Annotated in this window: 47 protein-coding genes and 1 pseudogene; 21 read left to right on the top strand and 27 right to left on the bottom strand. The window is 70.5% G+C overall.

Annotation, left to right across the window (positions count from 1 at the left end; all coding sequences use genetic code 11):
• Window positions 1–19 precede the first annotated feature (19 nt).
• A complete protein-coding gene (locus AOK17_RS08345) occupies window positions 20–664 on the bottom strand; it encodes a VanZ family protein (protein ID WP_079052873.1) in 645 nt (214 codons plus the stop codon).
• A gap of 284 nt (window positions 665–948) precedes the next feature.
• A complete protein-coding gene (locus AOK17_RS08350) occupies window positions 949–1,599 on the bottom strand; it encodes a DUF4230 domain-containing protein (RefSeq protein ID WP_055611696.1) in 651 nt (216 codons plus the stop codon).
• A 217-nt stretch (window positions 1,600–1,816) separates the two neighbouring features.
• Between AOK17_RS08350 and AOK17_RS08355 the strand changes: the two genes are divergently transcribed.
• On the top strand, window positions 1,817–2,557 hold the full coding sequence (locus tag AOK17_RS08355) for a hypothetical protein (RefSeq protein ID WP_055611697.1): 741 nt from the start codon (window positions 1,817–1,819) through the stop codon (window positions 2,555–2,557).
• A gap of 71 nt (window positions 2,558–2,628) precedes the next feature.
• Window positions 2,629–3,252 (top strand): hypothetical protein, encoded by a 624-nt coding sequence (locus AOK17_RS08360; RefSeq protein ID WP_055611698.1) that lies wholly within the window; start codon window positions 2,629–2,631, stop codon window positions 3,250–3,252.
• Window positions 3,253–3,405: 153 nt separating this feature from the next.
• Here the strand turns inward: AOK17_RS08360 and AOK17_RS08365 are convergent, their stop codons facing one another.
• From AOK17_RS08365 to AOK17_RS52055, 3 genes and pseudogenes are all read right to left on the bottom strand, one after another.
• Window positions 3,406–4,017: a nucleotidyltransferase domain-containing protein gene (locus AOK17_RS08365; protein ID WP_055611735.1), complete on the bottom strand. Its 612-nt coding sequence runs from the start codon at window positions 4,015–4,017 to the stop codon at window positions 3,406–3,408.
• Window positions 4,018–4,068: 51 nt separating this feature from the next.
• Window positions 4,069–4,614: a hypothetical protein gene (locus AOK17_RS08370; protein WP_055611699.1), complete on the bottom strand. Its 546-nt coding sequence runs from the start codon at window positions 4,612–4,614 to the stop codon at window positions 4,069–4,071.
• Window positions 4,615–4,774: 160 nt separating this feature from the next.
• A pseudogene (locus AOK17_RS52055) lies at window positions 4,775–5,131 on the bottom strand (MerR family transcriptional regulator); the annotation flags it as partial.
• Between the two features lie 84 nt (window positions 5,132–5,215).
• Here AOK17_RS52055 and AOK17_RS08380 point away from each other — a divergent pair.
• A complete protein-coding gene (locus AOK17_RS08380) occupies window positions 5,216–5,908 on the top strand; it encodes an SDR family NAD(P)-dependent oxidoreductase (RefSeq protein WP_055611700.1) in 693 nt (230 codons plus the stop codon).
• Window positions 5,909–5,917: 9 nt separating this feature from the next.
• Here AOK17_RS08380 and AOK17_RS08385 read toward each other — a convergent pair whose 3' ends face one another.
• Together AOK17_RS08385 and AOK17_RS08390 are read right to left on the bottom strand one after the other, a co-directional pair.
• Window positions 5,918–6,298, bottom strand: coding sequence for an STAS domain-containing protein (locus tag AOK17_RS08385; RefSeq protein ID WP_079052875.1), 381 nt, complete (start codon window positions 6,296–6,298; stop codon window positions 5,918–5,920).
• 187 nt (window positions 6,299–6,485) lie between these two features.
• Window positions 6,486–6,914, bottom strand: coding sequence for a MarR family winged helix-turn-helix transcriptional regulator (locus AOK17_RS08390; protein WP_055611701.1), 429 nt, complete (start codon window positions 6,912–6,914; stop codon window positions 6,486–6,488).
• 105 nt (window positions 6,915–7,019) lie between these two features.
• Here AOK17_RS08390 and AOK17_RS08395 point away from each other — a divergent pair, with 105 nt between their 5' ends.
• Both AOK17_RS08395 and AOK17_RS08400 read left to right on the top strand, forming a co-directional pair.
• Window positions 7,020–8,477: an aldehyde dehydrogenase family protein gene (locus tag AOK17_RS08395; RefSeq protein ID WP_055611702.1), complete on the top strand. Its 1,458-nt coding sequence runs from the start codon at window positions 7,020–7,022 to the stop codon at window positions 8,475–8,477.
• 57 nt (window positions 8,478–8,534) lie between these two features.
• Entirely contained in the window at window positions 8,535–9,644 is a 1,110-nt protein-coding gene (locus AOK17_RS08400; RefSeq protein ID WP_055611703.1) for an NAD(P)-dependent alcohol dehydrogenase, read from the top strand.
• 109 nt (window positions 9,645–9,753) lie between these two features.
• Here AOK17_RS08400 and AOK17_RS08405 read toward each other — a convergent pair whose 3' ends face one another.
• On the bottom strand, window positions 9,754–10,704 hold the full coding sequence (locus tag AOK17_RS08405) for an NADP-dependent oxidoreductase (protein WP_055611704.1): 951 nt from the start codon (window positions 10,702–10,704) through the stop codon (window positions 9,754–9,756).
• A 70-nt stretch (window positions 10,705–10,774) separates the two neighbouring features.
• On the opposite strand from AOK17_RS08405, the gene AOK17_RS08410 reads away from it, so the two are divergent.
• The gene (locus AOK17_RS08410) at window positions 10,775–11,791 is read left to right on the top strand and encodes a GlxA family transcriptional regulator (RefSeq protein WP_079052876.1); all 1,017 of its coding nucleotides are present in this window, start codon (window positions 10,775–10,777) and stop codon (window positions 11,789–11,791) included.
• 97 nt (window positions 11,792–11,888) lie between these two features.
• The gene (locus tag AOK17_RS08415; protein ID WP_055611705.1) at window positions 11,889–12,767 is read left to right on the top strand and encodes a hypothetical protein; all 879 of its coding nucleotides are present in this window, start codon (window positions 11,889–11,891) and stop codon (window positions 12,765–12,767) included.
• A gap of 19 nt (window positions 12,768–12,786) precedes the next feature.
• On the opposite strand, the gene AOK17_RS08420 is transcribed toward AOK17_RS08415, so the two are convergent.
• Together AOK17_RS08420 and AOK17_RS08425 are read right to left on the bottom strand one after the other, a co-directional pair.
• Complete coding sequence (locus tag AOK17_RS08420) at window positions 12,787–13,362, bottom strand: TetR/AcrR family transcriptional regulator (protein WP_055611706.1); 576 nt, start codon at window positions 13,360–13,362, stop codon at window positions 12,787–12,789.
• Complete coding sequence (locus tag AOK17_RS08425; RefSeq protein WP_055611707.1) at window positions 13,359–13,721, bottom strand: DUF1304 domain-containing protein; 363 nt, start codon at window positions 13,719–13,721, stop codon at window positions 13,359–13,361. The genes AOK17_RS08420 and AOK17_RS08425 overlap by 4 nt, the downstream gene beginning before the upstream one ends.
• Window positions 13,722–13,915: 194 nt before the next feature.
• Between AOK17_RS08425 and AOK17_RS08430 the strand changes: the two genes are divergently transcribed.
• Window positions 13,916–14,398 carry a GNAT family N-acetyltransferase gene (locus AOK17_RS08430; RefSeq protein ID WP_055611708.1) on the top strand — a complete coding sequence of 161 codons (483 nt, stop codon included), beginning with the start codon at window positions 13,916–13,918 and terminating at the stop codon, window positions 14,396–14,398.
• 78 nt (window positions 14,399–14,476) lie between these two features.
• On the opposite strand, the gene AOK17_RS08435 is transcribed toward AOK17_RS08430, so the two are convergent.
• Both AOK17_RS08435 and AOK17_RS08440 read right to left on the bottom strand, forming a co-directional pair.
• A complete protein-coding gene (locus tag AOK17_RS08435) occupies window positions 14,477–15,730 on the bottom strand; it encodes a PucR family transcriptional regulator (RefSeq protein ID WP_245697058.1) in 1,254 nt (417 codons plus the stop codon).
• Between the two features lie 102 nt (window positions 15,731–15,832).
• Complete coding sequence (locus AOK17_RS08440) at window positions 15,833–17,269, bottom strand: MFS transporter (protein ID WP_055611709.1); 1,437 nt, start codon at window positions 17,267–17,269, stop codon at window positions 15,833–15,835.
• A 254-nt stretch (window positions 17,270–17,523) separates the two neighbouring features.
• Between AOK17_RS08440 and AOK17_RS08445 the strand changes: the two genes are divergently transcribed.
• The 4 genes from AOK17_RS08445 to ccrA all read left to right on the top strand — a co-directional run bounded on the left by AOK17_RS08445 (window position 17,524) and on the right by ccrA (window position 25,839).
• Complete coding sequence (locus AOK17_RS08445; protein WP_055611710.1) at window positions 17,524–19,254, top strand: fatty acyl-AMP ligase; 1,731 nt, start codon at window positions 17,524–17,526, stop codon at window positions 19,252–19,254.
• Window positions 19,251–23,444, top strand: a complete 4,194-nt coding sequence (locus AOK17_RS08450) for a type I polyketide synthase (RefSeq protein WP_055611711.1) — start codon at window positions 19,251–19,253, stop codon at window positions 23,442–23,444. Before AOK17_RS08445 ends, AOK17_RS08450 begins: the two co-directional genes overlap by 4 nt.
• A 13-nt stretch (window positions 23,445–23,457) precedes the next feature.
• Complete coding sequence (locus tag AOK17_RS08455; protein ID WP_055611712.1) at window positions 23,458–24,456, top strand: alpha/beta hydrolase; 999 nt, start codon at window positions 23,458–23,460, stop codon at window positions 24,454–24,456.
• Window positions 24,457–24,537: 81 nt separating this feature from the next.
• The gene (ccrA, locus tag AOK17_RS08460) at window positions 24,538–25,839 is read left to right on the top strand and encodes a crotonyl-CoA carboxylase/reductase (protein ID WP_055611713.1); all 1,302 of its coding nucleotides are present in this window, start codon (window positions 24,538–24,540) and stop codon (window positions 25,837–25,839) included.
• A 6-nt stretch (window positions 25,840–25,845) separates the two neighbouring features.
• On the opposite strand, the gene AOK17_RS08465 is transcribed toward ccrA, so the two are convergent.
• Window positions 25,846–27,309 (bottom strand): cytochrome P450, encoded by a 1,464-nt coding sequence (locus tag AOK17_RS08465; protein ID WP_055611714.1) that lies wholly within the window; start codon window positions 27,307–27,309, stop codon window positions 25,846–25,848.
• Between the two features lie 358 nt (window positions 27,310–27,667).
• On the opposite strand from AOK17_RS08465, the gene AOK17_RS08470 reads away from it, so the two are divergent.
• Genes AOK17_RS08470 through AOK17_RS08490 form a run of 5 tightly spaced genes read left to right on the top strand, consistent with a single transcriptional unit; the run spans window position 27,668 to window position 31,937 of the window.
• Complete coding sequence (locus AOK17_RS08470; RefSeq protein ID WP_055611715.1) at window positions 27,668–29,302, top strand: ATP-binding protein; 1,635 nt, start codon at window positions 27,668–27,670, stop codon at window positions 29,300–29,302.
• Between the two features lie 5 nt (window positions 29,303–29,307).
• Window positions 29,308–29,718: a roadblock/LC7 domain-containing protein gene (locus tag AOK17_RS08475; RefSeq protein WP_055611716.1), complete on the top strand. Its 411-nt coding sequence runs from the start codon at window positions 29,308–29,310 to the stop codon at window positions 29,716–29,718.
• A complete protein-coding gene (locus AOK17_RS08480; protein WP_055611717.1) occupies window positions 29,715–30,086 on the top strand; it encodes a DUF742 domain-containing protein in 372 nt (123 codons plus the stop codon). Before AOK17_RS08475 ends, AOK17_RS08480 begins: the two co-directional genes overlap by 4 nt.
• Window positions 30,067–30,687, top strand: coding sequence for a GTP-binding protein (locus AOK17_RS08485; RefSeq protein WP_055611718.1), 621 nt, complete (start codon window positions 30,067–30,069; stop codon window positions 30,685–30,687). The genes AOK17_RS08480 and AOK17_RS08485 overlap by 20 nt, the downstream gene beginning before the upstream one ends.
• Window positions 30,684–31,937, top strand: a complete 1,254-nt coding sequence (locus tag AOK17_RS08490; protein ID WP_055611719.1) for a cytochrome P450 — start codon at window positions 30,684–30,686, stop codon at window positions 31,935–31,937. Before AOK17_RS08485 ends, AOK17_RS08490 begins: the two co-directional genes overlap by 4 nt.
• Window positions 31,938–32,072: 135 nt before the next feature.
• Here the strand turns inward: AOK17_RS08490 and AOK17_RS08495 are convergent, their stop codons facing one another.
• Window positions 32,073–33,104, bottom strand: a complete 1,032-nt coding sequence (locus AOK17_RS08495) for a 7-epi-alpha-eudesmol synthase (protein WP_055611720.1) — start codon at window positions 33,102–33,104, stop codon at window positions 32,073–32,075.
• Window positions 33,105–33,461: 357 nt separating this feature from the next.
• On the opposite strand from AOK17_RS08495, the gene AOK17_RS08500 reads away from it, so the two are divergent.
• Window positions 33,462–33,854: a VOC family protein gene (locus AOK17_RS08500; protein WP_055611721.1), complete on the top strand. Its 393-nt coding sequence runs from the start codon at window positions 33,462–33,464 to the stop codon at window positions 33,852–33,854.
• 49 nt (window positions 33,855–33,903) lie between these two features.
• Here AOK17_RS08500 and AOK17_RS08505 read toward each other — a convergent pair whose 3' ends face one another.
• The 3 genes from AOK17_RS08505 to AOK17_RS08515 all read right to left on the bottom strand — a co-directional run bounded on the left by AOK17_RS08505 (window position 33,904) and on the right by AOK17_RS08515 (window position 35,900).
• On the bottom strand, window positions 33,904–34,371 hold the full coding sequence (locus tag AOK17_RS08505) for a peroxiredoxin (RefSeq protein ID WP_055611722.1): 468 nt from the start codon (window positions 34,369–34,371) through the stop codon (window positions 33,904–33,906).
• A gap of 73 nt (window positions 34,372–34,444) precedes the next feature.
• Window positions 34,445–34,738, bottom strand: a complete 294-nt coding sequence (locus AOK17_RS08510) for a DUF4235 domain-containing protein (protein WP_055611723.1) — start codon at window positions 34,736–34,738, stop codon at window positions 34,445–34,447.
• A 145-nt stretch (window positions 34,739–34,883) separates the two neighbouring features.
• Complete coding sequence (locus AOK17_RS08515; RefSeq protein ID WP_055611724.1) at window positions 34,884–35,900, bottom strand: glutathione S-transferase family protein; 1,017 nt, start codon at window positions 35,898–35,900, stop codon at window positions 34,884–34,886.
• A gap of 141 nt (window positions 35,901–36,041) precedes the next feature.
• Between AOK17_RS08515 and AOK17_RS08520 the strand changes: the two genes are divergently transcribed.
• Window positions 36,042–37,004, top strand: a complete 963-nt coding sequence (locus tag AOK17_RS08520) for a cation diffusion facilitator family transporter (RefSeq protein ID WP_055611739.1) — start codon at window positions 36,042–36,044, stop codon at window positions 37,002–37,004.
• Between the two features lie 171 nt (window positions 37,005–37,175).
• On the opposite strand, the gene AOK17_RS08525 is transcribed toward AOK17_RS08520, so the two are convergent.
• From AOK17_RS08525 to AOK17_RS08540, 4 genes are all read right to left on the bottom strand, one after another.
• A complete protein-coding gene (locus AOK17_RS08525) occupies window positions 37,176–37,625 on the bottom strand; it encodes a nitroreductase family deazaflavin-dependent oxidoreductase (RefSeq protein WP_055611740.1) in 450 nt (149 codons plus the stop codon).
• 73 nt (window positions 37,626–37,698) lie between these two features.
• Window positions 37,699–38,322, bottom strand: a complete 624-nt coding sequence (locus tag AOK17_RS08530; protein ID WP_055611725.1) for a LysE/ArgO family amino acid transporter — start codon at window positions 38,320–38,322, stop codon at window positions 37,699–37,701.
• Window positions 38,323–38,479: 157 nt separating this feature from the next.
• Window positions 38,480–39,940 (bottom strand): aldehyde dehydrogenase family protein, encoded by a 1,461-nt coding sequence (locus AOK17_RS08535; RefSeq protein ID WP_055611726.1) that lies wholly within the window; start codon window positions 39,938–39,940, stop codon window positions 38,480–38,482.
• A gap of 124 nt (window positions 39,941–40,064) precedes the next feature.
• Window positions 40,065–40,637, bottom strand: coding sequence for a TetR/AcrR family transcriptional regulator (locus tag AOK17_RS08540; protein ID WP_055611727.1), 573 nt, complete (start codon window positions 40,635–40,637; stop codon window positions 40,065–40,067).
• A 163-nt stretch (window positions 40,638–40,800) separates the two neighbouring features.
• On the opposite strand from AOK17_RS08540, the gene AOK17_RS08545 reads away from it, so the two are divergent.
• Together AOK17_RS08545 and AOK17_RS08550 are read left to right on the top strand one after the other, a co-directional pair.
• Window positions 40,801–41,259: a nuclear transport factor 2 family protein gene (locus tag AOK17_RS08545; protein ID WP_055611728.1), complete on the top strand. Its 459-nt coding sequence runs from the start codon at window positions 40,801–40,803 to the stop codon at window positions 41,257–41,259.
• Window positions 41,260–41,290: 31 nt separating this feature from the next.
• Window positions 41,291–41,806, top strand: coding sequence for a flavoprotein (locus tag AOK17_RS08550; protein ID WP_055611729.1), 516 nt, complete (start codon window positions 41,291–41,293; stop codon window positions 41,804–41,806).
• Window positions 41,807–41,843: 37 nt separating this feature from the next.
• Here AOK17_RS08550 and melA read toward each other — a convergent pair whose 3' ends face one another.
• The 6 genes from melA to AOK17_RS08580 all read right to left on the bottom strand — a co-directional run bounded on the left by melA (window position 41,844) and on the right by AOK17_RS08580 (window position 48,208).
• Window positions 41,844–43,154 (bottom strand): alpha-glucosidase/alpha-galactosidase, encoded by a 1,311-nt coding sequence (gene melA, locus AOK17_RS08555; RefSeq protein WP_055611730.1) that lies wholly within the window; start codon window positions 43,152–43,154, stop codon window positions 41,844–41,846.
• Window positions 43,151–44,098 (bottom strand): carbohydrate kinase family protein, encoded by a 948-nt coding sequence (locus AOK17_RS08560; RefSeq protein WP_055611731.1) that lies wholly within the window; start codon window positions 44,096–44,098, stop codon window positions 43,151–43,153. Before AOK17_RS08560 ends, melA begins: the two co-directional genes overlap by 4 nt.
• Before the next feature lie 5 nt (window positions 44,099–44,103).
• Entirely contained in the window at window positions 44,104–44,952 is an 849-nt protein-coding gene (locus AOK17_RS08565) for a carbohydrate ABC transporter permease (protein ID WP_055611741.1), read from the bottom strand.
• Window positions 44,953–44,978: 26 nt separating this feature from the next.
• Complete coding sequence (locus AOK17_RS08570; protein ID WP_055611732.1) at window positions 44,979–45,947, bottom strand: carbohydrate ABC transporter permease; 969 nt, start codon at window positions 45,945–45,947, stop codon at window positions 44,979–44,981.
• Window positions 45,948–46,027: 80 nt separating this feature from the next.
• On the bottom strand, window positions 46,028–47,350 hold the full coding sequence (locus tag AOK17_RS08575) for an ABC transporter substrate-binding protein (RefSeq protein WP_055611733.1): 1,323 nt from the start codon (window positions 47,348–47,350) through the stop codon (window positions 46,028–46,030).
• Between the two features lie 12 nt (window positions 47,351–47,362).
• A complete protein-coding gene (locus AOK17_RS08580) occupies window positions 47,363–48,208 on the bottom strand; it encodes an endo alpha-1,4 polygalactosaminidase (protein ID WP_055611734.1) in 846 nt (281 codons plus the stop codon).
• Between the last annotated feature and the right edge of the window lie 248 nt (window positions 48,209–48,456).

The raw sequence follows: 48,456 nt of genomic DNA on the forward strand, positions 1-48,456 counted from the left end.
CCCCACGGCCCCCAGGCCCTCACGCCTCCGAGTTCTTGCGGCGGCTCTTGCGCGGATGCACCGCACGGCTCAGCCGACGGCCGAGCAGCAGGTAACCGACGAGCGCCCCGCTGGTGTTGAGGATGACGTCGTCGACGTCGAAGGCGCGCCCGGTGATCACCGCACCCTGCACCAGTTCGACCAACATCATCACGGCCGCCGTGAGGAGGAGCACTCGCAGGATCCCGCGTGCCTTGGGGACCAGGACGGGCAGCAGCACCCCGAAGGGGATGCCGAGGACGAGGTTGCCGCCGATCTGCTTGAAGGCGTCACGCAGTTCGGGCTGGTCCAGATAGGCGCGCAGGGAACGGCCGGGATGCAGGTTGCTGTGCGTCAGGGCCTCGGAGGCCGGCGACGGCTGCAACGTGATCTGGGCCAGCGCGGCGGCGAAGGCCACCATCGCCGCGAAGGCGATGAGCATGACCAGGAACCGTACGACAAAGGGAAGTGGCCGTCGTTCGCCTGGAGCAGTCGACGGTCGGGGGTCGGACTTGGAGTCGGGAGAGCGCGACTTCTTGGTACGAGGGCTGGTCTTCTTCGTGCCGGAACCGGCCTTCTTGGTGCCGGAATGAGATGTGGAGCGAAGGCGTAGTGCGATGCGCGGGCGTGACACTGCGCGGGCCATTCAACCCTCCAGTTTTCAACTGTCGTCCGATGACAGGCGAGTACCCCCGAAGGGGCCGAAGATGCCGACGACATGTGTGCCTGGCCCGAGCCGCCGATCGCCCCGGCGCTGGTTCGTGCTGCCGGGGCGATCGGTGTGCTCGGGCCGGAGGGGCGACGGTGGCGTCGACGAGCGTGCGCGGGCCCAGGCCCCGGTCCGGGTCATGGGCAGAGGCCCATGACCCGGACCGTATGCGTCACGGGCCGAGGCTCATGACCTGAGCCTGAGGAGTCACGGGTGGAGGCTCATGACCCGTACGTCACCTTCACCTCCTTGAAGCCCAGGGAGCCCAGCAGCCCCTTGAGCATGCCGGTGGTGTTCTCCTCGGCGCGGGCGGTCAGCTCGGTCTTCTTCGCGGCGTCACCGATGTGCCGGGCGGCGAGCCGCTGGACGGCCCGCTCGTCGTTCGGGTTGTCCGAGAAGACGTCGCCGAGCCGGTCGAGGAGACCGCGCTGCTTGGAGACGGCGTAGGACTGGTCGGGGTCGAGTGCGGGCTTGCCCAGGGCGGCGTGGGGGAGCCTGAGCGTGGCCGAGGTGCGGTCCTTGTTGACCTTCACATCCTCGTCGCGGATCTTTCCGAGATCGACGTAGGCGTCCACGGTGCCCGCGCCCACATACAGGGTGCGGGTGCCACGGACCGCGTCCGGCAGGTACTTGGTGTCCTTCTCCAGATCCACCACCACCTGGAAGTTGCCCGAGGCGGCGTCGTAACGGCTCATGTCCTGAATGGACTTGAGGAGCGTGGGTCCGGTCCGGTCGTGGCTTTCCTCGCGGAAAACGTCACGCAGCCCGGGCAGCAGGCTCAGCTGCAGCCCGGCACCGAGTATCACCAGAACCAGCACGACCGCGCTCAGGATCTTGGCCCATCCGGGCATGCGCTTCAGGGACGTCGTCATGTGGCCGTCCTCCTTCCTCCTTCCTAGTGCCCCCCAAATGACCGGCCAGACAGGCGTGTTGACCGAATGGTTGACCGCGTGAGGACCTCGGTGACTTCCTGGTGCGAGGGCTGTTGCCCGGGACGCACCACGAGCAACGGACAGCCGCACAAGGTCTCTTCCGCCAAACCAGTTGCTCCCCGTCTCATCGGGCGGCGCGGCCCGCTTGAATGTGAACGTGACGAAATGGGATCGCCCGTACGCACTTCGGACCGCCGAGCTTCTGCCCGGGCTGCTGGAGCAGGTGGAGGCGGGGGCCGGCGGCGAGAGCGTGTGGCGCGAGCTGTGGACCATGCTGTGCGTCGAGGGAGAGACCCTCGTCCCGGGGAGTCTCGCCGCGCTGCCACGTCTGGTCGCGCTCGCCCGCCGTGAAACGCAGGCGTTGGAGATGGCCGCGGCGATCGTGCGCAGCGCGATGACGGACGACCAGGGCGAGTGCATGTTCGTGGAGAGCCGCGACGCCGTCGCAGAGCTTCGGGAACTGGTGGACCGGCGTCTCCGGACGCGTCCGGCCGACTACCTCTGGGGCTTTCGCACCCTCCTCGCGATCGAGGAGCAGTTCCACTGGAGTGCGGCCCTCGGTGACTTCAGCGACGACTTCTACACGGTGGCCTGTCCGCACTGCGCCCTGGACACGACCATCGCCATCGGCGGATACGGCAACTACTCGGCCCGCCGGGACTGGGAGGCGGGTGATGTCGACCGGCGCGAGCTGCGGCCGGCGTCGGTTGCGGAACTCGACGGCACGGGACGGTGGATGTACGACCTCGCGGTCCGTGACGGTCAGGACCGACTGGCCGAGGGGATCACCTATCTCATGGGCCGCGCGGAGTGCCCGCGCTGCGCCAGTGTGTTCCGCATGGCGGACGAGTACGCAGCCGCCAACCTCCCCCCAGTGTCTTCTGTTCGGATCGCGTGATCCAGGATCGGTTGACCTGTCCGTGATCCGGCGGGCTTCCTGGCGCGTTGGCCCTGGTAGAACAGTGACCGATGGGTGCCCGGGAGCGCGAACGAAAGGTGTACCGGCCGCTGTGGCGGGCCGGTCTTGAGGTGATCCCGAACGCCGTGCCGGACGGCACGATGCCGTTCGTCCTCGGGTACGGCGCCGAGGACGTGACGGGTGGTTTCTCCCACCGGTACGACACCCCGCGGCTCGTCGAGCGACTCAACGCGGACTGGTACGACCTCGCCGTCTCCTCGGGCCTTCTCGACCACCGGCGCGAGTTCCTCGTCCAGCTTCCACAGGGCACCCGGACGCACGGGGCCGCCCTGCGGAACATGCACGGCGGCAGCCACACCGCGCCGGCGGTCTGGACCCGGGTCCGGCTCCTGGAGCGCTGGGACATCATGGGCCGGGGCGCTGCATCTGCGTTCCTCGGCGTGCACGCGGGCCACGCGGGCTTCGCCATGATGGCCCTGGACACCAGCGTGTACGTCCATGCCTCGACGGGCGAGACCGGCGTCGACGTGCTCGCGGTGCGCCACCCGGACCGCTCGGAGAACATCCTGCGGCACCTGGAGTGGATCACCCTTCACGACAGCCCCTACGTCCACCGCGAGTTCAAGCAGCGGATCGCCGCCTGGCTCGCGTACCGCCGAAGGAGCGCCGCCTGAACTCGACGAGCCGTGCGCGTTCGTCGGGATCACTGAGACGGCACGGCTGGGTGATCAGGGGCGGACCTGGTACGCCTTGACCGCGGCCCACGACCGTGTCCTGGCATTTCGGCGCGAGAGGTTCCGGGTGTGTCACCAGTCCCCTTGCCGGCATCAACGCAGCAGTCGGCTGACCCACGGATGTGATCCGTAGGCCTGGGTGATGGCGTCGACGAGCCAGTGTCGCTGGTCGTCGGTGAGTACGGGCAGGGCTGCGGCAAGGTCTGTTTCGTCCTTGGGCCGGGGCTCCTTGGCCTTGTAGAAGAGTTGCACCTCCGGTGCGAGGTAGGGGATACCGCCGGTGGAGATCAGGCCGAGCTTGTCGAGCGGACGACGTACTCGCGGATCACGGCGTGACACCCACTCCTGGCCATGGGATTCGTCGAGCATGATCTGGATCCGCCAGGGTTCGCCCGGCCCCGGCCGGCACCAGATGTCGTGCACGCTCTCCGGAAGAGCCTCGTCGGACGCCCACGGACGAAGGTTCCCGGGCGGATCGGCGGCCCACCATTCCCAGTCCGGCAGGGACTGTTGGACGGCGAGCTGGTCGCGTCGGAGCAGCAGGACATCAACGTCCCCGTGATCCCGGATGCGCCGGCCTACCGCGAATTCAATCGCCAAGCCGCCCGCCACCCACCAGGGGTTCCTCACATCGCGGAACCGGTCAGCGACTTCGGTGAGGGGCGCGGGATCCCATCTGCCCAAGGGGGTGTGCTCGTACGTCATGTCGCCCATCCTGGAGGAACTGCGGCCCGTTCCCGCTCCCGTGACCCTCGCTCACCAGAGGCCGCTGGGCTCCCTCTCGGCAGCCCGGAGCAGGATGCCCCGCGTGGACCCCATCCCGTACTTGTCGACCTTGCTGGAGAGTTCGGCCACGTCCAGCAGGAGCGGCCGGATGTCGAGGCCGGCGTCGCGGGCCTGCCCGCACAGATCGTTCAGGGCGACCATCATGTCCCGGGTGTCCTGGCCCTGATCCCCGACCGACATCTCCACCAGTCGCTGCCGGAAGCCTTGGGGCGTGGGCTCGAAGGGCAGCGTCGTCGCCCAGGCGAAATAGTGACACCGTTCCAGGAGCGCACGCAGGGCGGCCCGTACGTCCTCGTCGCCCTCCTCGTAGAGGGAGAGCACGTCCCGCAGTGCCGCCTCGGCCTCCGGTCGGATCCCCGCCTCGTCCAGCGGACGCGGGCCCTCCCGCAGCTTCCGCATCCAGTCGGGGTCGGTGACATCCACCGGCCTCCTCGCGATGGGCTCGATGCACGCGTCGATCACCGCGACCCATTCATCGAGTTCCGCCAGTTCCGCCAGTTCCGCTGGTTCCCCCATCGCGTCCTTCCCCCTCCGAACGGCCATCGGCGGCATGCCGCAACCCGCCCTCCGCGGCGGGAGGATGGGGCCGTAGGCGCATAGTGCCGCCCCGGCCTTGCCCGGGCACGCGACCGGCCCGGCTCTTCGTGGGGGCAGTCTCTGGTGACGGATCTTCCCCGTCCCGTGGTGCCGTGTCGAGGACGGCGTCCAATAGGTGCCGGGAGCTCTCGAGTTGGCCGATTGCCTCGGTGATGCGGGTGCGTTCGCGCCGCAGCTCGGCGATGAAGGTGGGGCAGCCGGCCGGCACCCTCAGCTCGTCCTTGTCGCGTACGCAGTGCACGAGCCCGGCGATGACCGCGGTGGAGAGTCCGGCGGCGAGCATGGCCCGGATGTGGTGCACCGCCGCGACGTCCGCCTCGGCGTATTCACGGTAGCCGTTGCCCAATCGGTCCGGCCGGAGCAGGCCTTGCTCCTCGTAGTAGCGCAACAGCCGCCTGTTCACCCCGGTTTGGTGGGCGAGGTCGCCGATTCGCATCCCGGCCTTCTCCTTGACCTTCACATGGATGTGATGCCTTAGCGTCCCCCAGTATCGCCGATCGTGAAGCAGGGGAGCCGGGCCATGTCAGGTGCAGTGATCATTGGTGCGGGACCGGGGATCGGGCAGGCGGTCGCCCGTCGGTTCGCCAGGGAGGGAATGCCGATCACTCTGATCGCCAGGGGCGGGCAGACGCTGCGCGCCGTGGCGAGCGAGGTCGCTTCCCATGGCGCTTCCCGCGGCACTCCCCATGGCGCTCCCCATGGAGTTCCGGTCGTCACGTTGCAGGCCGACAGCACCGACCGGGCAGAGTTGGACGCGGCCCTCGACCGGGCCATCGGCGAGCACGGCGTGCCGGAGGTCGCCGTGTACAACGCCGCGCTCGTCCGTGTGGACGAGGTGGGTGAGATCTCGGTACGCGAACACATGGAGGCGTGGGCGGTCAATGTGGTCGGCGCGCTCAATGCCGCGGCACGACTCGCGCCGGCGATGGCGGCGCGCGGCCGTGGAACCTTCCTCGTCACGGGAGGCATGCCCGAGCCCAAGCCGCAGTACGTGAGTCTCTCCTTGGGCAAGGCGGGCGTCCGGACCCTGGTCGCGCTGCTCGATCAGCAGTACGGCTCCTCCGGGGTGCACGTGGCGAGCGTCACCGTGGACGGCCCGGTCGCTCCCGGCACCGACTTCGACCCCGACGACATCGCCGAGCACTACTGGCAGCTGCACACGCAGCCGCGTCACCTGTGGGACCGCGAGGTGCTGCACGCCGGCCGCTGCTGAGGGGCCCGGTCATAAGGACTCCGAGGCGGCCTCGGGCTGCCCGAGGACCTCGTCCATGCTCGACAGCGGAGGCAGCACGTCGTCGAGCCCGGTCACGTGCAGGATGCGCAGGGTCAGCGGGTGGGTGCAGACCAGGTGCAGCCGCCCGCCCTGGGCGAGGACCCGGCGCCGGGCGCGGTACAGCAGGCGCAGGCCCGAGCAGTCGAAGAACTCGATGTGCCGCAGGTCGAGCACGACCCGCGCGGCCGGGTGACCCGTGGCCGCGTCCAGGGCCGGGACGATGTCCAGCGCCGCGATGATGTCGATCTCCCCGTGGAACTCCAGCACGGTGTGCCCGCGGTCCTCGTGGACACGCAGATGAGGAGTGAACGGCGCGGACTCGTTGCGCACGACGACATCACCTCCAACAGGGTCACCGGGGGTCAGGGTGACGTCGTTCCTTGAGCGTAGACGCGGCCGTGTGCGGCTGGCGGCCGCCCAACCGTTCCCCACTCAGCAAGTTACCCTCGATGGGGTGAATTTCAGCATGTTCGATTGACATATGTCTTCGATTTAAAGGACGTGTCGCCCGTCAGTTTCAGGACAGCGACTGCCATGCCTTCGACAGTGCCTGCCGGAACTGGTCCGTCTGGTGCGCCGTGAGATCCCGGACCATGCGCTCCTCCAGCTCCCGCACGGGCTCGGCATGCCGAGCGAGCACATCGCGGCCAGACTCGGTGAGGAGAATCAGCAGCTCGCGGCGGTTGCGGGGATTGCGCTCACGCCGTACGAGACCGCGGGTCTCCAGGGACCGGATCACGTCGGCCACGGACTGCGCGGTCACGAACGAGTCGCGTGCGAGCTGCGCCGCGGACAGGCCGTCGTGCCGCTCCAGGACGGTGAGCGAGGTGTACTGCAGTGCGGTGATCCCCGTGGGCTTCAGCAACTCGTCGAGGCGGGACCGTACGACGAGTTCCACCTGCTTGACCATGTACAGGAGTGACGGGGGTGCCTTGGTGACGACCATGCGTTCAGCCTAGGGCATTGACAGGAAACCTGTCTGTAAAGAGACTGCGAACCAACAGGAATCCTGTTGGTTGAAATCTTGGCGATCGAGGCTGAGGAGTGGGCAATGACGACCACCTTCGAGAGCGGGCCCGGGCAGCTGTTCATCGGTGGACAGTGGCGCGAGGCGGCCGACGGAGCGCGTACGGACGTGTTCGATCCGTCCACCGGCCAGGTGGTCACGACGGTCGCGGAGGCCTCCGCCACCGATGTCGACACGGCCGTACGTGCCGCGCGGAAGGCGTTCGACAGCGGACCGTGGGCCACGATGAGCGGTCGTGAGCGCGGCCGGGTCCTGCACCGCGTCGCCGAGCTGATCCGGGAGAACGCGGACGAGATCGCGGCCCTGGAGAGCCAGGACGTCGGCAAGCCGATCACCCTGTGCCACGCGGTCGACGTCACGAACGCGGCCAACGACTACGAGTACTACGCCTCCCTCGCCTGGACCCTGGACGGCGCGACCAGGGACACCCCGCTCAACGGCCTCGCCTACACCAAGCCCGGCCCGATCGGTGTCGTCGCCGCGATCACGCCCTTCAACTTCCCGCTGATCCTCGCGGGCTCGAAGATCGCCCCGGCGCTCGCGGCGGGCAACACGGTCGTGCACAAGCCCGCCGAGGAGACCCCGCTCAGCGCCCTCTACATGGCCGCTCTGCTCCAGAAGGCGGGCGTCCCGGACGGCGTCTACAACGTCGTCACCGGTACGGGACCGATCGCGGGCGAGGCGCTCCTGCGCAACCCCGGCGTCGACAAGATCGCCTTCACCGGGTCCACCGCGGTGGGCCGGCACGCGGCGAGCGTCGCGGGCGAGGGCCTGAAGTCCGTCACCATGGAGCTCGGCGGCAACGCGGCGCACATCGTCTTCGAGGACGCCGACGTCGAGAAGGCCATCGGCGCGGTCATCAAGGGCTTCGTCTTCAACACCGGCCAGTTCTGCATGGGCGGGCCGCGCCTGCTCGTCGCACGCCCCCTCTACAACACGGTGGTCGGCATCCTCGCCGAAGCCGTCCCCGGCGTGCCGGTCGGCGACCCCCGGGAGCCCGGGACCGTCGTCGGGCCGATGGCGGGGGAGCGGCACCTGAAGAAGGTCGAGGAGTACGTCGAACTGGCCCGCAAGGAGGGCGGTCGCATCGTGTGCGGCGGCGAGCGCCTCGACCTGAACGGCGGCTTCTACTACAAGCCCACGGTCATCGCGGGCCTGTCGAACGACTCCCGGGTGGTCCAGGAGGAGATCTTCGGCCCGGTCCTGACCGTGCAGCCCTTCGACTCCGAGGACGAGGCCGTCGAGCTGGCCAACTCCACGCCGTACGGCCTGGCTTCGGGACTGCAGACCACCGACCTCGCCCGCGCGCACCGCGTCGCAGACCGGCTCCAGGCGGGCATCGTGTGGGTCAACGACTGGGCGATGCTCGACCCCGCGGTGCCCTTCGGAGGGGTCAAGGCCTCCGGCTTCGGCCGTGAGTACGGGCCCGAGGCGCTCGCCTCCTACACCAAGGTCAAGTCCGTCGTCATCTCGTTCGACTGAGCGCCCCGCAGCCGGGCCCACCCCTTCAACTCACCCTCACCCAAGGGAGTTCGCAGCATGTCCACCACCACTCGCGCAGCCGTGGTCGAGTCCGGGGGAGCGCCCTTCACCCTCGCCGACGTGGAGCTCGACGAGCCCCGCGCCCATGAGGTCCTGGTCCGGATCGTGGCCGCGGGCCTGTGTCACACGGACCTCGGGGTCGCGAGCGGCGGCCTGCCGTTCCCGCTGCCCGGCGTACTGGGCCACGAGGGCGCCGGGATCGTCGAGGCCGTCGGCCCGGACGTCGCGGGCGTCGAGCCCGGCGACCACGTCGTGCTCTCCTTCACCTCCTGCGGCTCCTGCCGCAACTGCCGCGACGGCCACCCGGCGTACTGCGCCGCCTGGCTGCCGCTGAACCTCCTCGGCGGACGCCGCGCCGACGGCTCCGCCACCATCAGCCGTGACGGGGCCCCGCTCGGCGGCCACTTCTTCGGCCAGTCCTCCTTCGCCGAACGGGCGTTGGTGGACGAGCGCAGCCTCGTCAAAGTCGACAGGGACATCCCGCTGGCGTCCCTCGCACCGCTGGGCTGCGGCGTACAGACAGGCGTGGGCGCGGTCTGGAACGTCCTTGAGCCCCGTACCGGCGACACGGTCGTGATCCTGGGCGCCGGCGCGGTCGGTCTGTCGGCGGTGATGGCCGCGGCACTGACGCCCGCGACCACTGTGATCGCCATTGACAAGGTCGTCGAACGGCTGGAGCTGGCAAGGGAGTTGGGCGCCACGCACACCGTGAACGCCAACGAGGCGGACATCGTCGAGGCGGTCCAGCTGATCACGAGCGGGGCAGGGGCCGACGGGGTCGTCGAGACCACCGGCAACGTCATCGTCCTGCGCAAGGGCGTGGACGCGCTCGCCGCCCGCGGTACGGCGGTGATCGTCGGCGCCCCACCGTTCGGTTCCGAGGTCGCCCTGGATGTCAACGGAATGCTCGGCGGCAAACGGCTGGTGGGCCTGACCCTCGGCGACCAGGAGACCCAGACCGCGATCCCGGCCCTGGTCAAGCTGGTCCGCGAGGGCCGCCTCCCACTGGACCGGCTGATCAGCACCTACGCCTTCGAGGACATCGGCCAGGCCGTCCAGGACATGAGCGCGGGCAAGACGATCAAGCCGGTACTGACGTTCGCCTGATATCCGGGCTTCACGCAAGGCGCCCTTTTGGGGGCGCGGGGAACTGCGCGGCCGGCCACAACCGGCCCGCAGCTCAACACCACCTGTGACACCCGCGCCCCACAAGGTGCTACCGAACCTGAAGAACAAGCTTCCCGACTGTCCGCCCGGTGTCCCCGAGCGCATGCGCCTTCGAGGCCTCGGCCAACGGAAACACCTCGGCAACCGTGGCACGCAGCCGCCCCGCGGCGACCAGCTCGGCGATCGCCCGCATCCCGGCCTGATCGGCCTCCACGAGCAGCTCGATCGCCCGCACACCGAGCCCCTGCGCCTCCTCGGAGAGCGCCGGCGACCCGGACGGCAGGATCGACACCAGGAGCCCGCCGGGCCGGAGGGTCTTGAGCGACCGCGACCGGTACTCGCCCCCGACCGTGTCCAGCACGACATCGACATCCCGCACGACCTCGGCGAAGTCGGTCTCGCGATAGTCGACCGTCTCGTCGACGCCCAGGCTCCGCAGGAACTCGTGCTTGCCCGCGCTGGCCGTACCGATCACGTAGGCCCCGCGCTCCTTGGCGATCTGCACGGCGAGATGCCCCACTCCGCCGGCCGCCGCGTGGATCAGCACCCGCTGACCCGGCCGGACGTCCGCCGTGTCGACCAGCGCCTGCCAGGCGGTCAGCGCGGCCAGCGGAATCGCGCCCGCCTGCGTGTGGTCGACCTCGGACGGCTTGTGCGCGAAGGCCCGCGCGGGACCGGTGACGTACTCGGCGTGCGCCCCTACGCCGTAGGGGTACGGCAGCATGCCGAAGACCTCGTCGCCCGGCTTGTGGAGGGTGACGCCGAGGCCGATCGCCTCGACGACGCCGGAGACGTCCCAGCCGAGGACGAACGGCGGCTTCCCGAGGAAGTTGCCGTTCGCCCGGTGCTTCCAGTCGGTCGGGTTGAGACCCGCCGCGTGCACCCGGATCAGCACCTCGCTCGGCCCGGGCCTCGGGATCTCCAGCTCCACTTCCTTGAGGACCTCGGGACCGCCGAGGACGTCCTGACTGATCGCGCGCATCGTGTTCTCAGTGCTCATGCGCTCCAGCCTGCCGGGCCGCGAGAGCCCAGGAAATGGCATGATTGCCATTGTTCGATAGGATCGTGCCATGCTGCAGACGCACTGCGGGGAGCGCCCCGCCCCCACCGAGAACTCCCGGCAGGGGGAGTACGACGGACCCGTGGAGCGGGTCGTCGTCCTGGCCCTGGACGGGGTCTACCCCTTCGAGCTCGGCATCCCGAACCGGGTCTTCGGCTCGGCCGAGGGCCGGTACGAGATCCTGACCTGCACGGTCGACGGGCAGCCGGTGCGCAGCAGCTCGGACTTCTCGATCACCGTCGAACACGGTCCGGAAGTGCTGCGTACGGCCGACACCGTCGTCATCCCGCCGTTCGCCCTGTCGCAGCTCAGCGCTGATCTCCCCGAGGCGGTGGCCGACGCGCTGAGGGCCATCCGGCCGGACGCCCGGATCGTCTCCATCTGTACGGGCGCCTTCGTCCTGGCGGCGGCGGGGATGCTCGCCGGACGCCGGGCGACCACGCACTGGCAGCTGGCCCCGCTGTTCCGGAAGATGTTCCCGGACGTGGACCTGGACGCCGATGTGCTGTTCGTCGACGAGGACTCCCTCCTCACCTCGGCGGGAGCCGCGTCCGGCGTGGACGTCTGCCTGCACCTCGTGCGCAAGGACCACGGCAGCGAGCTGGCCAACCGGGTGGCCCGGTCCTGCGTGGTGCCGCCGTGGCGGGACGGCGGTCAGGCCCAGTACATCGAACAGCCCGTGCCCGAACCCTCGACCGCGGGCACCGCGGCCACCCGGCAGTGGGCCCTGGAACGCCTCGGCGAACCGCTGACCCTGGGCGATCTCGCCGCCCACGCCCGGATGAGCCTGCGTACGTTCGCCCGCCGGTTCAACGACGAGGTCGGGATGAGCCCCGGCCGCTGGCTCATCCAGCAACGCGTCGTCCGCGCACGGCAGTTGCTCGAAGCCAGCGATCTGCCGGTGGACCAGATCGCGGGCGAGGTCGGCTTCGCGACCGGCACCTCGCTCCGGCAGCATCTGCACGCGGCGATCGGCGTCTCGCCACAGGCCTACCGGCGTACGTTCCAGGCGGCCCGGCAGAGCTGAAGCCGGCAGAGCCTAAGGGCGACGAATTCCGCCTGAACGTCCTGAGGGGCTCGTGCGTCGGAGGAGGGATACGGCGAAACGGCAGGCAGGGGGCACCATGCGGGGGATCAAGGCGGGCGGACTGGCGGTGGCGGGCATCGCGACGGTCGCGACACTCGTGACGGTGGTGGTGGAGAGCGGGAAGGGGCACACCGACGGAGGGCTCCTCGACGGCGGGCCCGCGTCGGCCACGCCGTACAGCGGACCGCTGCGCGTGCCGCACAAGGAGTATGACGAGGACAGTCAGCGGGCGACCGAGGCGGAGTCGGGCGCGGCGGGCCTGGCCCTGGAGTGCGAGGGGGACATCCACTCGGGCGGGTTCGGGGGCAACTGGAGCAAGGGCGACGGCGGTTCGACCCCGGCGGAAGGGCTTCAGGCGTACTTCGACATCGAGCAGCCGGGCGTCCCGAGGTCCGGCTACCGCGTGGAGCGCGACGACGGGGACCGGGTGCTCTTCTCGTACGATGTCGGGGGCCTGACCAAGGTGGCCGTCATCGTCGCCAAGGACCAGCCGAACCGGCCCGGTTGGGGCCCGGAGACGACCGCCTCGTGCGATCCGGCGGAGTTCCCCGAGACCTTCACCGACGACCAGGGCTACGAGGTCTGGACCGACGCGCGCGGCCGTCGGCTCTCGGTCAACACCATCAGCAGTTCCCAGGGGTCGGAGCACTGCGACTGGCAGTCGGCCCACTTCCTCGAACTGGGGCACGGGGCGAAGCGCGTGCTGTACGCCCGTGATCCCGAGGGCGTGCTGTCCGGCCTGCTCACCGCTCCGTACGACGGCGACGTCACCCTGCCCGACGGCGCCCGCGACACCGGCTACCGACACGGCGAGCGGGCGCTGTGGCTGACGGCCGACAAGAAGAAGGCGTACGTCCGCACGCCGGACGGGGTGGAGGCGTGGCCGGCGGTGAAGAAGGGGATGGGCTGCGACTGACCTACCGGCCGGCGGCGTTCTACCGGCTGGCGTGCAGGGCCACGAGCAGGCGCCACACCTTGTGGGCGATCTCCTCAGGGGTGGCCTCGACGAGCCCGTGCAGCCAGTCGGCGAGAACGCCCGCGAAGGTCGCGGCGACGGCCGAGGCGATGAGCGGGGCCTCCGGCGCGCCGACGAGTTCGCGCTCGGCGAGGCTGCGGGCCCGCAGGTCCTGGTGGAGTACGCGGCCGAGCGGTCCGCCGCCGCCCGGGCTCAACAGGGCACGGTAGAGCGGGGCATGAGGGGGCAGGCCCGCGAAGAACGTGAGCAGGGCGTCCGGCGCCGACCTGGGGTCGGGTCTGCCCCGCCAGGCGTGCAGGGCGTCCACGGCGTCCCGTACGACATCGGCGCAGGCGTCGACGGCCAGCGCCTCCAGGTCGGCGTAGTGCAGATAGAACGTGGCCCGGCCGACCCCGGCCGCGCGCACCAGCGCGGCGACGCTGACCTCCGCGAGCGGCCGGCGGGCGCACTCGTCGAGGAGGGCCCGGCGCAGCTTGGCCCGGGTGCGCTCGGCCCTGGGGTCGGCCGTGGAGTCGGCCCTGGGGTCGGAGGTCACCGGGCGACGAGGACGGCGGCCAGGGCGAGCGCGCCGGGCAGGGCCTGAGCGAAGAGGATGCGGCGGTTCGCGGTGACCGTGCCGTACACACCCGCGACGATCACGCACACCAGGAAGAAGACCTGGACGCGGAAGCCCGTCGGGTCGTCGGCGATCAGTCCCCAGACGAGGCCGGCCGCGAGGAAACCGTTGTAGAGCCCCTGGTTGGCGGCGAGCGCGGCGGTGGCCCGCGCCATCTCGGGGTCGAACCCGTGCAGCCCGCGCCCCGGCTTCTTCTCCCACAGGAACATCTCCAGAACCAGGATGTACGCGTGGAGAGCGGCGACGAGGCCGACCAGCACGTTGGCGAGTGTCTGCATGGGGAGTGGGCTCCTTCAGGGGGAACTTGCCGGGATTTCCTGGACAGGTGTCCACTATACATGGACACCTGTCCAGTAAATCCCCTGAGTCGAGACCCCTTGCGTCGAGATCCCCTGTGTCGAGATCCCCTGAGTTGAGGAGCGCTGCCGCTGCCCGGAGGCACTGTCGGACCCGGCCGCTACCGTCCTGTCCCATGAGTGACCACCACGACCAGGCAGTCGTCCGCCGGGCCCGCCCCGAGGACATCCCGGCGCTCGTCGCCTCCAGCGCGGCCCTGTTCGCCGAGGACGCGGGCACCCGGGACGCGACCGTCGACATCAACTGGCCTCTCGCACAAGGTGCGGAGAGATTCGCCGCGGGCATCGACGACCCGGCCCGGCTGTCGCTCGTGGCCGAGCACGACGGGGAAGTCATAGGGCACCTCGTGGGCACGGTCGCGGACGGCTCGGCCATGCGCCCGGTGAAGCTCGCCACCCTGCACAGCCTGTACGTGCGCCCGGCCCACCGCGGCACCCGGGCGGGAGCGCGGCTCGTGGCGGCCTTCCTCGACTGGGCGCGGGAACAGGGCGCCCAGCTGGCCGAGGTGACGGCGTACGCGGCCAACGCGGACGCGATCCGGTTCTACGAGCGCAACGGCTTCGGACGGCACACGCTCACCCTCGGTCAGGCGCTTTGATGCTTACCTTCGCCAGTCCCTGTGAAGCACCTTCGGCCGGTCCCTGTGGCGGTCGCCTTCGGCCAGTCGCTGTGACGCTCACCGTGCCCGGGCCGCCCTCCGCAACTTGAGTGCCCGCAGCGCCAGCTGCATCTCGAACTGGGTGGTGGGGTCGTGGAGCCGGTCGCCGAACAGCTCGTCGAGCTGGCGCATGCGATAGCGGACCGTCTGCGGATGGACGGCGAGACGGGCGGCCACCTCGCTCGCGTTGTGGCCGCATTCGAGCCAGCTGAGAAGTGTCTCCGCCAGGCGCTCGCGCTGGGGCAGCCGGATGGTGTCCAGCGGGCGCAGATGCCGGTCGGCCATCGCCTCCACCAGCGCCTCGTCGCGGAACAGCATCAGCGTGGCCAGATGGTCCCGGCAGCGCACCATCTCCGTGTCCGGCAGCACACCCCGCCGGGCCAGATCGAGTGCCTCGGCCGCCCACCGCAGGGACCTCGCCCCCTCCTGGATCGCGACGCTCGGCCCCATGACGGCCCGTAGGCCCTGGAGCGCACCGGCGACGGCACGCGCCCTTCCCGGGCCCTCCGGATCGGGCACCACCAGCACGGCCGGGCGCACGTCGAACCGCGCCAGGAACTCCGGCGGCACGATGGGGGGTTGGGCCGCACCGGCCTGCGCCCCGTGATCGATGACGACCACGGCCAGCGAACGCGGCACGGGCCACTGCGCGGTGTGCGCGAGATCAGTGATGGCCGCGACCGACGCGGGCGGGTCCACGATCAGCAGATCGATCAGCCGCGTACGCCGCTGCTGCAGCTCACCGGCCGCGTGCAGCCGCGCCTCCGTGTATCCGGCCGTCGTCGCTGCCGCCATCTCGTCCAGGTGCAGGAACAACGCCTCACCGAACGCGGCCAGCACATGGCGCGGCAGCAGATCGGCGTCGACCAGCGCGTTGATCCGGCGCCATGTCACCCGCGCACCGAGCCGCAGCGCCGACTGGAACGCGTCGAGACTGCGTCCCTCGTCCGCCTCGCCCCGGCCGATGCGCTGATACGTCGCCGTCACCGGCTGCCAGTCGGTGTCCGGCTTCGCCATCCGTTCCAGGAACCCCTGCAGTGCGTGCTCCACGCCCTGATGCACGACCTGCATGTACGTGTCGTCCGTCGGCCGCGCGTACTCAGGGATCTCGGTTCTGATCGCCCGTACGACCTCTTCGGTGATGTCGTCGAAGAAGGGTCTGAGATGGTCGTGCAGACCCGAAGGGAACGCCTTGAACGGGCCCTGGGCGTCCTCGGCCCTGACTGTGGCGTTCGTGGCCTCGATCTTCTCCAGCATGCGGAATCCGGTCACGCAGCGGCTCCTTCTGCGCACGGGAAGTAGGGCACGGTGACGATACCCGCAAGAATTCTGCCCAGCTTCATCGGCGACTGACAGACATGCACCGGGGGCTTGTCACTTCATGACAAGGGGAATCCTGGGCCTGGTCCTGCTCCGCGCCACCACCCGCCGATGACGCCCACGACGGCGCAGCGTCACCAGCGTCACGAACGCACCCGCGAGTACGCAGCACGCCGCGAGCCGGAGTCCGAGGTCGTAGCCCTCCAGGAACGCGCCGCGGGGATCGGCGCCGGAACGGAGCTCGGCGCTCTCACGCCGGGTGAGGACCACGCCCACCAGGACCACCCCGAACACACCGGAGACCTCGCGTGCCGCGCTCACCAGACCGGTCGCCATCCCCATCCCGGTCTCCGGAACCCGGTCGAGACTGCGCACGGTCAGGGGAGTGGTGAACGCGGAACCCCAGCCGATCAGCAGCAGCCCCGGCTGCAGATCCCAGAAGCCGGCCCGCGCACCCGCCCCCGAGACGTACAGCAGACCGACCGCCACCAGGCAGAGGCCACCCGCGATCGAGACATGCGCGCCCAGCGCCCGGGCTGCCCGCTCGGCCACCGGCGTCCCCAGCAGCAGCGCGCCCGCCAGCGGCAGAAACGCGAGCCCCGCACCCGTCGGCGAGAAGCCGAGCACCCGCTGGAGATAGAGGGCCGTGAAGAAGAACACCCCGTTGACGCCGATGCCCCACAGCACCTGCGCGGCGATCCCGCCGGTGAGGAACCGGTCGCGCAGGAGCCCCAGTTCGACCAGTGGCCGCGTGGTCCGGACCTCCACGACGACGAACGCACAGACGGCGACCGCCGAAACGCCCAGGCACAGTGGTACGGGCGCGGTGCCGAACCCGTGCTCCTGGCCGCGCACCAGACCGTAGGTGAGCAGATAGAGCGCGAGCACGGACAGCAGCACACCGGGCACATCGAGACCACCGCGCCGGGGAGCGGACCGGCCGGGCACGGCCGGCATCAGCAGCAGCACGATCAGCCCGAACGGGACGTTGAGCGCGAACACCCAGCCCCAGCCCCACCGTTGGGTGACGAAGCCGCCCACCACGGGTCCCAGTGCCAGCGCCACGGCCAGCGCCGCCGTCCACAGGCCCACGGCCGTCGCGCGCAGCCGCGCGGGCAGGTCGACCGCGATGACGGCGAGCGAGGCCGGGATGACCAGCGCGGCCCCCACCCCCTGCACCGTACGGGCCGCGATCAGCGTGCCCCCGCTGTCCGCGAGGGCTGCCGCCGCCGACGCCGCCGTGAAGACCACGACCCCGGCAGCCAGCACAGGTCTGCGGCCGAGCAGATCGGTCAGCCGTCCGCCCGGCAGCAGCAGCGCTCCGAAACTGAGCACATAACTGGCGGCCACCCACTCCAGGTCGGGCACCGTCAGACCCAGTTCGCGCTGCACGGTCGGCAGGGCCACATTGATGACCGTGTTGTCGAGCGTGGTGATGAACCCGGTCAGCGTGAGCAGGGAGAACAGCGCGAACAGCCGTGCACGTCCCACAAGACGCTCCTTCCGCCGTCGCACGGATTGTCGGCGGGAGAGGACCGCCCGGGCTCTGGCCCACGGCATGGAATCGACGGCACGCCTTTGTCAGCGAACTGACAGAAGGCGGCAGACGAACTGTCAGCACGTCGTCTAACCCGCCCCTCGCCCGGAGGCGGAACCTGGGGCACCGCCCCAAGCGGACGCACTCGCCCCCTCACTCCTCCCGCTCTCGCTCAACTCGCGCTGCCGTCGACCCAGTTGGAGCCCCCATGACCTCCGTCCGGCCCGCCGAATCCGCCTCACTCACGGACCACCTGAGGCACTGGGCCAGACACCGGCCGCAACAACGCGCCTTCAGCCACGTCGACTTCCCCGACAGCGCCCCCACCGGAGTGCACCGTGCCCTGGGATGGCGTGCCCTCGACGCGCGGGCCAGGGCCGTCGCCGACCGACTGGTCCAGGTCGCCTCCCCCGGCGAACGCGCCGCACTCGTGCTGCCCCAGGGGCTCGACTACGCGGCCGGCTTCCTCGGCTGCCTGTACGCGCGCGTCATCGCCGTACCTCTCTTCGGTCCCCAACTCCCAGGCCACGAAGGGAGGCTGGCGGCCGTCCTGGCCGACTGCGAACCGGCCTGTCTGCTCAGCGACTCCCAAACGGCCCGCGCGATGGGCGAGTTCATCCGCGAACGCCGCCTGGCGGAGGTCCCGGTCGTCCCCGTCGATCGACTCCCCGTCCAACGGGGCGGGTTCATCGACTCGGGCGAACCGTCGGGCGCCCCCGAGCCGGACGACATCGCGTACCTCCAGTACACCTCCGGCTCCACCCGCAGCCCGGCCGGCGTGATGATCAGCCACGCCAACGTCGTCGCCAACGCCCGACAGGCCATCGACGCGTTCATCGCCGACCCGGACGCCGCCACCACGGTCGGCTGGCTGCCTCTCTTCCACGACATGGGCCTCGTCCTCAGCATCGCCGCGCCCGTCGTGGGCGGCTTCCCGTCCGTCCTCATGGACCCCTCCGCCTTCCTTCAGGACCCCGCCCGCTGGCTGCGCCTCCTCGGCTCGTACGAGGGCACCGTCAGCGCCGCCCCGAACTTCGCGTACGACTACTGCGTGGCCCGCACCGCCCCCGCGCTCGTCGACGAACTCCGCCTGGACCGCGTACGGGTGCTCATCAACGGCAGCGAACCGGTGCGCGCCGGGACGATGGACCGTTTCCACGCGACCTTCGCGCCCGCCGGGCTCGACCCGGCCGCGCACTGTCCGGCGTACGGCCTGGCGGAGGCCACCGTGTTCGTGACCGCGAGCTCCCGGGACGAACCGTCCTCGGCCGTCGCCTGCGACGCCGACGCGCTCATGGAGGGGCGGATCGAGGAGACGTCGGACGAGTCGGCGGCCGTCCTCGTCCCGTGCGGGGCGCCCGTCGGGCAGGAGCTGCAGATCGTCGGCCGGGACGGTGCCGTGCTGCCGCAGGGGCGGGTCGGCGAGATCCAGTTGCGCGGACCCAACATCGGGCTCGGCTACTGGAAGCGCGCCGGACTCACGGCCGAGACCTTCGGCTTCGGCGCGGCCGAGGACTGGCTGCGCACCGGAGACCTCGGTGCCCTGCACGACGGGCGGCTTCTCGTCACCGGCCGCCTCAAGGACGTACTCATCGTGGACGGGCGCAACCACTACCCCCAGGACATCGAGGAGACCGTACAGACGGCAGTGGCCCTGATCCGCCGGGACCACCTCGCCGCGTTCGGAGTGACCCGGGCGGACGACGTGGGCGAGGACCTCATCGTGGTCGCGGAGCACCGGCGCGACACCGATCCGGCGCCGGAGGACACGCAGAACGCCGAACGGGTCGTCCGCGCCGCGATCTCCGCCCGTCACGGACTGCGCCTCGGCTCACTGCTGCTCGTACCGCCGGGCTCCGTCCCCCGCACGAGCAGCGGCAAGGTGTCCCGCGCGGCCACCCGGGCGCGCTTCCTCGACGGCGGGTTCGGGCCACGATGAGCGTCTCGCGCAGGGAGATCCGCGAGCTGATCGCGGGGCGGCTCCAGGACTGGTACGGGGTCAGCTCCGTCCAACTCCCCGACGACAGGCCCCTGGCGGAGGCAGGACTCACCTCCCGCGACGCGGTGGCCCTGACGGCCGACCTCAGCGAACTGGTCGGAAGACGCCTCCCGGACACGCTGCTGTGGGAGGCCCCGACGATCGACGCCCTGGTGAGACGCCTGGAGGCGACCGAGCCCCGTAAGGGGCGTGGGGCTGTGACATATGCTGCTCCTCCCCCACTCTCGGCTTCGCTCGAGCGGGGGGACCCCCATCGTGGGCGCGACCAGCCACGGCGGGCCGGCAGCGACCGAACTACCGAACCGGCCCCCGCAGTCGCCATCATCGGCGTCGGCTGCCGATTCCCCGGCGGCGTCACGTCCCCCGACGAATACTGGCAACTCCTCACCGAAGGCCGCGACGCGGTAGGCACACTTCCGCCCGGCCGCTGGGACCCCTTCGTAGGGGATCCGGAACGACTGCCGGACGACGTGCCCCGGCACGGCGCCTTCCTCGGCGGCCTCGACGACATCGCCGGCTTCGACGCCGAGTTCTTCGGCATCCCCGCCCACGAGGCGACCGCCATGGACCCCCAGCACCGCATGCTCCTGGAAGTCACCCGGGAGGCCCTCGACCACGCGGCCCTCGCCGCACCCACGCTCGCGGGCACCCGCACGGGCGTCTTCGTGGGCATCAGCGGCAACGAGTACGCGCACCTCACGACCGCCGACCTCCGCGCCGTGGACGCCTGGACGGCCACCGGCGCGTCCATGAGCATCGCCGCGGGCCGGCTGTCGTACGCCCTCGACCTGCGCGGCCCCAGCCTGTCCGTCGACACGGCGTGCTCGTCGTCGCTGGTCGCGGTGCACCACGCCGTACGCAGCCTGGCGACGGGCGAGAGCGACACGGCACTCGCCGCCGGGGTGAACCTGCTTCTGACCCCCGCCGTCACCCTCGGCTTCCAGCGCGCGGGCGCCCTCGCCCCGGACGGCCGCTGCAAGGCCTTCGACGCCGCGGCCGACGGGATCGTACGCGGCGAGGGCTGCGGAGTCGTCGTACTGAAACGGCTCGCGGACGCCGAACGCGACGGCGACCGCGTCCTGGCGGTGATCCATGCGACGGCCGTCAACTCCGACGGCCGCTCCAACGGCCTGACCGCCCCCAACTCCGAGGCCCAGTGCGCCCTCCTCGCCGAGGCCCACACCGCCCCGACGACCGTGGACTACGTCGAGGCGCACGGCACGGGCACCGCCCTCGGCGACCCCATCGAGGCGAGCGCCCTCGGCGCCGTGCTCGGCCGCGAACGCTCCCTGGACCAGCCCCTCCTGATCGGCTCCGCCAAGACGAACCTCGGCCACCTGGAAGCCGCCGCCGGTATCGCGGGCCTGATCAAGACCGTGCTCGCCCTGCACCACGGCGAAATCCCCGCCCACCTGCACTTCACCCGCCCGGGCCCGCACGCCGACCTCGACGCGCTCGGCCTGCGGGTGGTCGGCTCGCCCGAACCCTGGCCCCGCTACTCGGGCACGGCCACCGCGGGCGTCTCGGCCTTCGGCTTCGGCGGTACGAACGCCCATGTCGTCCTCGCCGAACACCGCCGGGCCGCCCGGGCGAAGGGTCCCGCCGGACGCCCCGCCCTGCTCCTGCTCGACGGACCGACCAAGGAACGCGTACGCGCCTACGCCGGTGAGCTGGCCGCCTGGCTGGACACCCCCGACAGTCGGCGCGTGCGCGACGCCGACCTCGCCCGCACCCTCGCGGGGCGCACCGGCCGTGGCCGCCATCGCGCGGCCCTCGTCATCCGCGACCGCACCGAGACCCTCACCGCACTCGGCCGCCTCGCGGCGGGCGAACCCTCCCCGCGGCTGGTCACGGGGGAAGGGCGGCCGGGCGGGCCCGGCCCCATGGTGTGGGTCTTCTCCGGCTACGGCTCCCAGTGGCCCGGCATGGGCCGCCAACTCCTCGCGACGGAACCGGTGTTCGCCGCCGCCGTCGACCGACTGGAAGCCATCGTGCTCTACCACGCGGGGCTCTCCCTGCGCGCCGGACTCCGACCCGACGCCGACCTCTCGACCCCTGCCACCGTCATGCCCGTGCTCTACGGCGTCCAGGTCGCCCTCGCCGAACTGTGGCGCTCGTACGGCCTCGAACCCGACGCCGTCATCGGCCACTCGCTGGGCGAGATCGCGGCGGCGGTAGTCTCGGGCGCGCTGGACGAGGCCACTGGTGCCCGGATCGTCGCCGTACGCTCCCGGCTGCTGGACCGGCTGACCGGCGGAGCCATGGCGGTCGTGGAGCTGCCGGCGGCCGAAATTCCTTTGCTGGCAAGGGAGTTCGGCACGCTGGAAGTGGCCGTGCACTCCTCGCCCGCGCAGAGCGTGGTCACGGGCTCGGCCGAGGACGTGGCCGGGCTGGTCGCCCGGGTGACCGACAACGGCGGCTTCGCCCGTTCGCTGGGCGTGTCCGGAGCCGGCCACTCGCCCGAAGTCGACCCGCTGCTCGCGGAGTTCGCGTGGGAACTGGGCGAGGTCCGGCACTCCGAGCCCCGCTGTCGCCGCTACTCCACCGCGATCGGTGATCCCCGCGAGAGCGTGCCCTGTGACACGGAGTACTGGGCGGCCAACCTGCGCAACCCCGTCCGCTTCGCGCAGGCGGTGCGCGCAGCCGCCGAGGACGGCCACCGTGTCTTCGTCGAAGTCGCCCCGCACGCCACGCAGTTGCACCCGCTGACCGACACCCTGCGCGATGCCGGCGCCGACGACGCGCTGATCGTTCCCACCCTGCGCCGCGACACCGACGACGCGCTCACCTTCCGTACCTCGCTGGCCACGCTGCTCGTCCACGGCGTACGGGTGGCCCAGCCGCGGGAGGGCCTGCATCCCGAGGGCCGCATCATGGACGTCCCGCCGCCCCGCTGGCGGCACCGCCGCTTCTGGGCGGGGGAGGAGCCGGCCGATGAACCGTCCCGGGCGGAGCCTCTCGACCCGGCCGCCGGTCCTCTCGAACGGCTCCGGCTGTGCGTGGCCGCGGTCATGGGCTACAGCCCCGAACGCCTCGACCCCGACACCCCGTTGACCGACCTCGGGCTGGACTCCCTCACGGCCGTGCGGATACGGGCCGCGGTGGAGCGGGAGTTCGGCATCGAGGTGGAGCCGGGGGTGCTGCTCAGACGCGGGACGCTGAGGGCCGTGGCCGAGCTGCTGGAGACCGGGGGAGAAGCGGAGACGGTCGGTACCGCGGCACGGCAGACGACGACCGGCGATCTGAAAGAGCCGGGGGCGGCGGTGAGTTCCGCCGCCGACATGCCCGTACGAGGCGCCGCCGCCGCAGCAGCCGCGACCAGGCCCGACGCGCCGACCCCTCTCCGCGCCTTCCCGGGAACCGGTCCCGGCACCCCCCTCTTCCTGGCCCACGCCGCAGGCGGATCCGCCGATGTGTACGCCCGGCTGGCCCATCGCCTGGACGGCGACCGCCCGGTGCACGGCTTCGACCGGCAGCCCGACCCCGACGATGTGCCGGGACGGGCCGAGGAGTTCGCCCGGAGAGTACGAGCGGAGCTGCCCAAAGGCCCCTGGTTCCTTGGCGGTTGGTCGTACGGCGGTCTGGTCGCTCAGGAAGCGGCCCGGCTGCTCGCCCCGCACGGCAGGGTCCCCGCCCTGGTCCTGCTCGACTCGGTCCTGCCCCTGCCCACCAGCCTCACCGCGACCGACCTGGCCCTGCGGCACTTCCGGGACTTCGCCGCGTACGTGGAACGCACCTACGGCACCGCGCTCCACCTGCCGTACGGCGAACTCGCCGGGCTCGACGACGCGGGACGGATCGACTTGGTCATCAAGGTGCTGCGGGACACCGTCGAACTGCCGGAAGCGGTCCTCGAACACCAGCGGACGTCGTACCTGGACCTGCGCAGCGGCGAGCGCCACCGGCCCGGGGGATACGCGGGCCGCACCCTGCTCTACCGGGCGAGCGAGACCGCTCCGCACACCGTCCACGACCCCCGGTACGAACGCGGCGACGCGACGCTCGGCTGGGACGCGCACTGCGCCGACCTGACCGTCGTCCCGCTGCCCGGCCACCATCTGTCGCTGCTCGACCCCCCGGTCGTCGACACGCTGGCCGCACTGCTGACACGCGATCTGCGGGACTCCTGAAGGGACTTGCCCCATGACTCGTACGACTCGTATGGCTCGTAGGCGGAGATGCGCCGCGCTCGCGGTGACAACGGCCCTGCTCGGCGCGGGAGTCGGGCTCAGCGCCCCACCCGCGACGGCCGCTCCCGCCGCCGCGGTGGCCGCGGGCGCCACGATCGTCGCCGAGAAGTGGCTCGACACCCGAACCGTCGACCTCACGGTCGCCTCCCCGGCGGTCGGCGCGTCCCTGCCTGTACGGGTGGTCCTGCCGACCGGGTACGCCGCACAGCCCGGCCGCACCTGGCCCGTGCTCTACCTCCTCCAGGGAGCGCACGACGACTACACGTCCTGGACGAGGGAGACGGACGTCGTCGACTTCCTCGCCGGCCAGGACGTCATCACCGTGATGCCGTCGTCCGGCCCCACCGGCATCCCCACCGACTGGTGGAACTACGGCAGCGCCGGCGCACCGGACTACGAGGCATTCCAGGTCGACGAGTTGATGGGGGTGCTGCAGCAGAAGTTCCGGGCGGGGACGAAACGTGCCGTCGCCGGTGTCTCCACCGGTGGCTACGGCGCCCTGGCCTTCGCCGCCCGGCACCCCGGGACCTTCACCGCGGCGGCCTCGTACAGCGGGATCCTGGACACCACGGCCTTCGGCATGCCGACCGTGCTCAACGCGATCGTCGCCCGCGAACAGTTGCTGCCGCTGACGCTCTGGGGCAGCCCGCTGCTCAACCGGGACAACTGGAACCGGCACAACCCCTCGGCGCAGGCCGCGGGCCTCAAGGGCACCAGCCTGTACATCTCCCAGGGCAGCGGTCTGGCGGGCGGTGACTTCGACAACCTCGAAGGCGCGGTGCTCGAAGGCGCGCTCTGGTCCCAGGCGCACCGCTTCACTGATCGGCTGGATGCCCTGGGCGTCCCGGCCCAGGTGCACTTCTACAACGGCGGAGCACACGCGTGGCCGTACTGGCGACAGGAGTTCAAGGCGTCGTGGCCCATGCTCGCGGCGGGCCTCGGCCTGAGCTGACCCGGGCCCGGGCCCGGGTTGATTCGGGCACAGGCCCGAGCTGATCCCTGGCCCCGGTCGACCCCTCAAGGAGGAACCACCATGGATGCCCTGGCCGAGGCAGTTGTCGCGGGAGCCGCCCGCACCGAACTGGAGCACCTGCCCCCACCCGACCGCTTCACCGCCGCCCACCTGCGCGCGGAGGACGTGGACAGCTTCACCGGAGTCGCCGACAAGGACGTACGGAAATCCATCCACATCGGCGCGGTGCCGATGCCCGAACTCGCCCCGAACGAGGTGCTGGTGGCCGTCATGGCCAGCGGCATCAACTACAACACCGTCTGGTCGGCGATGTTCGAACCCATCCCGACCTTCAGCTTCCTGAAGCACTTCGGCCGCCAGGACCGCTGGGCGGCCCGGCACGACCAGCCCTTCCACGTCATCGGCTCGGACGCCTCCGGCGTCGTCGTACGCACCGGTTCGGGCGTGCGCAGATGGCAGGTCGGCGACCACGTCGTGGTGAGCCCCGTGTACGTGGACGAGGAGGACCCGGCGACCCACGCCGACGGCATGCTGGGCACGGGCATGCTGGCCTGGGGCTTCGAGACCAACTACGGAGGACTGGCCCACTACGCCGTGGCCAGGACCAGCCAACTCCTCCCCAAACCCGCCCACTTGACCTGGGAGGAGGCCGCCTCGAACCCGCTGTGCGCGGGCACGGCGTACCGCATGCTGGTCAGCGACCGGGGCGCCCGGATGACCCAGGGCGACGTGGTGCTGGTCTGGGGAGCGGCGGGCGGCCTCGGCGCGTACGCGGTCCAACTCGTCCGTAACGGCGGGGGCATAGCCGTCGGCGTCGTCAGCAGCGAGCAGAAGGCGGAGTACGCCCGCCGGCTCGGCTGCCACCACGTGATCAACCGGGAGGAGATCGGCCTCAGCGGCAGCGAGCCGCCCGCCGATCCCGCCGTGGTCGGCAAACGGCTCGGCAAGCTGATCCGGGCCGCGACCGGGGAGGACCCGCACATCGTCTTCGAGCACGTCGGCCGGGCCACCTTCGGCGTCTCGGTCTTCGTCGTCCGCCGCGGCGGGGCGGTGGTGACGTGCGGCTCCAGCACCGGCTACCAGCACGAGTTCGACAACCGGTACCTCTGGATGCGCCTCAAGCGCGTCATCGGCAGCCACGGCTCCAACCTCCACGAACAGGCCGCCGTAGGCCGCCTCCTGGACCTCGGCCACCTCACCCCCGCCCTCACCGAGACCTACCCCCTCACCGACACGGCCGAGGCGGCCCGCCTGGTCCAGAACAACGCCCACCTGGGCAAGGTCGGCGTGCTAGCCCTCGCTCCCGGGCCCGGGCTTGGGGTCGTGGACGCCGAGCGGCGGGAGCGCCTCACCGGGATGTGACCGTCTTCAGGAAGGGGTGGGTTGTTCCTCGTGCTCCTGGGCCTTCGTCGGGACCCGCGGCTGCGGTGTCATGGAGAGCTTGTCGGGCTTGACCGTGACGATGGCCTGGGGGCGCGGGGGAGCGGACGTGAGGGTCAGCCGCCAGCGTTGGACGACGGTGGCCAGGACGATGAGGAGTTCGGTCCAGGCGAACTCCTCGCCTATGCACTTGCGCCGGCCGTCCCCGAAGGCGAGGAACGAGGAGCGGTTGATGCTCTTCGCGCGCTCGGGTTCCCAACGGCCCGGGTCGAAGGCCGCGGGGTCCGCATAGACCTCGGGGTCGTGCTGGTGGACGTACGGGCTGTATACGACGTCCGCGCCCTCGGGGATCGGGACTCCGTCGAGGACGACCGGCCGTGTGGTGGTTCGCGTGACGAGCCAAGCCGGTCCGTACATGCGCATGGCCTCCTTGAGGACACTGCGCATGTACGGCAGGGAGCCCAGGTCCTCCTGGCGCAGCGGGCGTTCGCCGCAGACGGCGTCGAGTTCGGCGTGCAGCTTCCGCTCGATGCCCGGGTTGCGGCTGATCTCGTACAGGGTCCACGCCAGGGTCGTCCCGGTGGTCTCGATCGCGCCCGTGAGGAGGGTGATCGCCTCGTCCTGGAGCTGCTGGCGGGAGAGAGGGCCCGTCTCGGGGTCGTCGGCCGTGAGGAGAGTGGAGAAGAGTCCGGTCTGCGACGCGGTGCCCTCGGCCTGCGCGCCGTCCTGATGGGCGGGGCAGCCGGGCGGCGGCGCGGGCTGCTCCGCGGACGCCAGCTGGGCCCGGTGGTGGTCGATGGCCTGGTCGATGAGGACTCGCAGCCGGGCGACCCGGCGCTCGTGCGCGCGGTTCGCGGGCAGGGGCAGTTTCGTCACCCAACCGGGCAGGATGGTCTGCCGGATCGTGCCACGCATGATCTCCGGCATGAGGCCCTGGAACTCCTGCTCGACATGTCCCGGCAGGCCCGAACCGAAGAGCGCCACGAGGAACGTCGACAGCGTCAGGTCGTTCATGTCCTCGTACGTGTCACGCGCGACCCCCTCCGCCCATGCCTCGGTCGCCGCCCGTACGTGGCTGATCATGACGTCGCCACGGGTGGCGATGTGCGACTTGTTGAACATGGGCTGCATCAGCCGCCGGTGCTTCATGTGCAGGTCGCCGTCGGCGATCGTGGCGAGGCCGTCGCCGAAGAACACCCGCAGCGCGTCGATGATCTTGCCGCCCTTTGCGAACGCGTCGACCTCCGTCACCAGCACCCGGCGGGTGACGGCCGGGTCGGTGACCACATAGGCGGCGGTGGGGCCTATCAGGATCTTCACGACGCTGCCCTGTTCGCGCAGCGCGTTCATGAACTCCAGGGGACGTCGGGCCAGTTGGTGTCCGTGTCCGATCAAGGGCAGGCGGCCGGGGGCGGTCGGGGCCGAGGCGGGGGGACCTGATACGCCGCTCATCGGTGGGTCTCCTCAAGATCAACTCGGGTGCTGTGATCATGACATGCATGCCCACGCGATCCGTGTCGTACCCGCCGTTTTCGTCACAGCACCCTCCGGTCGCGGCAATGAGTAAAGGGATTTGTCGACTGATTCGAGCTGGTCGGAGGGTCGCCAAAGCTTCACAGAAGTGGGCCGGTGAGGTTGATCTGAGGTAGATCAAACCCGATAAGGTTCCCTGAGGCGCGGCGAGTTGACGCGACAGCAATCGGTTGTCGCTCGCTGTCCACGCATGCCCGTCGCGGGGTGGATCACCGCGCGACGAGTGCTGCCCCGAGCTTCTCCCCCCTGTTCGATCGTGTTGCTTCGAAGGATGCAGATGGAACTTGCCACTCCGCCACCGGAGGCGCGGGCACCGGCCGCCTGGTACAGCTGGTGGCTGATGCCGCTGGCCTTAGGCGCTGGAACCGTCGCCGCCGCGGTCGCCGGACCCGACTCGACCCAGATACCCGCGATCGTCTCCGGGGTCGCGGCGACGGCCGCGAGCGCCATCTCCGTACGACTCCTCGTCCGCTCCCAGCTCCAGCTGCGCCGCAGCGCAGGCGAGTTCAGGAACGCGCAGGCCGAACACTCCCAGCAGTGGCAGCAGCACGTGGCCGGGCTGGAGCGAAAGTACGCCGCCGAACGATCCACGTACGACGCCCAGTTGGCCGAGCAGGCCAAGGCCTACGAGGCGCGGATCGCCGAGCAGACGCAGGCCTGGCAGGAGCAGCTCGACCGCCAGCTCGCGGCCGTCGCCCAGCTCGCCGACCAGCAGCTGCCCGAGGCGCTGGAGCGGCTGCGGGCCGGTGACTCCATCGACGACGTGCTGCCCTCCGTCAACCAGTGCGCCGAGGTCAGCGCCGACCTGCAGGCCCAACTGCGCAAGGTGCTCAGGACGGCGCTCATCGGCGTGGAGCAGGAGTTCAACCGCTCCACCTCCGCCGAGCAGGCCGTCATCAGCATCGGCAGCCGCATCCACGTACTGACCAGCAAGCTGCGCGGCCGGCTCCACGAGATGCAGGGCGAACACGGCAGGCTGCCCTCCGTCGCCCAGGGGCTGATGGAGCTCGACCAGCAGCTCGGCCCCGCCGACTCGCTGGCCGCGAGCATCGGCGTACTCGGCGGCTCGGACCGGCCCGGCCGCCAGTGGCAGGAGCCCCAGCGCCTGCTCAGCGTGGTGCGCGGCGGTATCGGCCGGATCAAGGACTTCGACCGCGTCCAGGTCCAGCACCTGCCCGAACTCGGCGTCGACGGCGGCATGGTGGACCACCTCACGCTGGTCTTCGCCCACCTGCTCGACAACGCGGCACGCTACTCGCCGCCCACCGAGCCGGTGATCGTCTCCGGCAAGGAGGTGCCCAACGGCGTCGGCATCGAGATCCAGGACTCCGGCAAGGGCCTGAACGAGGAGAAGAAGCAGGAGGCCCTCCAGTCGCTGGAGGGGGTGGCCCCCGGCCCCGGCCTCGGCGGGGTGTCCGAGGACGCCCACCTCGGTCTGCGCGTGGTGGGAGCCCTGGCCCGCCGGTACGGCATCAGGGTCACCTTCGCGGACTCTCCGTGGCTCGGCACCTCAGTGGTCATCGTGGTACCTCACAAGTACTTCAGCCAGTTGCCCGCCGCCGTCACGGCGCCGGCTCCTGTCGCTGAGGCTTCCGTCGCGCCGGGCACCGTTTCGGCCCCGGCCGAGGAACCGGCTCAGGCCGAGGAGCCGGAGGAGACCGGGGACACCACCCCCGGCGGTCTGCCCCGGCGCCGCAGGCGAGCCGAGTCCGAGAGGCCCAAGTCGGCCGCCCGGGAGGAAGAGTCCCCCGCCACCGCCTCGCACGCGGTGCCGCCGGACGAGTCCTTCACCGGCCTGGCCGCCTTCGCCACGGCCGGACGTGAGCCGGCCGCGCGGCGTGAGCCGGCTGCCGGACACGAGCCGACCGCCGGACGTGAGTCCACAGAGCACCGCACTGAAGAGAGCGACTAGTCCACATGACGCAACAGGGAACCGACGTGAGCTGGGCGCTCCGCGATCTGGTGGAGAGCATCCAGGAGATCCGCTTCGCCCTCGTGGCCTCCAGCGACGGCAAGGCCATCACCTCCTACGGCGCCGACGACCCCGACGACGTGGACCGTTTCGCCGCCGTGGTGGCGGGCCTGCAGGCACTGGCCCAGCCCGTGGCCGAGCAGTTCCCCAAATACGCCGGGCAACTGCGCCTCGCGATGATCGAGGTCGACGGCGGCCACCTCTTCGTGGTGCGCGCCGGCGTGGAGACGTACCTCGGAGTACTCGCCAGGGAGGGGCTCGACCAGGGCCTGCTCGGCCACCAGATGAGGGACCTGGCCCGCAGGATGGGTGAGCTCCTCGGCACCACTCCGCGCCTGGAGGAGCACTCTGGATGAGTGGTCCCCGCCGACCCACGGACCCGTCCGGTCTCGAGCGCTACTACGTCCTCACGGGCGGTCGCAGCGGACCGGGCGGTTCGTCGTCGAGCCTTGACGTGGCGACCCTCATCACCTCCCGTGCCGCGGCCGTCCCCGGTCTGCAGCACGAGCACGAGGAGATCCTCCGGCGCTGCCGCGATCCGCTGTCGGTGGCCGAACTCGGCGCCCATCTCGGATTGCCCTTCAACATTCTCGCGGTGCTCTTGGCCGATCTGCTGGACGCAGGCCGCGTTGAAGCCCGTCACCCCATCCCGGCGTCAGGCGCCGGTCGCGGGCCCGACCTCGCGCTCCTTGAGGAGGTACTCAGTGGACTTGAAAGGCTTTGACCATCCCGACCGGTACTCGGCGGACGGCACTCTGCCGGCCGGTGCCCGCTCGGTGAAGGTGATGATCGCCGGCGGATTCGGCACCGGTAAGACCACCATGGTCCGCTCGGTCAGCGACATCAAGCCGCTCACCACCGAGGAGACGCTGACCCAGGCCAGCGCCGACGTCGACAACCTGATCGGGGTGGCGGACAAGCAGGAGACCACCGTCAGCCTCGACTTCGGCAAGATCGGCATCAACGACCAGCTGGTGCTGTATCTGTTCGGCACTCCCGGCCAGGAGCGGTTCTGGTTCCTGTGGAACGGGCTGTTCAAGGGCGCGCTCGGGGCCGTGGTCCTGGTCGACACGCGTCGACTGGCCTCCAGCTTCCGGGCGATCGAGGAGATGGAGCGGCAGAACGTCCCGTTCGTGATCGCCCTCAACGTCTTCCCCGACTCAAAGGACCACCCGGTCGAGGAGATCCGCGACGCCCTGGACATCTCCCCGCACACCCCGATCGTGGCCTGCGACGCCCGCGACCGGGCCTCCAGCCGTGATGTGCTCATCGCGCTGATACGCCACCTCAAGGAACGCTCCGCAGTCGCTCTGGAGTCCCGATGACCGACCAGCCCTTAAACGGTCCCGACGCCCCGCGCGGCTGCCCGGTCGCGCACGGCGGGGGAGACGGGCTCACCCGTCTCTACGGGCCCGACGCGGCGACCGACCCGATCGGCATCTACTCGCGGCTGCGCAAGCAGCACGGGCCGGTCGCGCCGGTACTGCTGGAGGGCGACATCCCGGCGTGGCTGGTCCTCGGCTACCGGGAGAACCGGCGGGTGCTCGACAACCCCCGTCAGTTCAGCCGGGATTCGCGGATCTGGCGGGACTGGAAGGACGGGCGTGTCGAGAGCACCTCGCCACTGATTCCGATGCTGGGGTGGCGGCCCGACTGCGTCTCCCAGGACGGTGAACCGCACCGCAGGCTGCGCGGTGCGGTGACGGACAACCTCCAGGCCGTCGCGAGTCGCGGCATCCGCCGTCACGTCACGCACTTCGCGAACAAACTGATCGACGCGTTCGCCGGGGCCGGCAGTGCCGACCTGGTGGCCGAGTACTCCGAGTATCTGCCGATGCTCGTACTGACCAGGGTGTTCGGGCTCGCGGAGGGCGAGGGGCGGCAGCTCGCCGAGTCCTGCGCCCAGGTGATGAAGGGTGGTGCGGACGCCCTCGTCCACAACGACCGCATCATGCAGATCCTCGGTGAACTCGCTGAGCGCAAGCGGGTGGAGCCGGGTTCCGACTTCACCACCGGGCTGCTGGAGCACCACGCCGAGCTCGACGACGACGAGATCCTCAACCATCTGCGTCTGGTGCTGATCACCGCCCACGCCACCACCAGCAATCTGCTGGCCCGGGTGCTCCAACTGGTACTCACCGACGGCAACCGGCTCTCCGGCCTCGTCAGCGGGCAGCTGAACATCTCCGCCGTCGTCGAGGAGGTCATGTGGAACACGCCGCCGCTGGCCGTCCTGCCGGGGCGGTTCGCCGCGGCCGACCTCGAACTGGGCGGGCACCATATCCAGGAAGGTGACCTGCTCGTCCTCGGCCTGACCGCCGGGAACGTGGACCCGGAGATCCGGCCCGACGTCGGCATCTCCGTGCACGGCAACCAGTCGCACCTCGCGTTCAGCGGGGGGCCGCACGAGTGCCCCGGACAGAACATCGGCCAGGCCATCATCGAGACGGCTGTCGATGTGCTGCTGCACCGGCTGCCGGGGCTGCGGCTCGCGGTGACGCCGGACGAGCTCACGTCCACGGCCTCCACATGGGAGGCAAAGCTCAACCGGCTTCCGGTCGAGTTCGCGACGTAGGCGCGTCGCTGCGCTTTTTCTGGGGAGCGGCTGTTGTGGGTCGGCTGCGGGTTCGTCGTGGCTCGTCGCGCCCACGCGGCGGAGCCGCACGATGTCACAGCCCCGCGCCCCTCGAAGGGGCGCGGGGAACTGTTCTCAGACTGCCAGGAGATCGTCCAGTGAGCCCTGGCCCGCCAACTCGGCCCTGGCGGCCGGGGATTCCTTGTCCGCCGCGTAGCGGCCGGACGTGAGTGCCCACTCGTAGTTGCCGTTTATCCAGTGCTGGATGGCCTCGACGCCCATCCGGACCTTCGCGCGGTCGTCCTCGTCCAGGCCGAGTTCGTCGCACATCTGCGGTACCTGCGCCTCCAGTTCGAGGTACTCGGCGAGGCTGTCCGTGGTCATCTTGACGGCCTCGTCGGCGGCCTCCTGCCATCCGCAGTGGCGCTCGCGGTGCAGTACGGCTATCAGGTTGTGGCCGTCTCCTCGGCGTTTCTCGCGCTCGAAGGAGTGGATGTCGTTCATGAAGCCGATGGTGTCGGCGGCCAGGTCCCGCATTCTCTCCATCAGTGGATGCGCCTGCACCTCGGCGGGCACCTCGAAGCCGCGGCTGCGCTCACCGGCGTCGATGCTGTGGTGGATGCCGACCGTACGGCGGCGGAACTCGGCGTACTCCTGAAGGTCGAGCGTGCCGGCCAGGCCGCGGGCGGCCAGGTCGACCTCCTCGGTGTGCGCCACGAGGAAACGGCCCCAGGAGGCCGCGAATCGCGTACGCCATGTCAGAGACATGCCATCCGAAAGATGGGCCCAGACCTCCGCCCAGGCCATGGTGATCGGGCACGCCACACGAGGGGTGATGCCCGCCGGCCGCAAGGGGGTGGCGATGAGCTCCCGCGCGACCTCCGCTATGCGGTCGGCGCGATCCGGCCTTCCTGAGTCGAACTGGTCGTCGAAAAGGAAGGCCAGCGAGAACCAGTTCATCAGGACGACCATGTCGTCAGCCGAAGCGTGGGGGTAGGTGCGGGCCGCCGCCTGGGGCAGATCCCAGGAGCGGTACTCCTCGAATCCGGCCTGGCTGCGGACCAGGCCCTTGTCCCATACCCAGCGCAGATGGCGGGAGCGGGCGTACTCGAGATGTTCGCTGACGGGAGTGGTGAAGGGGAGGTCGAACCTGACGTCCTGCGGCATTCGCGTCCTCTCTTGAGACGATGCACAGAGCCCCCCATCCCTGTGCGCGGACGTCGAAATTGACGCCCGCTGGCTCGAACTGCGTTTCCCGAGACGAAAGTTGACTCGATTTACGCTACGAGGCTGCCCTGATCGTAAATGATCTATGCCGCGACCTCGGTGACTTGACCGTGACCTGCGTTACACCACTCCGTGACCTCGGCGATTCGTCGGTCTCCGTGGCCGAATGAGCGCGTTCGTCCGCCGCGCCGACGGGTCATGGGCGCGCGGCCGACTGATTTCCGCAGGAGGGGTACCCGGTCGCCGTGGAGCCGTGGGCGGAGTGCCGCTCGTGGTCGGTCGGTGTACGGAGGAAACATGGCACTGGTAGTGGCGGGCGTCGTGGTGTTGGACTGTGCCGAGCCCGAGAAACTCGCCGCGTTCTACAAGGAGTTCCTCGACGCCGAGGAGACGGACGCGTCGGCGAACCGTGTGGAGATCAAGGGAGCCGACGGGTTTCGGATCGCGTTCCGGCGGGATGTGAACGCGACTCCGCCGAGCTGGCCGCGCCCCGAGAACTCGCTGCAGGCCCACATCGACTTCCACGTCGAGGATCTGGACGCGGCCGAGCGCAAGGTCATCGGGCTCGGTGGCCGGGCGCTGGAGGCCAAGGACCCGTCCGGTCCGTTCGAGGAGCGGGGGTTCGCCGACCCGGCCGGCCACTCGTTCACCGTACGCAGCAACCGGACGACCGCGCCCAAGCAGGGCTGAACGACCCAAGCAGGGCTGAACGAAGAGGACTTGAAGAGGGCTTGAGGGCTCAGCCCTTGTGTGCGCGCAGGGCCGCCAGGGCGCGGTCCGCGTGCGCGCTCATCTTGAACTCGCTGCGCACCACCTCCAGCACCTTCCGGTCCTCGGAGATCACGAAGGTGACCCGCTTCGTGGGCGCCAGCGAGAAGCCCCGCTTCACACCGAACTGCTCGCGGATCAGCCCGTCCGGGTCGGACAGCAGCGGGAACCCGAGGGTGTGCTTCCCGGCGAACTCCTGCTGACGCTCGACCGCGTCACCACTGATCCCCACCGGACGGCCCCCGGCGGCCGTGAACTCGGCGGCCAGGTCGCGGAAGTGGCACGCCTCGGCGGTGCAGCCGGCGGACAGCGCCGCGGGATAGAAGAACAGCACGACCGGCCCCTCGACCAGCAGCTCGGAGAGCTTGCGCGAGGTGCCGGTCTCGTCGAGAAGCTCGAAGTCCTCGACGGTGTCGCCGACCTCTGTCTGGTTCTTCACGATCGCTCCCCTGACTCCCGGCCGGCTCCGGGCCGACTGCGTGGAGGCCAACCGTACTGGACGGTAAGGGGAGTCAGTCGCGGCCCCCCTTGTCGCTGGAGGGCCACACTCCGGTGGACCGCTCGATGGCCGTCGCCCCTGTACGGTCCACCGCGCTGCGGACGACCGCGAAGAGCGCTCCCTGGATGGCCGCGGCGAGCAGCACCTCGCCCCAACCACGGTCCTTGTCCAGCGCGTCGGGCGCGTCGTCCTCGTGGCGTATCGCCTTCCAGGTCGCCTGGAACGCCATGCTCGCGAGGGCCCCGCTCGCCCAGCCGAGCACGAACCCGAGGGGCTTGTAGACGAGTGGCAGCTTCTTCTTCTGCATCTGGATCTCCTTCGGCTCGCGTTCCAGGACTCACCATGGCGAGTGTCCAGTTCAGCGGCACATACGCAAAGACCCGGCGGACGCGTGGCTGCCCAGGCGCGGACGCACGGACGGGGCAGGTGGCGGGTGTGGACGCACGGACGGTTCAGGGCCGACCCTCCGCCGGTACCTCCTCGCCCTCGCGCACCGGCCCCGGCGGACTCCCGTCCCCGAAGGGGCGCCCGCCCAGCTCCTCGCGGCCGTGCGAGGTGAGCCAGCCGGACAGGTCCGGCCCGAGCGGCACGATGCCGGTCGGGTTGATTCCCGCATGGACCTGGTAGTAGTGCCGCTTGATGTGGTCGAAGTCGACCGTGTCCCCGAATCCGGGCGTCTGGTAGAGGTCACGGGAGTACGCCCACAGGACCGGGTCCTCCGTCAGCTTCCAGAGGTTGCACTTGAAGTGGCCGTGATAGACGGCGTCGAAGCGGACCAGCGTGGTGAACAGCCGGATGTCCGCCTCCGTGATCGTGTCCCCGACCAGGTACCGGCGCCCCGCGAGCCGCTCCGACAGCAGCTCCAGCCGCCGGAACACACCCTCGCAGGCCGCCGCGTACTCCTTCTGACCGGTGGCGAACCCGGCCCGGTACACCCCGTTGTTGACGTCCTTGTACACCTCCGCCATGACCTCGTCGATCTCGTCACGGAGGTCCGCCGGGTAGAGGTCGGGCGCGCCTTCCCGGTGCAGGGCCGTCCACTCGGTGGCGAGGTCCAGGGTGAGCCGCTGGTAGTCGTTGGTCACCAGCCGGCCGGTCGGCACGTCCACGAGCGCGGGCACACTGACGCCACCCGGAGCGCCAGGCTCCCGGGCCTCGTACGCCTCGCTGAGGAAGCGGATGCCGAGTACGGGATCTTGGCCGTCCGCGTCCAGGGTGAACCGCCAGCTGCGGTCGTCCTGGATCGGGTCGGCGATCGCCATCGACAGGGCGTCCTCCAGCCCCAGTAGCCGCCGGGAGATCACCGCGCGGCTCGCCCAGGGGCACGCCCGGCTGACGACCAGGCGGTAGCGCCCCGCCTCGACCGGCCAGCCGTCCCGGCCGTCCGCCGTGACGCGGTCCGCGAAGTGGCTCTTGGACCGCTTGAAGGACTTCTTGCCGTACGCCCTGTTGCCCTCGGTGTCGCTCATGCCTCGCTCCTTCCGTGCGCGTGCTCTGGGGAGGGTTCCCCGAAAACCGCCGTCGCCCCGTGTGAGGGCCGGTGGGAGGGGCATTCGGCCGAGATGAGTCACAAGCCCTCCACACCGTCCGATCGCAGGACCCGGGTCACCGTGCTGGTGGCGCTGGCCGCGAACCTCGTGATCGCCGTGGCCAAGGCCGTGGGCGGGCTGATCGCGGGATCACCCGCGCTGCTCTCGGAGGCCGCGCACTCCGTGGCCGACAGCCTGAACGAGGTCTTCCTCCTCGCCGCCCTGCGCCGCAGCCGGCGCCCCGCCGACAGCCGGCACCCGTTCGGCTACGGAAAGGAACGCTTCTTCTGGTCCCTGCTCGCCGCCGTCGGGATCTTCGTGATGGGCGGCTGCTTCTCCTTCTACCAGGGCTTCGACGCCCTCAGCAGCGGGAGCACGGAGACCCACGACGGCTATGTGGTCGGACTGGTCGTCCTCGTCGTCGCCCTGTTCGCCGAGGGCGCGTCCCTGCTACGGGCCCTCCATCAGGTTCGCCAACAGGGCGGCCTCGCCGCCGGGGCCCGTGACCCGGCCCTGCGCACCGTCGTCGCCGAGGACGGCACCGCCGTGCTCGGGGTGACTCTCGCGATCGCCGGGATGGCCCTTCACATGGTCACCGGCCGGATCGTCTGGGAGGCGTCGGCGTCGCTCGGCATCGGGGCGCTGCTCGTGTACGTGGCGTTCCGGCTGGGCCGTGACGCACGCGACCAGTTGATCGGCCAGGCCGCGGATGTGGAGTCGAGCAGTCGTATCCGCGCTCTGCTGGAGGCACAGCCCGAGATCGACTCGGTGGAGTCCCTGCTGACCATGCAGCTCGGCCCCGACTCGACGCTCGTCGCCGCCCGGGTCGACCTGGTCCCCGGCCTGGACAGTGAGGAGGTCGAGCTCGTCGCCGTGCGCATCAAGCGGTCCGTCGCCCACACGGTCCCGGAGGCCGACCAGATCTTCCTCGACGTGACGGACGCCGCCACCGCGCGCCGTGCCGCCCGGGCCGAGGACGTGGGCTCCCGCCCCGGCGCACACGCAGGCGGCCCCGCCGCGACGGGGGAACGCGGCGGGGCCTGAGCGTCGGGTGCCCGGCGGCCCGGGAATCATGCCAACTTTTTTTCGAACGAGTTCCCGGAGCCGCCGCGGAGCCCCTGTCGGGACCAGGACGACGGGCCGTACCGGGACGGTGCCCCGTCACGGCACCGGGACCGTGCCCCGTGACCGCCCACGGTCATGTGCCCGCGCCGCTCACTTCCCGGCGGCCGGCTCCAGGACGAAGACCGGTATCTCGCGATCGGTCTTCTTCTGGTAGTCGGCGTACGCCGGATAGGCCGCGACGGCCCGCTCCCACCACTGGGCCTTCTCCTCGCCGGTCACTTCGCGTGCCGTCATGTCCTGGCGCGTCCCGCCGTCCTGGAGTTCCACGCGGGGATCGGAGACGACGTTGTGATACCAGACGGGGTGCTTGGGCGCGCCGCCCAGTGAGGCGACGGCGGCGTACGTGCCGTTGTGCTCCACGCGCATGAGTGGCGTCTTGCGGATCTTCCCGCTCTTGGCACCCAGGGTGGTCAGCACGATCACGGGCAACCCCGTGTCCATCAACGTCGTTCCCTCGGTTCCGTTCGAGCTCTCGTACAACTCGACCTGATCGCGTACCCACTTGGTGGGGCTCGGTTCGTACTCGCCTTTGAGAGGCATGACATCCATCCCATCGATCGTTGTTCGTGCGACTCGTACCGACTCCCCGTTGAACACGGCTACCCCATTGATTTCATCCCAGCATGCGTAGGGCCAGGGTCAGGATCACGGCGCTGGACACCAGTGCCGTCACCAGCCGGCCCCGCCGACCCGTCAGAACCCGGCCGAGCAGCGCACCGCCGCCCGCGAGCAGCAGTTGCCAGCCGGCCGACGCGACGAAGGCGGCCAGGACGAACACACCCTGTTCAAGGAGGCCGGCGGCAGCGCCGGCACTGCTGCCGAGGACCAGCGCCGCGAAGTACACGACGGTGGTGGGGTTCAGCATGGTGATGCCGAGCAGGGTCAGGTACGCGCGACCGGGACTCACAGGCGTCCGGTCGGAGCGGGTGGCGAGCCGCTGCTCGCGGTACTGGCGGAGTGCGGCGACTCCGCCTCGTACGGCGAGGGCGACGAGTACGAGTCCCGAGGCCCAGCGCAGCGGGACCAGTACGGGCTGGAGGGCGGTGGCGAGTGCGGAGCCGCCGAGCGCGGCCACCAGGGCGTAGAGCCCGTCGGCCGTCGCCACGCCGAGGGCGGCGCACACGCCGGTCCGCAGGGACGTACGGGCGGTGAGGGAGACGAGGTAGGTCGCGACCGCTCCGACGGGCATGGCGATGCCAAGGCCCGCGAGAAGCCCCGCGACGAGCGCGGCGGTCACGACCGCGGAAGCGAGAGCCTCCGCGGTCGGCCGGACTGCTGCTGGACCCGCACCGGACGAGCGGCGGCGAAGGTCGGCGGCAGAAGGGCTTCGTTCGTGGTCATGGGCAGATGGTGGCGTCGGGGCAGCCGCCCGGGCAACTCATTTGTCGGACCGCCTAGAACGGGAAGTGCGCCTGCTGCGTCGCCAGCGTCACCCAGCGTGTGTTGCTGAACGCCTCGATGCCCCAGCGCCCGCCGAAGCGGCCGTAGCCGCTGGCCTTGAACCCGCCGAAGGGGGCGTTCGGTTCGTCGGCGACGGACTGGTCGTTGATGTGCACGATCCCCGTACGGATCCGGCGGGCGACCCTGAGCCCGTGGGTGCCGTTCTCGGTGATGATCCCGCAGGTGAGCCCGTGTTCCGTCGCGTTGGCGAAGGCGATCGCCTCGTCGTCCGTGCCGAAGGTGCTGATCACGGCGAGCGGGCCGAACGCCTCGCCGTGGTAGAGGTCGGCGTCCTCCGGCAGGTCGGTCAGCACGGTCGCCGGATGCACGGCGCCCTCGGGGGCGCCGCCGCCGGTCAGCACGGTGGCGCCCTTGGCGACGGCGTCCTCGACGAGCGCGGCGACCCGGCGGGCGGCGTCCGTCGTGACGAGCGGGCCGACGACAGTGTGCGGGTCGGCCGGGTCGCCGGACGCCAGGGACTCGGTCTTCGCGGCGAACTTGGCGGTGAACTCCTCGGCGAGGCTCTCGTGGACGAGGATCCGGTCGGCGGACATGCAGATCTGCCCGGAGTTCATGAAGACGGAGAAGACGGCGGCGTCGACCGCGTAGTCGACATCGGCGTCGTCGAGCACGATCACGGAGTTCTTGCCGCCGAGTTCCAGGACCGCGGGCTTCAGATGCCGGGCCGCGTGCACACCGATGATCCGGCCGACGCCCGTGGAACCGGTGAAGTTGACGGCCCGTACGCGCTCGTCGGCGATCAGGGCCTCGGCGACGACGGCCGCGTCCTCGGGGGCGTTCGTGATCACGTTCAGGACGCCGTCGGGCAGGCCCGCGTCGCGCAGGACGTCCGCGACGAACAGCCCGCAGGCGATCGGCGCGTCCTCGCTCGGCTTCATCACCACGGTGTTGCCCGCGGCGAGCGGCGCGGCGACCGCCCGGACACCCAGGATGACCGGGGCGTTCCACGGCGAGAAGGCGGCCACGACACCCACCGGTTCACGGACCGCGAGCCCCAGCGCGCCCTCCTCCTGCGCGCTCAGTACCTCGCCACGCGGCGCGGTCACCGCGGCGGCGGCCTCGCGGAGGATGTTCGCGGCGAGACCGACGTTGAACATGGCCCAGGGCCGGGTCCCGCCGACCTCGCCCGCCATGATCCGTACGGCCTCGTCGGTGCGGGCCTCCAGCAGGTCGGCCGCGGTGAGGAAGATCTTCCGCCGCTGGGCGGGCCCGAGCGCCGCCCAGTCGGCGAAGGCCGCGTCGGCGGCGTCCACGGCCCGGGTGACGTCCTCGACGCCGGCCGCGGCGACCGTGGCGTACACCTGTGAGCTGTAGGGATTCACGTCCTCGGCGGTGCGGCCGGAGGTCGCGGGCAGGTCCTTGCCGCCGATCAGCAGGTCACGATGGAGGGTCATGCGCGGCTCTTCCCGTCGTGCGAGGCGATGCGCCGCGCTCCGAGCGGGAGCCGTGACGTGTTCGCCTGGTGAACAATTCTCCGTTGAATCTTCAATTGGAGTCTGCAACTCGACGGGACATCAGTCAATGGCCGACGGTCCCGCCGTGTCCCTCCACCAGCATCCGGGCCGCCCGCCCGGCCTGCTCGGCGGGCTTCGGGCCGCTCTGCTCGATCCCGGCGGTGACCATGGCCCCCTCCGCGAGCAGATAGACCTGTTCGGCCAGGTCTGAGGGCAACCCGGCGTCGCGCACGAGGCCGGCCAGGTAGTCCTTGAAGGCCTGCTTGTGGGTGCGGACCTGGGCGGTGACCCGCTCCGACGTGGCGCCGAGCTCCCCGTACGAGTTGATCCAGGCGCAGCCCCTGAAGTCGGGCTCGCGGAACCACTCGCCGAGCCAGTCGAAGACCGCGAGGACGCGTCGCCCGGGATCCTCGTGCCCGGCCACGTGGTCGGCCAGCCGCTGCCGCCAGCGGATGTCACGCCTCTCCAGGTAGGCCACCACCAGCTGCTCCTTGGCGGGAAACAGCTGGTAGAGCCGCTTGAGGGAGACCCCCGACGCGCCGCGGATGTCGTCCATGCCGACGGCCTGTATGCCCCGCCCGTAGAACAGGGTTTCCGCCGCGTCCAGGGCCTGATCCCTGGCGATCGCGCTGTCCATGTACCGGCCCACTCCTTGACGCCTTGACGGGAGAACCAACGTTCTCTACGTTAGCAGCCGTGGGGGAGAACGCACGTTCTCCCGCTCGTCGCACCGCCATCGAGCTGCACGGCCATAGAACTGCCTTGTCGTGGAGCTGCACCGTCATAGAGAGGAAGCCGTCATGACCGACCGCCCGCCCCTGCCGCCCTTCACCCATGAGACCGCGGCCCAGAAGGTCCAGGCGGCCGAGGACGCCTGGAACACCCGCGATCCCGAGAAGGTGTCGCTCGCGTACTCGCCGGACTCGGTCTGGCGCAACCGCGACACCTTCGTCACCGGCCGCGCCCAGATCGTGGACATGCTCACCGACAAGTGGGCGCGTGAGCAGGAGTACGCCCTGCGCAAGGACCTCTGGGCCTTCGACGGCAACCGCATCGCCGTCCGTTTCCAGTACGAGTGCCGTGACGCCGACGGCCAGTGGTGGCGCTCCTACGGCAACGAGCTGTGGGAGTTCGACGAGCACGGCCTGATGACGCGGCGCGAGGCCAGCATCAACGACGTACCGATCGAGGAGAAGGAACGCCGGATCCACGGCCCGCGTCCGGACGCGGAGCGAGGGGATTCCTTCCCTGTTCAGTAGCGGGCAGTGGCGGGCCGCGTAGGGTTCCCGGGTGACTGAACAGGCCCGGAAGCCCTTCCTCTACGTCGTCGTCTGCGCCGCCGGAGTCGCCGAGGGGGTCGAGGAGTTGATCACCCTGGCGCAGGAGCGGAACTGGGAGGTCGGGGTCTTCGCGACCCCGGTCGCGACCGGCTTCTTCGACACCGCTGCCGTCGAGTCGCGGACCGGCAGGCCGATCCGGTCCGCCTGGCGTGCCCCCGGCGACCCGCGCCCCTTCCCCGACCCGGACGCCGTCACCGTGGCGCCCGCCACTTTCAACACCATCAACAAATGGGCGGCCGGGATCTCCGACACCCTCGCCCTCGGCACACTCTGCGAGGCGTACGGGATGGGGGTGCCGATCTCCGTACTCCCTTGTGTGAGCGAGGCGTTGACGGTCCACCCCGCGTATCAGGACAGCCTGAAAAGGCTGCGCGGGATGGGCGTCCGGTTCGGCGAGCACGCCTTCGGCGGCCCGGCGGGCCGGGAGTTCCGCTGGGGGCAGGCCCTGGACCTCCTGGAGCGGTGACCCGGTCCCGGGCCGGTGTCAGTGCCCGGGCCGGGTGTCAGTGCCCCAGCTCCTCCCGCAACTCCGGCTGGAGCAGCTCCCGATGAGCCCGTACGAGGTCGTCGCACAGGTCCCAGATCCGCTCCACGGGAAGGGCCGCCGCCGTCGCGGGGTCGGCCATCGCGGCATGGCGGATGTGCCGCGGATCGCCGTCCGTGGCGGCGCGGACGACCAGGTCGGTGACCGAGACGTACGCGCTGTTGAGCGCCGCGCACTGTGGAGGCAGCGAGCCGACACGGGTCGGCTGGACGCCCAACGCGTCGGCCAAGCAAGGCACTTCGACCACGGAGTCGGCGGGCAGGTTGTCGATGAGCCCGCGGTTGGGGACGTTCCCGTAGATCGTGCGCGGGGTCCCCGTCACGACACTGTGGATGACCTGGGGCGCGTACTCCATCGTGCCCTCGACGGGCAGCGGAGTCTCCGCGAGCAGGGCCCGGCGGGTGCGCTCGTACTCGGCGGTGTTCTCCTCGATGATCCCCAGGTACGCGCCCACCGGCAGCCGGAGACGTTCGATCTCGGTGTCGTGGTGCAGATACCAGGGGACGTACTCGGCGGAGTGCTCGCTCGTCTCGGTGGGGTAGCGGCCCAGCCTGCGGTACATGTCGACCCGTACGCGGCGCAGGAGACCCGGATCCTTGGCGATCGCGGCGTCGAGGAGCGGGTGGAGGTCGCGGCCGTCGCGCTCGAAACGCAGCACCCAGGCCTGGTGGTTCACGCCGGCGGCCAGATAGGAGACCTCCTCGAAGGGGACGCCCACCAGCTGCGAGAGGTCGTGCATCGTCCAGTACACCGAGTGGCACAGGCCCGTCACGCGCAGGGCCGGTGCGATGCGGGACAGATACAGCACGTTCATCGCCATCGGGTTGGTGTAGTTCAACAGCAGGGCGTCCGGGCAGAGTTCGGCCATGTCCTCGGCGAGACCACGCAGCACCGGGAAGGTGCGCAGGGCGCGGAAGATGCCGCCGATACCGAGCGTGTCGCCGATGGTCTGGCGCACTCCGTAGCGGGCCGGGACGTCGAAGTCGGTGCGGGTGGCCTCGTTCATGCCGACCTGGACGGTGTTGACGACGAAGTCGGCACCTTCGAGGGCGGCGCGCCGGTCGAGGTGGGCGGTGATCGTCGGTTTGGCGCCGCGCTCGTCCGCGATGTGGCGGGCGGCTCCCTCCGCCGTGGCCAGCCGTTCCTCGTCGATGTCGTGCAGGGCGATCCGGGCGTGCCCCAGCTCGGGGAAGGCGAACAGATCGGCCAGGAGCCCCTGCGTGAACACCACGCTGCCGGCTCCCACGAAGGCGATCTTTACCTCGGTCATGTGCGGTTCTCCAGGTCGGTGTGGGCGCAGGCCTCGTGCCACGTCGGCTGCGCAGCCGTACCGCCGTGGCCGCGGGTCGAGAGCGAACCGCAGACGGCGGCCAGCGCGAGAGACGAGCGCAGGTCCAGCCCGCGCAGGCTCGCCGCGACGAAACCGGCGTCGAAGCTGTCGCCTGCGCCCACGGTGTCGATCGGTTCAACCGGTACGGCCGGAACGCGCCGGACCCGTTCCCCGTCGTGGGCGAGCGCGCCCTCGGAGCCGTCCTTGACGACGACCAGCGGGACGATTTCCGCCAACGAGGCTGCTGCCACGTCGAGTTGGGACTCTCCGGTGAGCGCGCGGGCCTCGGCGGCGTTCGGCAGCAGGATGTCGGTGAACTCCAGTACGGGGTCGAGCAGTTCGCGGTCCCAGCTGCCGTCGGGGTCGTCGTTGGTGTCGAGCGAGGTGCTCGCCCCGTGGGACCTGGCCCGGGCGAACACGGCTGCCAGGGACCGGGCCAGACGGGGCATCAGGAAGTAGGACGCCGCGTGCACGTGCCGGGTGTCGGCCAGCAGTGCCTCGGGCACGTCCTGCGCACTCGTCGCCGTCAGACAGCCCGGCGAGGTGAGGATGGCCCGGTCACCGTCCTTGTCGTTGAGCACCACCGTCAGGGGCGTGGGCAGGTGGGGGTCGACGGTGAGATGAGTGGTGTCCACGCCGTGGTCGGTGAGCTCTCCTCGGACGAACGCACCCGCGGGGTCGTCCCCCACGCGCCCGGCGAAGGCCACCCGCAGTCCCAGCCGGGCCGCCCCGCACGCCATGATCGCCGCCGACCCGCCGAGGACCAACGCGCCCCGCTCGACGAGCTGTTCACGCTGGCCGAAGGCGATCGCGGTGGGCACCGGACCCACCACGACATCAGGATTGACGTCACCGATCACCAGGAGGTCGAAGGTTCGGGACAAGGCGGTTACCCCTTCAGTCCGCTGGAGGTGAGCGACTGGACGAACGTCTTCTGCGCCAGCAGGAACGCCACCAGTACCGGCAGCACCGTGATGACGTTGCCCGCCATCACCGCGGACCACCGTGCGTGGTGCTGCCCCTGGAAGGTGGTCAGACCCAACTGGAGCGTGTACTGCGTGTCGTGGTTGATCGCGATGAGCGGCCAGGACAGGTCGTTCCACGTCGTGAGGAACGTCAGCACCGCGACGGTCGCGAGGGCGGGCCGGGCCAGCGGCATGACGATCGAGAAGAGCACGCGCAGCCGCGAACACCCGTCGATCCAGGCGGCCTCCTCGATCTCCCTCGGCAGCGTCAGGAAGAACTGCCGGAACAGGAACACGGCGAAGGGCGTCACCAGCGACGGCACGATCAGCGCACCCAGCGTGTCGATCAGACCGAGCCACTTCATCACCAGGAAGGTCGGGATCATCGTCAGCTGGAACGGGATGACCATGGTCGCCAGCATCAGCCCGAGCAGCACGCGCGACCCCGCGAACCGCATCCGCGCGAACGCGTAGCCGCCGAGCGACCCGAGCAGCAGATTCGACACCACGGCGACCGACGCGACGATCAGCGAGTTCGCGAACCAGCGCGGGAACATCGCGTTGCCCAGTACGTACCGGTAGCCGCCCAGATCGATGCCGTCGGGCCACAGCGCCGGCGGAAACCGGTTGATCTCCGCGTTCGTCATCACCGAGCTCAGCAGCAGCCACACCAGCGGCAGCGCGAACGCCAGCGCCAGGGGAGCGAGCAGCAGATGCCAAGGGCTCACCCTGCGCCAACTCGCCCCGCGCGCGCTCACCTTGAGCGCACCCATCGTCCGATTGCTCATCGTCCGCGTGCTCATCGGAGGGCTCCTTCCACGACGCGCCCCTGCCGGCGCCGGACGACACGCAGGGCCACCCCCGCGACCAGCAGGGCCAGCGCGAGGACGTACGCGGCGGCGGCCCCGTATCCGGCCGTGAACATCTGGAACGCCTGCTGCCAGACGAAGTACACGATCACGGTCGTCGAGCCGAGCGGGCCGCCCTTGGTGGTCACGTACACGAGGTCGAAGACCTGGAGCGCGGTGATCAGCTGCCACAGCAGCAGGAAGACCGTCACGGGGGTGAGGGCCGGGAGGGTGATGTGCCGCAGTACGCGCCACCGGCCGGCCCCGTCGATGCGGGCGGCCTCGACGAGTTCGCGCGGTACGTCCTGCAGCGCGGCGAGATAGACGACCACGCAGAAGCCGACACCGCTCCACAGCGAGATCAGGACCAGCAGGTACATGGCCTGGTCGGGGTCGGTCAGGAAGCCCTGCGGCGAGATGCCGAACTTGTGCAGCAGCGAGTTGGCCGCGCCGAACTCCGGGTCGAGGATGAACGAGAACAGCACGCCCTGCGCGGCAGCGGACACCACGAACGGGATGAAGAGGAGGGTCCGATAGAGGCCGATGAAACGGATGCGCCGGTTCAGGGCGAGCGCGAGCGCCAGACCGCCGAGCAGGCTCAGCGGCACGAACAGCGCCGAGTACAGCAGCGTATTGCCCACCGCAGTATGGAAGTTGGGGTCCTGGGCCAGCGCCCGGTAGTTGTCGAGGCCCACCCAGCGGCCCGGCGTGACCAGGTCGTCGGCGCGGAACGACAGCAGCAGCGACCAGACGACCGGGACGATGCCCAGGCCCAGGATGACGAGAACCGACGGGGCGATGAACGCCCAGGCGGTGGCCTTCTCCCGCCGGGCGCGCCGCCGCGCGCCGCGCCGTGAGACGGCCGGTGCCCGTGGCTGGGACTGCGGCGCGAGGGTGATGGCGCGGGGCAGTGATGTCATTGCGGCCTTCCTCCCTTGGTACAGCGCGGGATCAGCACAGGTTGAGCGGGGGATCCGTGAAGGGCCGGATCCGTGAGTGGTCAGCGCGGGATGAGCAGTGCCGCGTCGGCCTTGTCGGCGCACCGGCGCAGCGCCTTGGCGGGGGAGTCCCGGCCGAGCAGCACGGAGACGATCGCCTCGCCGAGGGCCTGGGAGATCTGGGGGTACGCGGCATGGACGGGCCGGACCCGGGCGGAGTCCAGCGCGTCGGTGAACACCGCGAGTCCCGTGGTCTCCCGGGAGTGCTTCCGCCACTGCGGGCGCCGCTCCGTCGCGGAACCGAGAGGCAGGCTCCCGGCCCGGATGTCCCAACGGGCGTCCTGCTCCGGCCGCATCATCCACTGGACGAACTCCACGGCCGCCCGCGAGCGTGCGGAGCCGTTGTCGAAGACGGTCCAGGTGTCCGGGCCCGAGATGGTCACCGGCCGCCCGCTGTAGGACGGCAGCGGTACGACGTCGTAGTCCACCTCGGCGTCCAGGATGTCCGGCAGCTGCCAGGGCCCGGTCGCGACCATCGCCATCCGGCCGCCCAGGAACACCTGGTACATCTGCTCCCCGCCGGGCTTCGGGTCGACGTACACGCTCTTGTCCCGGACGAGTTGCCGCAGAGTGTCGAGCGCCCGGACACCCTGGCGGGCGAAGCCGATGCTCTTGCCGTCGGCGGCGACCACGTCACCGCCCAGGTCCCAGATCATCGGCCACAGCCGCCAGACCGTGTCCTCGTCACCGGTGCCGGGCCAGCCGGTACCGAAGACGCCCCGTTCGGAGTCGGTCAACTTCCGTGCCGTGTCGGTGAATTCGTCCCAGGTCCAGCCCGCTTCAGGGAAGGGGACACCGGCCTGCTGGAACAGCTTCTTGTTGTAGACGACGGCCAGCGAGTCGAGCAGCGCGGGAGCGGCCCGCACCTTGCCGTTCACGCTGACTGCTTCACGCACCGGCGCCCAGAAGCTGTTCCAGGGCGTGGGGCCGCCGCGCATCGCGTCCGTCAGGTCGACGACCCGGGGGCTGCGGGCGATGCTGGCGAGGTCGGAGCCGAAGACGTACGCGATGTCCGGATACGAACCGGCGGCCAGCGCGGCCGTCACCTTCTGGAGCATCGCGTCGGAGATGACCCCGCCGCCACCGGCGTCCACCCGGATTCTCGGATGCGTCCGGTTGAACTCCGTGACCAGCGCCTGTATCGCGTCCTTGGCGATGTCGACCTGGCCGTGCCACAGCTCCACGGTCACTCTCCCGTCGGCATCCACGCCGTCGGACGCGCCCTGCGAACATGCGCCCAGCAGCGGCGCGGCGGCGATCGCGGCAGCCCCTTTGATCAGGCCACGGCGCTCAACTGGGCACAACAGACCTCGGGTTCGAGCCATCTGGAGCCTCCGTCAGCGGGTCTTGCGGACGTAGTCGGCGCTGTCGGGCGTCGACACCAGCACATCCCGGCGCACGATGCTCAGCCGGTCGCCGAAGCCCGAACGGGCCTTCCTGAAACCGTTGTCGGTGTACTCGATCACGACGACCCGGTCGTCGAACGCCTCGGCGTACTCACCGCACTCGTCGTACTCGCCGCACTCCTCCGCCACCGCGAAGTCGAGCCCCGTACGACCTCGTTGACCGGCCAGCTCCACCGTGTTCTTCTGCCCGATGGCCAGGCCCCGGGCGTGTGCGTGGTCCGAGAGCAGCTTGATGAAGGCGGTGGCGTCGGCCGCGCTCAGCAGCCCGCGGGAGCGGGTGAAGCTGTCGAAGTTGTCGGGCTCGACGGCGTCGTAGCCCTTCTCCGCGCAGCCGTCGATCCACTCGTCGATCCGGGCCGCGACGCGCTCGCGCTTGGCGGGTGTGCCGATGTCGAGCAGGGCCTCGTCCCAGTCGCCGTCGACGACTACCTTGCCCTTCTTGTCGCGCAGCAGCAGATCGGCGGGCCAGTCGTCCCGTTCGTCCGGCTGGGCCTGGAAGGCGTTGACGTAACAGATGTTGTAGAGGCCGCGGGCGGGTTCGGCCTTGCGGTCGCGGGCGACGATACGGACGCCGGCGGGCGGGGGATAGGCGCCGCCGATCTGGTAGTCGAAACCCGCGTGCACGGGGGGCAGCCGAACGGCCTTCGGGCTCGGCTTCGTGGATTCGTCCGGGCCCTTGCCGTCCGGATCCGACGAACACGAAGCCAGTGCGGCGAGGACGAACAGGGCAGCGGCCACCCTGAACACTCCTACGCGGGCGTCACGCTTGACGGGCATGTCCGCTCCATCAATCGCGAGTACGTCCCCGCCTCGGACCCCGTGACGGTCCTGGCGACTTGGGCCGGACTGAGAACCTTGTCCGATACCGGCTGGGCGTACCTCTGCGTGCCGGGCCGGGGGCCTGGGCACGCCCTGGATCAAACCGTGCGAATTCCTGTGCGTCAAGTCTGCCGCCGGGTGCGGGTGGCTCCGCCGGGTGGGGGGTGTCTTGTTGGGCGCGGGTGGGTCGGGGTTGCTCGCGCAGT

The sequence above is a fragment of the Streptomyces phaeochromogenes genome (assembly GCF_001418655.1).
Taxonomy (GTDB): domain Bacteria; phylum Actinomycetota; class Actinomycetes; order Streptomycetales; family Streptomycetaceae; genus Streptomyces; species Streptomyces phaeochromogenes.

Excerpts from the sequence above, each read along its gene's own strand:
- AOK17_RS08345 (WP_079052873.1), bottom strand. The coding sequence starts at position 664 with ATGGCCCGCGCAGTGTCACGCCCGCGCATCGCACTACGCCTTCGCTCC.
- AOK17_RS08350 (WP_055611696.1), bottom strand. The coding sequence starts at position 1,599 with ATGACGACGTCCCTGAAGCGCATGCCCGGATGGGCCAAGATCCTGAGC.
- AOK17_RS08360 (WP_055611698.1), top strand. The coding sequence starts at position 2,629 with ATGGGTGCCCGGGAGCGCGAACGAAAGGTGTACCGGCCGCTGTGGCGG.
- AOK17_RS08365 (WP_055611735.1), bottom strand. The coding sequence starts at position 4,017 with ATGACGTACGAGCACACCCCCTTGGGCAGATGGGATCCCGCGCCCCTC.
- AOK17_RS08370 (WP_055611699.1), bottom strand. The coding sequence starts at position 4,614 with ATGGGGGAACCAGCGGAACTGGCGGAACTGGCGGAACTCGATGAATGG.
- AOK17_RS08380 (WP_055611700.1), top strand. The coding sequence starts at position 5,216 with ATGTCAGGTGCAGTGATCATTGGTGCGGGACCGGGGATCGGGCAGGCG.
- AOK17_RS08390 (WP_055611701.1), bottom strand. The coding sequence starts at position 6,914 with ATGGTCGTCACCAAGGCACCCCCGTCACTCCTGTACATGGTCAAGCAG.
- AOK17_RS08395 (WP_055611702.1), top strand. The coding sequence starts at position 7,020 with ATGACGACCACCTTCGAGAGCGGGCCCGGGCAGCTGTTCATCGGTGGA.
- AOK17_RS08400 (WP_055611703.1), top strand. The coding sequence starts at position 8,535 with ATGTCCACCACCACTCGCGCAGCCGTGGTCGAGTCCGGGGGAGCGCCC.
- AOK17_RS08405 (WP_055611704.1), bottom strand. The coding sequence starts at position 10,704 with ATGAGCACTGAGAACACGATGCGCGCGATCAGTCAGGACGTCCTCGGC.
- AOK17_RS08410 (WP_079052876.1), top strand. The coding sequence starts at position 10,775 with ATGCTGCAGACGCACTGCGGGGAGCGCCCCGCCCCCACCGAGAACTCC.
- AOK17_RS08415 (WP_055611705.1), top strand. The coding sequence starts at position 11,889 with ATGCGGGGGATCAAGGCGGGCGGACTGGCGGTGGCGGGCATCGCGACG.
- AOK17_RS08425 (WP_055611707.1), bottom strand. The coding sequence starts at position 13,721 with ATGCAGACACTCGCCAACGTGCTGGTCGGCCTCGTCGCCGCTCTCCAC.
- AOK17_RS08430 (WP_055611708.1), top strand. The coding sequence starts at position 13,916 with ATGAGTGACCACCACGACCAGGCAGTCGTCCGCCGGGCCCGCCCCGAG.
- AOK17_RS08445 (WP_055611710.1), top strand. The coding sequence starts at position 17,524 with ATGACCTCCGTCCGGCCCGCCGAATCCGCCTCACTCACGGACCACCTG.
- AOK17_RS08450 (WP_055611711.1), top strand. The coding sequence starts at position 19,251 with ATGAGCGTCTCGCGCAGGGAGATCCGCGAGCTGATCGCGGGGCGGCTC.
- AOK17_RS08455 (WP_055611712.1), top strand. The coding sequence starts at position 23,458 with ATGACTCGTACGACTCGTATGGCTCGTAGGCGGAGATGCGCCGCGCTC.
- ccrA (WP_055611713.1), top strand. The coding sequence starts at position 24,538 with ATGGATGCCCTGGCCGAGGCAGTTGTCGCGGGAGCCGCCCGCACCGAA.
- AOK17_RS08465 (WP_055611714.1), bottom strand. The coding sequence starts at position 27,309 with ATGAGCGGCGTATCAGGTCCCCCCGCCTCGGCCCCGACCGCCCCCGGC.
- AOK17_RS08470 (WP_055611715.1), top strand. The coding sequence starts at position 27,668 with ATGGAACTTGCCACTCCGCCACCGGAGGCGCGGGCACCGGCCGCCTGG.
- AOK17_RS08475 (WP_055611716.1), top strand. The coding sequence starts at position 29,308 with ATGACGCAACAGGGAACCGACGTGAGCTGGGCGCTCCGCGATCTGGTG.
- AOK17_RS08480 (WP_055611717.1), top strand. The coding sequence starts at position 29,715 with ATGAGTGGTCCCCGCCGACCCACGGACCCGTCCGGTCTCGAGCGCTAC.
- AOK17_RS08490 (WP_055611719.1), top strand. The coding sequence starts at position 30,684 with ATGACCGACCAGCCCTTAAACGGTCCCGACGCCCCGCGCGGCTGCCCG.
- AOK17_RS08495 (WP_055611720.1), bottom strand. The coding sequence starts at position 33,104 with ATGCCGCAGGACGTCAGGTTCGACCTCCCCTTCACCACTCCCGTCAGC.
- AOK17_RS08500 (WP_055611721.1), top strand. The coding sequence starts at position 33,462 with ATGGCACTGGTAGTGGCGGGCGTCGTGGTGTTGGACTGTGCCGAGCCC.
- AOK17_RS08510 (WP_055611723.1), bottom strand. The coding sequence starts at position 34,738 with ATGCAGAAGAAGAAGCTGCCACTCGTCTACAAGCCCCTCGGGTTCGTG.
- AOK17_RS08515 (WP_055611724.1), bottom strand. The coding sequence starts at position 35,900 with ATGAGCGACACCGAGGGCAACAGGGCGTACGGCAAGAAGTCCTTCAAG.
- AOK17_RS08525 (WP_055611740.1), bottom strand. The coding sequence starts at position 37,625 with ATGCCTCTCAAAGGCGAGTACGAACCGAGCCCCACCAAGTGGGTACGC.
- AOK17_RS08535 (WP_055611726.1), bottom strand. The coding sequence starts at position 39,940 with ATGACCCTCCATCGTGACCTGCTGATCGGCGGCAAGGACCTGCCCGCG.
- AOK17_RS08540 (WP_055611727.1), bottom strand. The coding sequence starts at position 40,637 with ATGGACAGCGCGATCGCCAGGGATCAGGCCCTGGACGCGGCGGAAACC.
- AOK17_RS08545 (WP_055611728.1), top strand. The coding sequence starts at position 40,801 with ATGACCGACCGCCCGCCCCTGCCGCCCTTCACCCATGAGACCGCGGCC.
- melA (WP_055611730.1), bottom strand. The coding sequence starts at position 43,154 with ATGACCGAGGTAAAGATCGCCTTCGTGGGAGCCGGCAGCGTGGTGTTC.
- AOK17_RS08565 (WP_055611741.1), bottom strand. The coding sequence starts at position 44,952 with ATGGGTGCGCTCAAGGTGAGCGCGCGCGGGGCGAGTTGGCGCAGGGTG.
- AOK17_RS08570 (WP_055611732.1), bottom strand. The coding sequence starts at position 45,947 with ATGACATCACTGCCCCGCGCCATCACCCTCGCGCCGCAGTCCCAGCCA.
- AOK17_RS08575 (WP_055611733.1), bottom strand. The coding sequence starts at position 47,350 with ATGGCTCGAACCCGAGGTCTGTTGTGCCCAGTTGAGCGCCGTGGCCTG.
- AOK17_RS08580 (WP_055611734.1), bottom strand. The coding sequence starts at position 48,208 with ATGCCCGTCAAGCGTGACGCCCGCGTAGGAGTGTTCAGGGTGGCCGCT.